We start from the raw sequence: 57,671 nt of genomic DNA, 5'->3' as shown, positions 1-57,671 counted from the left end.
TGCGCGTGAGCAGCATGGCCAGGGCCACCGTGGCCAGGGCGGCGAGCACAACGAACAGGCTGACGATCATGCGGGAATTGGCGTAGTGCTCCTGGGACTTCTGACTCTCGATGGACACTTGCTTGGAGAACAGCTCCGCCAGGTCGTTGAGCTGTTTGCCGGAACCGTCCACCACGGTCTTCATGTCCACCAGCAGCAGCTTGATCAGCTCGTCCCGACGCCCTTGCTCTGCCAGGGTGAAGGATTGGGCGATACCCGTACGATAAGCGGCGAAGGTTTGCTTGAACTGGTCATAAAGCGCCTTGCCTTCAGGCGTCACGACGAGCTTTTCGTAGGCCGCGATTTTTTCGCTCAGCTCCTTGTCGCGCGTATCCATCTGTCCGCGATACACCGCAATATTCTTCGGGTCCTGGTCCAGGGCCATGCGCAGGGAAATGGTGCGGATGCGCAACATCCACTCGCGGATCTCATCACCACCGCGAATGCTCGGCAGCCACTGGGTCTCTACCGCGACTTCACTGTCACGGATACTCGACATCTGTCCCAGCGCGAACACCCCGAGCAATGCCACCAGCACGGCGATCAAGGCAAAACCCAACGCGGCACGAGGGGCGATATTCAGCTGACGAAGAACCATAGGGAATGCCTTTTTTATTATTGGCCTGAAGTGGGGCAAGGCCCCTGTCGGCGGGTTATCGGCAGGTTGTACGATGTCTTAAGTCAAATCCGCTTTATCGCACGCAAAAAAAAATCCCCGTATCTTTCGATACGAGGATTTTCAATATGGTCGGGGTAAGGGGATTCGAACTCCTGACATCCTGCTCCCAAAGCAGGCGCGCTACCGGACTGCGCTATACCCCGGTAAAAAAAAGGCGACCTTCGCAAGTCGCCTTCTCGATCAGCGCTTTTGGCCTCTGATCTTAAGATTCGATTCCAGCGAACTGGTTTCAAAAATGGTGGGTCGTGTGGGATTCGAACCTACGACCAATTGGTTAAAAGCCAACTGCTCTACCAACTGAGCTAACGACCCAAAAATGGTCGGGGTAAGGGGATTCGAACTCCTGACATCCTGCTCCCAAAGCAGGCGCGCTACCGGACTGCGCTATACCCCGATTGAAATGGCTCCGTGACCAGGACTCGAACCTGGGACCCAATGATTAACAGTCATTTGCTCTACCGACTGAGCTATCACGGAACTGATATTTCAAGTTACAACGTTGAAGCTAGCTTCAACCTCTTCTACCCTTACGCATCGCTGCGTTCGTGTGTCTGAGGCGCGCTATTCTACAATCTTCAAAACCTCTGTCAACCCCTTAAATTGCTTTCAAGACAATGATTTGCAACTTATTTTGGATTCCTTCTCAGCGAGAAGTAACCCTTGGGGTGACTGACTGCGGGGCGCACTTTACAAGCCTTTTCCTTTGAGTTCAACGGCCTGATGAAAAAAATGGCGCTTGGAAGCGAGCCCCCCCATAAATCAGGAAAAGAACACCGGCCATGGCGAGGGAGCCTGCTCCCGCTGGAGCGCGAAGCACTCCTCGCTTTTTGAGGGGCCGCTACGCGACCCAGCGGGAGCAGGCTCCCTCGCCACAAAAGCCCAGACAATCGCCTCAGTTGAAGACGATTTCGTCGTTCTCCACTGTACCGGTCACAGTCTCGCCCGGCATGAAGCGACCCGACAGGATCAACTGCGCCAGCGGGTTTTCGATCCAGCGCTGGATCGCCCGCTTCAGCGGCCGTGCGCCATAGACCGGGTCGTAACCCACCGCAATCAGCTTGTCCAATGCCTCGTCGCTCAATTGCAGTTTCAGCTCACGCTCTGTGAGACGACTGCGCAGGCGACCCAACTGGATCTCGGTAATGCCGGCAATCTGATCACGGGCCAATGGCTCGAAGATCACCACTTCGTCGACGCGGTTGATGAACTCCGGCCGGAAGTGGGTGGAAATCGCGTCCATCACCGCCGCACGCTGTGCTTCGCGGTCGCCCACCAGTTCCTGGATCTGCGTCGAGCCCAGGTTGGAGGTCATCACGATCACCGTGTTGCGGAAGTCCACCGTGCGCCCGTGGCTGTCAGTCAGGCGACCATCCTCCAGCACTTGCAGCAGGATGTTGAACACATCCGGATGCGCCTTCTCGACCTCATCGAGCAGGATCACCGAGTACGGCTTGCGACGCACTGCCTCGGTCAGGTAACCGCCCTCTTCATAACCGACATAACCCGGGGGCGCACCGATGAGCCGCGCCACGGAGTGTTTCTCCATGAACTCGGACATGTCGATGCGCACCATGGCCTCTTCGGTGTCGAAGAGGAACTCGGCCAGCGCCTTGCACAGTTCGGTTTTACCGACCCCCGTAGGGCCGAGGAACATGAACGAGCCGCTCGGACGGTTAGGGTCCGACAGCCCGGCACGGGAGCGGCGTACGGCATTGGACACTGCCACGACTGCCTCTTCCTGGCCGATCACACGCTGGTGCAGCAGGCTTTCCATCTTCAGCAGCTTGTCGCGCTCGCCTTCGAGCATTTTCGACACCGGAATGCCGGTCCATTTGGAGACCACTTCGGCAATCTCTTCCTCGGTGACCTTGCTGCGCAGCAACTGGTTTTCACTCTTGCCGTGCTGGTCGACCATTTGCAGGCTGCGCTCCAGGTCCGGGATCACCCCGTACTGCAGCTCGGCCATGCGGTTGAGGTCGCCTTTACGACGGGCCGCTTCCAGCTCCTGGCGGGACTGTTCGATCTTCTGCTGGATCTGCGCTGAACCCTGGACTTCGGCTTTCTCCGAGTTCCAGATTTCCTCGAGGTCGGAATACTCACGCTCGTGACGAACGATCTCTTCCTGCAACCTTTCCAGACGCTTCTTCGCCGCTTCGTCGCTTTCTTTCTTCAGGGCCTGGGATTCGACCTTGAGCTGAATCAGGCGGCGCTCCAACCGATCCAGCACTTCGGGCTTGGAGTCGATTTCCATGCGGATGCGGCTGGCGGCCTCGTCGATCAGGTCGATGGCCTTGTCCGGCAACTGGCGGTCGGTGATGTAGCGGTGGCTGAGCTTGGCCGCCGCGATAATCGCGCCATCGGTGATCGCCACCTTGTGGTGAACTTCGTAGCGTTCTTTGAGGCCGCGCAGGATGGCAATGGTGTCTTCCTCGCTCGGCTCCTCCACCAGCACTTTCTGGAAGCGCCGCTCCAGCGCCGCATCCTTCTCTATATATTGGCGGTACTCGTTGAGCGTGGTCGCGCCGACGCAGTGCAACTCGCCACGGGCCAACGCAGGCTTGAGCATGTTGCCGGCATCCATCGAGCCTTCGCCTTTACCCGCACCGACCATGGTGTGCAGTTCGTCGATGAACAGGATGATCTGCCCTTCCTGCTTGGACAGTTCATTGAGCAAAGCCTTGAGCCGTTCTTCGAACTCGCCACGGTACTTGGCACCGGCGATCAAGGCGCCCATGTCCAGGGACAACAGGCGCTTACCCTTGAGGCCGTCCGGCACTTCGCCGTTGATGATGCGCTGGGCCAAGCCCTCGGCAATGGCGGTTTTACCCACACCTGGCTCGCCGATCAGCACCGGGTTGTTCTTGGTGCGGCGTTGCAGCACCTGGATCGTACGGCGGATTTCATCGTCGCGGCCGATCACCGGGTCGAGCTTGCCTTCCTCGGCACGCTTGGTCAGGTCGACGGTGTATTTGTCCAGCGCCTGGCGCGACTCCTCGTGGTTGGCGTCGTTGACTGCTTCGCCGCCACGCAGGTTGTTGATAGCATTTTCCAGCGCTTTCTTGCTCACCCCTTGGCCGAGCAACAATTTGCCAAGCTTGCTGTTCTCGTCCATGGCGGCGAGCAGCACCAGCTCGCTGGAAATGAACTGGTCGCCCTTCTGCTGGGCCAGGCGATCGGCCTGGTTGAGCAGCCGCGCCAGGTCCTGGGACATGTTCACGTCACCGGTGGGATTCTGGATCTTGGGTAACTGGTCGAGTTCCTTGGCCAGTTCTTTGCGCAGACTGTTGACGTCAAAGCCGACCTGCATCAGCAGGGGCTTGATGGAGCCGCCCTGCTGTTCAAGCATGGCCTGCATCAAATGCGCCGGTTCGATACCGGGATGGTCCAGACCGACGGCCAGGGACTGGGCATCGGACAGGGCCAACTGTAATTTGCTGGTTAAACGATCAATACGCATGGGTCACCTTCCTAATGAGCAGGCCGGACCGTGGAAACATCCTGAATGAAGAAACCTGCCAGATACCGTTATAGATGTGGTCGATTCTGGAAGATTCAAGCCGGGCGCCCTTGATACAGATCAGAGAAGTCTAGCGTTCGATCCAGATCAGCGAAGCGAAGCGACCGGTGCGCGGGTTGCGGCGGTAGGAAAAGAAACGGGGGTCGGTCACGGTGCAGAGACCGCCACCGTAGACGGCCGTGACACCATGTGCGGCCAGGCGCAGCCGTGCCAACGCGTAGATATCGGCGAGGAACTTGCCGGCGTTTGGGCTCGCGGCAAAGGCTTGGGCTGCCTGGGGCAGTTGCGCGATGAAGGCTTCACGGACTTCCGGCCCGACTTCAAACGCTTGCGGGCCGATGGCCGGGCCGAGCCAGGCGAGGATTTCATCCGCGGGCACGGCAAGGCTGTCGAGGGTGGCTTCCAGCACGCCGTTCGCCAACCCGCGCCAGCCGGCATGGGCCGCCGCGACGCGGGTGCCGGCACGGTTGCAGAACAGCACAGGCAGGCAGTCCGCCGTCATCGCGGTGCAGGCGATACCGGGCGTGTCGGTCCAACTGGCATCGGCGGTCGCCACCTGGGCCGGATCAGCCTCGACCACGGCAATGCCGTGGACCTGCTGTAGCCAGGCCGGGGTGATGGCGAATTGATCGGTGAGGCGACGACGGTTTTCGGCGACGGCCGCTGGATCGTCGCCGACATGATCGCCCAGGTTGAGGCTGTCGAACGGCGCCAGGCTGACGCCACCCTCACGGGTCGTGATGCAGGCCTTGACCCCGGCCGGCGCGGGCCAGTCGGGTATCAGCCAGTGACTCATCCGATGAACGCCTCGCGGTCCTGCTTGAGCAATGTCAGCAGCCAGACGAAGTCATCCGGCAACGGCGACTCCCAGCTCATGCGCTTGCCGGTCGTCGGATGATCCAGCTCCAGGAAACGTGCATGCAACGCCTGGCGCGGGAAATTCTTCAGCGATTCGACCATGGTCTGGCTGGCAGCCGGCGGAATGCGGAAACGACCGCCGTAGGCCGGGTCACCCACCAACGGGAAGTTGATGTGGGCCATGTGCACACGGATCTGGTGGGTCCGACCGGTTTCCAGCTTGACCCGCACATGGGTGTGGGAGCGGAAACGCTCGAGCACGCGATAATGGCTGACCGCCTGCTTGCCGCCCTCCATCACCGCCATGCGTTGGCGCTGCTGGCCGTGACGACCGATAGGGGCGTTGATCTTGCCACCGGCGGTGACGACCCCGATCACGATGCATTCATAGATACGGCTGACGCTACGGCTTTGCAGCTGTGTGACCAGCTGTGTCTGCGCCTGGATGGTCTTGGCCACCACCATCAGACCGGTGGTGTCCTTGTCCAGGCGATGGACGATGCCAGCACGCGGCACATTGATAATGTCCGGTACGTGGTGCAGCAAGGCATTGAGCAAGGTGCCATCAGCATGCCCAGCCGCCGGGTGCACCACCAGGCCCGCAGGCTTGTTGATCACCAGGATGTCATCGTCTTCATAGACGATGTCCAGGGCGATGTCCTGGGCGACCCATTCTCCCTGGGCCTCCTGTTCGGCAGTCAGCTCGAGAATGGCACCGCCGTGGACGATGTCGCGCGGGCGGATCACCGCCCCATCCACAGTCAGGCGGCCGTCCTTGATCCAGGCGGAAAGGCGCGAGCGAGAGTGCTCGGCAAAGAGTTGTGCGGCGACTTGATCGAGGCGTTGGCCGCCCAATTCGGACGGCACCTCTGCGCGAAGTTCTATTTTATCGGACATGCTCGGACTAGGCGTCGGCACAGCCTTTGGTTTCGGCTGCGCGCTTGTGGTTAAATACGGCGTCTTTTGCCCCGAGGCTTTCAACGGGGCGCTCATCATAACAGGACGGCCCCGCCCAAGACAGCGGCCGTCATAGGGACGCAAGCCGCCATGCAAGTGAAACACCTGCTGCTGATCGCCATCCTCGCATTGACTGCTGCTTGCTCGTCGAAGGAAGTCGTAGACGAAAACCTGAGCGAAGTCGAACTGTACCAACAGGCGCAGAACGACCTGGACAACAACAGCTATACCAGCGCCACTGCCAAGCTGAAGGCGCTGGAGTCGCGGTATCCGTTCGGTCGCTACGCCGATCAGGCCCAGCTGGAGCTGATCTACGCCAACTACAAGAACGCCGAGCCGGAAGCAGCCAAGTCCGCCGCCGAGCGTTTCATTCGCCTGCACCCGCAGCACCCGAATGTCGATTACGCCTATTACCTCAAGGGCCTGACCTCCTTCGACCAGGACGTCGGCCTGCTGGCGCGCTTCCTGCCGCTGGACATGACCAAGCGTGACCCGGGCGCCGCGCGCGACTCCTACAATGAGTTCGCCCAACTGACCAGCCGCTTCCCCAACAGCCGCTACTCGCCGGACGCCAAGCAGCGCATGATCTACCTGCGCAACCTGCTGGCCTCCTACGAAATCCACGTGGCCGACTACTACCTGACGCGTCAGGCCTACGTTGCCGCCGCCAACCGTGGCCGCTACGTAGTGGAAAACTTCCAGGAAACCCCTTCGGTGGGTGACGGCCTGGCCGTGATGACCGAAGCCTACCAGCGCCTGCACCTGGACGACCTGGCGGCCACCAGCCTGGAAACCCTCAAGCTGAACTACCCGGATCACCCATCCCTGGTCGATGGCCAGTTCACCCCACGGGTCGACGAAGCGGACAACCGTTCGTGGCTGAGCAAGGCGACCCTGGGCCTGATCGAGTCCCGTCCACCTCTGCCGCCGGGCGAAACCCGCGCCAACCAGGACGTGCAGCGTCAGTTCCAGGACGCCAAGGAAGCCATTCCAAACGAGCTCAAGCCCAAGGACGAAAATGGCGACGTGATCGAAGAAGAAGAGCCTGAGAGCGAATCCACCGATCGCTCCTGGTTCAGCTACATGACCTTCGGTATGTTCGACTGAGGCCAAGGCCTCAGCAAAAAGGGAGACCCGCGGGTCTCCCTTTTTTATGCCTGGGTTTTATTGCGCTGTGCGCCGTTCCTGTCCTTGGCTAAACTGCCTGATCTCTAGCCAAAAAGCCGCCCATCATGCTTCGTTTACTGTTCTGGATCGCCCTGATTGCCGCCGCGGTATGGTTCTGGCGCAAGTTCAAGAGCACCTCATCCGCGCCGAACGCTCCCCGGGAGCAGGACGCACCACCCATGGTTCGTTGCGCCCATTGCGGCGTACATCTGCCCCGTGACCGGGCCCTGGCCCTCGAACAACAATGGTATTGCAGCCAGGCTCATCTCGAGCAAGGCCCGGGCACTCGTGATCGCTGAGGCCTCAAGCCCACGCGAAAAACAGGCGCAGCGCCTGCTGCGTCTCTATCACCTGTATCGCCTGAGCATCGGCATCACCCTGGTGCTGCTGATCTCCAGCAAGCTGGACAACCGCCTGCTGGAGTTCGCCAACGACGACCTGCTGCGCAACGGCAGCTGGTTGTACCTGGTGCTGAACATCCTGCTGGTGGTGTTCCTTGAGAACATTCGCCGCCCCGCCCGGCTGTTCGGCCTGGCCCTCACCGACGTTCTGCTGCTTTCGTGGCTGTTCTTCGCCGCGGGCGGTGTGCCCAGTGCCATCGGCAACCTGCTCATTGTCTCGGTAGCCATCGGCAATACGCTGTTGCGAAGCCGGGTCGGCCTGTTGATCGCCGCTGTCGCCACGATCGGTATCGTCGGGTCGACTTTTTTCCTCGGCCTGAGCGATTCAAACCGTCCCAGCAGTTATCTGCAAGCCGGCACCCTCGGGGCGCTGTGTTTTGCCGCCGCCCTGCTGGTACAGGGCCTGACCCGGCGACTGGAAGCCAGTGAAACCCTGGCCGAGCAACGAGCCAGCGAGGTGATCGGCCTCGAAGCGCTCAACGCACTGATCCTGCAACGCATGCGCACAGGTATCCTGGTGCTCGACCGCGAGCGGCGCGTGCAATTGGCCAACGAAAGCGCCTTGAACCTGCTGGGCATACACGACCTGGTCGGCCAGCGAATCGATGACTATTGCACCGCCTTGGTCGAACGCCTGCAATTGTGGCTGAACAACCCCAGCCTGCGCCCTCCCAGCCTGACCGTGACCGGCACAGGCCTGACCCTGCAACCGAGCTTCATCGCCTTGGGGCATTACGATCAACAGCAGTTGCTGGTATTCCTTGAGGACCTGGCCCAGGTTGCGCAGCAGGCCCAGCAACTGAAACTCGCTTCCCTCGGGCGCCTCACTGCTGGCATCGCCCATGAAATCCGCAACCCCTTGGGCGCCATCAGCCACGCAGCGCAATTACTGCGCGAATCCGAGGAACTGAACAACGCGGATCGGCGTCTGACGCAGATTATTCAAGATCACTCCCAACGAATGAACCGCGTCATTGAAAACGTCCTGCAGCTGTCTCGCCGCCAGCAACCCCCCCCCCAACGCCTCGACCTGCGGACCTGGCTCGACCAATTCGTCCGGCAGGCCCGCGAAAGCATGGCCGAGCACCAGCACTTGCACCTGAGCATCGACCCGGGTGACTACACCACGCTGATGGACCCCGACCAGTTGACCCAGGTACTCGACAACCTGCTGCGCAACGCCTGGCGCCACAGCGCCATGGCCCACGAACAGGCCGAGGCCTGGCTGAAACTGTTCATCGACCCCCACAGCCAGTTATCCACCCTGGACATCATCGACAACGGCCCTGGCGTGACGCCAGAGCAACAGGCACATTTATTCGAACCCTTCTTCACCACCAGCAGCCAGGGCACCGGCCTTGGGCTCTATCTGTCCCGTGAGCTGTGCGAAAGCAACCAGGCCCGCCTAGACTTCAAACCACGCCAAGGCGGCGGTTGCTTTCGCATCACCTTTGCTCACGGACGGAAACAGATTTGAATACACGCTCACGGCAACGAATCCTGATCGTCGATGACGAACCGGACATCCGCGAACTCCTGGACATCACCCTGGGCCGGATGAAACTCGACACCCGCAGCGCCAAGAACCTCGCCGAAGCCCAGAACCTGCTGGCCGGCGAGGCCTTCGACCTGTGCCTGACCGACATGCGCCTGCCCGACGGCACCGGCCTGGAACTGGTGCAACACATCCAGCAGCGTTACCCCCAGCTCCCCGTGGCAATGATCACCGCCTACGGCAGCCTGGAAACCGCCATCGACGCCCTCAAGGCCGGCGCCTTCGACTTCCTGACCAAACCGGTAGACCTGGGTCGGCTGCGGGAACTGGTCACCAGTGCCCTGCGCCTGCCGCCGGTCGCCACGCCTGGCACCACCCTCGAGCGCAGCCTGCTGGGCGACTCGCCCCCCATGCTCAGCGTGCGCAAGCAGATCGAAAAACTCGCCCGCAGCCAGGCACCGGTGTACATCAGCGGGGAATCGGGCTGCGGCAAGGAACTGGTCGCCCGGCTGATCCACGAACAAGGCCCCCGTGCCAACCTGCCCTTTGTACCGGTCAACTGTGGGGCAATTCCCACGGAGCTGATGGAAAGTGAGTTTTTCGGCCATCGAAAAGGCAGCTTCAGCGGCGCCATCGAGGACAAGCCAGGTTTGTTCCAGGCCGCCCATGGCGGGACCTTGTTCCTCGATGAAGTGGCCGACCTGCCCTTGGCGATGCAGGTCAAACTGTTGCGGGCGATCCAGGAAAAGGCCGTGCGCGCTGTTGGCGGCCAGCAGGAAGAAGTGGTGGACGTGCGCATCCTCTGCGCGACCCACAAGGATCTGGACGGCGAAGTGGCCGCCGGGCGCTTTCGCCAGGATTTGTATTACCGGCTGAACGTCATCGAACTGCGCGTCCCGCCATTGCGTGAACGCCGCGAAGACATCGAACTGCTGGCCAATCACATGCTTCTGCGCCTGGCAGCCAACACAGGCAGTCCACCGGTCAAGTTGCATCCCCAGGCGTTGGACGCTCTCAGGAGTTACCGTTTCCCGGGCAACGTGCGTGAACTGGAGAACATGCTCGAACGGGCCTACACCCTTTGCGAACAGCAGCAGATCGAAGCGGATGACCTGCGTTTGGCCGAGGGTAATGGCAGCGCAGAACCGGGCAACCCCGACTTGATGCAGGTCGATAACCTGGAAGACTACCTGGAAGACGTCGAACGCAAGCTGATCCTCCAGGCCCTGGAGGAAACCCGCTGGAACCGCACGGCGGCGGCGCAGCGGTTGAAGTTGTCGTTTCGGTCGATGCGCTATCGGTTGAAGAAATTGGGGTTGGATTGAGCATGTGGCCGGCTCAGCTCAACCAATGGCTGGGTCTGCACCGAATGGCAGGATCTACACCGAACTGTGTGGCGAGGGGATTTATCCCCGCTGGGCTGCGCAGCAGCCCCGAACCTGGCACCTCGGTGTATCAGGTTGTTTGAGTAGCTGCTTTTTGGGGCTGCTTCGCAGCCCAACGGGGATAAATCCCCTCACCACAGGTGCTGTGTTCGCCTTGGCAGCTTTTCTAGCCCTTCGGCACCGGCACCTGCTCGTCCAGCACACGATTGGCTAGCAGCTCACTCAACTCGATCAGCTGTTGCACGCCCAATGCAACATGCCGTCGCGAGCCGTCGAGTTCGAAGGCCAGGTCGCTGATTGTTGCGCTGGCTGAGGCCAGGGTTTCGCTGAGGTTGGCGAGGAGGCATTCGACGTCGATGCCTTCCACGACGGTGAATAGCTGGTTTGAGGGTGGTTTCTTTTTGGCTTCAGGCTTTGGGGCTAGGTAATAGTCGAGGGCGCGCTTGGCGGCTTCGTCGAGCTTTTTGGGGTTGAGGCTGGAATTGGGAGAAGCGTTATTGGTTTCTGAAGGTGATGGAGGTTTGTTACACATTGCGGTACTCCAAAGGGGGAATGGACTACCAAGTTTTCGGGCCGCGACGCCCGATCGCTGAATTGGCAGCGACGGGAGAAGGTTAGCTAGAGCCCTTCCCACTCGGCAACCGCCAGAGATCGTCGGAAAAGTCTGCTTAAATTTGAGGGTTGTCCGACCATTCCCACAAATTCTGGTCGGCTGTCAGGGCATCGGGAGTGTGTATATCCGTTTCTGCGGTAACGGCTACTTAGGGTTCCGCCCTGACGGCGGGTCACTTTCGAAAAGCGCGAAAGTAACCAAAGCGCTTCTGCCCCACCACTCGGCACCTCGCCTAGGCTCGGTGTGCCCTCTCTCCGGCATTGCTCCGTGGGCCGCCGCGAAGGGCCATCCATGGCCCAGCGCGGCTAACCCGGCATCCATGCCGGGTTGCCCACTGCGCAATGCCTGCGTTCGGCCATCGTGGTTAACGGGGCGCCGAGATCAACGTCCACCGCGAGGCGGCCTGATAGCCGGCCTGGTTGGGGTGGGACCGCGTTTCTCCTGTGGGAGCGGGCTTGCTCGCGAAGGCGATGCCACTGTCGATGAGGATGTTGTGTTTGCTGGCCTTATCGCAAGCAAGCTCGCTCCCACAAGGGATGGGTGGCGTATACAAATTTTGTGATTGTTGAAGGTCGAAAATGTGGAAGCGAGCTTGCTCGCGATGACAGCAGTAAATCCAACCGCTATGTCACGGAATTACCGCCATCGCGAACAGGCTGAGGCTATGAAGGTGCGACCGCAGTCAACAGGATGTCGTATGTACCGGCCTCTTCGCGAGCAAGCTCGCCCCCACAATTGGGTCGGAGTACGACAAAAGAGACAGGTCGGCTATCAGGCCGCCTCGCGTCGGACGTTGATCTCGGCGCCCCATTAACCACGATGGCCGAACGTAGGCATTGCGCAGTGGGCACCTCGGCATGGATGCCGAGGTAGCCGCGCTGGGCCATGGATGGCCCTTCGCGGCGGCCCACGGAGCAATGCCTACGTTCGGGCATGCCGAGCCCTAGCGAGGCACCGAGTGGTGGGGCTAAAGCGTTTTGCTTACTTTTGCGCTTTTCAAAAGTGAGACGCCGTCAGGGCGGAACCCTAAGTAGCCGTTACCGCAGCAACGGATATGTACCCAATCAAAAAACCAACCGCCCCGCCGGCGCATAAGGCGCAGGATCAATCACCGCCTCCCGCCCCAACATCAGGTCCGTAAACAACCGACACGAAGCCGGCGCCAACACCAACCCATTGCGATAATGCCCACAATTCAACCACAGCCCCGCAACCCCCGGCACTTCGCCGATATAGGGAATGCCCTCCGGCGACCCTGGCCGCAGCCCAGCCCAATGCCCAACCACCTCAGCCCCCGCCAGCGCCGGAATCAACTGCTGCGCCGAAGCCTTCAGGCTGTCCAGGGCAGCATCGGTCGGCGTCTTGTCGAAGCCCTCACGCTCCAGCGTACTGCCAACCAGGATATGCCCATCGCGACGGGGAATCGCATAACGTCCCTTGGCCAACACCATGCTCGACAGAAAATCCGACGCACACTTGTACAAAATCATCTGGCCCTTGACCGGCTCGACCGGCAACTTCAGCCCCAGCGTCTTGAGCAACTCACCGCTCCAGGCACCTGCAGCCAGCACCACCTGGTCGCCACGTATCGGGCCCGCCGAACTGTCCACCCCGATAACAGTCGCCCCCTCGCGAATGAACCCACTGACCTCACAGTGCTCATGAACCTCGACGTTGGGCAGCGCCAGCAAGGCCGCCTTGAGGGATTTCACCAAGCGAGGATTACGCACGTTGGCCACATCGGCCATGTAGATCGCCCGGGAAAAACCAGGACCCAGTACCGGCACGGCATCATGAACAGCGGAGATATCCACAGCTCGCAGCGGGCGCCCTTCCCGCTCAGCCCAGGCCAGCGCCTCATCCTGATCGTCCAGGTCCAGCCAATACAGACCGGTGACATGCACTTGCGGATCAATCCCGGTCGCCGCGAATAAACGCTCGCCCAGCTGTGGATAAAAATCCTGCGACCAATGGGCCAGCGCCGTGACTGCTGGGCTATAGCGCCAGGGATACAACGGCGACACGATACCGCCGCCGGCCCAGGACGACTCCTGGCCGAGACTGGAACGGTCCAGCAACACCACACGCTGCCCTTCGGACGCCAGATTGAACGCCGTCAGCAGGCCAATGACTCCGCCGCCGACAATCACCACTTGCTGTTGCCTGGTCATGTTCTGATTCGACTCATAAGACAGAGGGCGCAAGGCTGCGCCCGAAAAAAGAAACTCAGCGGCCCCAGCAATCCTTGGCGGTCATCCCGGCGGCGGTGTTTTCCACAGTTCGTGCGCCGGTATTGGTGATTCTGAAGTCACCGCATTTATCCGTGGCCATGGACGAGCCGCTCCTGCGCACAGCCGTCAGGATGAAGCTCTGATCCGTCAAAGTCTGGGTAATGGTATAGAAATCGTTGCCGCTGCTCAGGCCAGTCGCATCGGTGTAGCGGTTGTTCTTCGAGTAGTAGCGCTCGAGAATTTGCGCCTGCTCCGATAACAGCCCGGCAATTTCAGCCCGTCGGCCCTTCTTCATGTATTCGGTCAGGCTCGGATAGCCGACGGTGATCACGATACCGATGATCGCAATCACGATCATGATTTCGATCAAGGTGAAACCTCGGTTGGATCTGCGCATGCCTTGCCTCTTCATTGTATTTGTCGCCACATGATGCGGCGGCTGCCGCCCACGGATTTTTCCAGCAGTTCGGTGATGTTGCCGCTGGAGTCGTTGACGATCATGTTGGTGGCCCCGCTGGCGCTGACGACGGCGCTCAAGGTCGGGATTCCCCCCGTGAAGACCACCCCGCTGGAAATCGTGTCGGAGCTGTTGATCGTGCCATCGCCGTTGGTATCGAGCACCGCATAGTTGAGCATCTTACCGTTGAACGCATCCAATTCGATCAGTTTGCCGGTACCGAAGCTGGCACAAGGGTCGGTAGTGTCCACGGCGGCCGTGGTAAAGACCACGCGGCCGCTCACCAGATTGGCCGGGTTGATCACCCGCTCCCCGGTCAGCGCATTGTTGTACACCAACGGCAGGTACCAACCCTTTTTCGTCGGGTAAGCCACGTCGGTCTGGCTGGTCGTCACGAACTGCCCCGTGCTGCCCGAGAACACCCCCGTGATCGACTGGGCTTGCAGGTTCGACACGGTGATTTGCCCGGCACCGCCGGTGGCGTCCCATATCGAATAGAACCCTTGCAGGTCCTTGTTGAGTTTATCCGCCGTTTCGTTGAACTTGCCGGTGCCGAAAAACACCTGGGTACCGCCCTGCGGGTTGTCCGCCAGCAGCGGTTGAACGGTGATCGGCTGAGTCGCGCCACCGGAGGTGGTGAACAATGGCTGGCCTGCAAACGCCACACCCCAAGCAGTCGGGGAAGTGCCGCTGAGGTCGAACTTCCACAGCCGCCCTCTCAAGTCGCCCCCGTACGCGGCCTGCACCACGTTCTGGGAGTTGACCCGCAGCTTGACCGACGACAAGCCATTACCGGTCTCGCTGCTGTTGATGACGATTTTCCTGATCAACGAGCCGTCGCGGATATCCACCACGTACAGCGCCGCGACACCGCTATTGCTGCCGTAGCCGTTGGAGATGAACGCCGCCCAGCGCCCATCCGCCAGGCGGGCGACTTCGGGGCGGGCGTAGGCGTAGCCCAGGTCATTGAAAGCGTTGGCGGTGTTGGCAACGGTTGGCGCACTGATTTCCCACAATGCCCGCAACACATTGCCCGCCGTCGCATCGAACAGCTGAACCGCATAGAACGTCTTGCCCCCAGCACCAGTGCCGCCCAGGGCCACCGTCTTCCAGACACTCCCCGATTGCGTATCGAATACGCCGACCTGCCCATCCACCAAAAACTTGTGGCTCACGCCATTGACGTAGTTGGTGTCGGCAATGTTCTGCAGCGATGGCAGCACGCTCGACGGCATATAGGCATATCGTCGCGTACCGTTCGCACTGTTGATGACGCTGAAAAAACCGTCGTTGGCGTTCACCACCAGGCTGGTATTCATGTTCGCCGCCTTGGTCGTCAGATACGTGCTGTAGCTGGTGTCGTTGAGCAAATCCGCGGCGGTCTGTTCATTGGGTGAGGCCAGCACCAACGGCGAGTTGATGATGTCCCCCAGCAACACATTGCGCACCTTCAAGCCGGTTTTATTGACGCCCTTGCTCCACTCCACCAGATCGTTGCCGGTGATTCCCGTAGGCAGGTTCTGGCTGAGGCTGCTTTGCTGGGCAGGTGAAAGGTTAGCGTAAGCCAGGGTCACAGGCGCATTGGTCGCGGTATTCCACGACTGATAAATCGGCGCCGTGGCGCCGGGCACGATGGCCGTGTCGGTGGTCCATTGCACCGCAGCCCTGTTGACCGTGCCTGCCGAGGTGAAGCCGAACGCGCGGATGGTGCCGCGCCAATCCTTGGGGTCATACGTGGTCTGGTAGTAACTGGAGGTGCTGGACAACGTGGCGGCATTGGTCGTGCCGGCGCCCCCGGATCCAGCCTTGGAGGTAATGTCGCTCAGGGCGGAGGCCAACGCTGAGTTGAGGCCTTCGCTGTCGGTCGCCGGATAATACTTACCCGCGCCGTAACGGGCGGCGTCGGACAGCATCGGATTGGTGACGGCAAAACCCACGGTGTAGGTATTGAGGTACTGCCGGGGAAAATCCGTGGCGTTCCAGCTCTGGCCGGTGGCGTCGGTGCCGGTGGAGCGCATGTCGATGTCGAAGGCGAACTTGGCGATGTCGTCCAGGTAAAGCGTGTCGCCCTCGCCGTTACCACTGAGATCGGCGCCATCGTTGTTGATACCATCCCAGTTCGGCAGCCGGGCCAAGCCCTGCGGGTCGTTGGTGGGGAACGTCCGGTCATAGGTGGGCAACCCGTCGGTGATCACCACGCCGAAATTTTTCTGGCAACGGTACTGGATCGGGCTGGTGTAGGTGGTCGGTGTGCTGTTGTAGTACGGCGCCATGCCCCTGAAGTAACGGGTGACTTCGTAGTAGCTTTCGGCCAACGGCGTATTCGCGACGGCGCCCAGGGCGTTGATGGCATTGATCAGGGCGCTGTAGTTGGTGTTGGCCTGGGTCTGGGTCACGCTGCCACTAACCGGTGACAGGTCGCTGATGGCGCGGGCGATGTAGCCACCCGGGCCAGAGTTACTGCTGTTGGGCGGGTTGAACGTGGCGAGGCCAATGCGCAAGGCGCGGTTGCTGGCGACCAGGTCGTTGGAGACATCCCGTGCCACGTTGATTCGATAATCGTTGGGAATCGTGCCGGTGGTGAAATCCCGGCTCGATCCGTTGGCCAGGGTTACCAGATACGCCAGGTACTTACCGGTATAACGGGTATTGCCGCCTCCCACAGGGTCTGGCAACCGAAGGCACACCCGGCCAACGCTGGGCCGATAAAAACCGTACCACCCAGACGAGCAGCCGCCACGCAACAGACCCACCAACAGGATGTTCGAATCCTCCAGGTCCAGCTCATACCTGTCGTTACAGTTGTTACTGGCGCTGCAGGCATAAGTGCGCGTCTGCGTCGCCGCCGGATCAAACCCCGCCGCCCAGATAATGTTGTTCATGCTCCCCGAATCATCGATCAGCAGCATCACGTTCGGCGTAACCGCAGCCGCACTCAACAGCGGCGAATCCGAGGGCGTGAACGCATAGGCCGGGGCCGCCAGGTAAAGGCTGAGCAACGCGCCCCACAGCGCCTGCCTCCAATTGCGGCGCACCTTAGTACTTCGCATAAATGCTCTCCACCACGCTGCGCTGGTTATTGCCCACCACCGCCACCGCCGTGATCCGGTACAACGTCGCCGAGGTATTGACCGGCACGTTGACCGCAGCAAGCGTAGTACCGATGTTCTGCACGCCATAAAACCCGCCGGCAGCGGCAACCCAGAGCACTCCCGACGACGAATTGCGCCCCGCCGCCGTGATGGTCGCCGACTCGGCCGGCGGCGCGCATTGAGTCGCGGTGGTACAGACCGCCAGTGAATAGGTCTCGACCTGCACCGCACTCTCACCCATCCTCAACGCAGCCTCGGCGATCTGGAAGGACTGGTTGCGTTGCATGACGCTGCTGGTCATCTTTTCCTGGAGCGTGGCGCTCTGCATCGACGACAGGCCGATCAGCGTCAGCAGCAACAGGAACACCAGGCTGACCAGCAGTGCCATGCCATGCTGGCGATGCTTGAGATCCATCGAACTCATCGATCGCCCCCTCATAGAAGCCGGTTGCGCAAGGCGGCAACTACATTGAAGGTCTGCTCGCGTACCGTGTTCCTTGGATCAAAGAGCGTCAGGCTCAGGCGCACGCTGCGGATCAGTGCCGGGTCTGCCGGGTTGCCGGTGTAGCTTGACGCGGCGATGTCCGTGGCGCTGGCGGCCACGCCAAACGTCACGTCGAATGCCCGAACGTTGTCCACCAGCACCGACAGGGTCGGCGGATTGGCGGTGCCGCTGCCCAACAGCAATTGGTTGTTGTTGAAGCTGTAGACCAGTCGACGGATCGGGAAGGCCAACTGCCCCGTCGCCGGCACCCGCGCGTTCGAGTAGGCCGTCGCCGAGGTACGGCAATCGGAGACGACGGTCCAGGTCGGCGCGCTACCGCCATTCCCAATGTCCGCGGTGACCAGGGTCAACCTCCGGTTGGCGTTATCCCAACGGATTGGAGTGGTCTGGCTGGCAGCGAAACTGTTATCCGTTGAGGCATCGATGATGGTCCCCACGCAACCGAACATGCCCACCATGCGAATTTCCTGGACCATTTTGCTCAAGGCAAACCGCGCATCCTCCTGAATCACCGCGGCGGCATTCTGGCTGACGTAGGTATTTTTGGCGGCAATGAAAATCTGCACGACGCCCAGCACGACGATCAGGCTGAGCACCAGCGCGATCATCAACTCAATCAGGCCGAATCCCCGGCAATGCCGGTTCATGGCGGCGTCCCCACCGGATCGACGGCGACACGGCTGGTCAGCACAAAGCTGCGTCGCGCCTCGGCCGCGTCGGTGGTGTTGGCGGCCCGGGCGTCGTCCCAGGAAATGGTGATGGTGTAGACCCGCTGGTTCAGCGCAATGGTGCCCGTGGCTGTGGCGCCGCCGAAGGCAACGATGTTGGTCTTGAAATCGTAGAGGTCCTGGTCCCGGGCCACGTTGAGGTTCGGCGAGCTGGGCGGTGTGATGGTGTAGTCGGCGCCGGAGTTGGCGCGAATGCGGTCCAGCAGGTCGTAGGCAATGAAACTGGCCTGGCTGGTCATGCGCGAACTGTCGGTGTACTTGAGCGCATTGAGCTGGATCATCGCCGCCCCCAGCAAACCCACACCGAGGATCAGCACCGCCACCAGCACTTCGATCAACGTCATGCCTGCCTGCGCCCTGTTACTGCAACCCTTCATCCGCAACTTCCACCCAATACGATTCGTCCATTGAGGCAAACATTCAGCGTCCGGCTCTGCGCCCCCCTTACATAATTGAAACTCACCGGTGTGGCCGGGGCCGACAACCCACCGAGGTTGTTGAAATCAATATTTCTCACCTCTGAGGTTAGCGTCAGAGTCGCGCCGCTGCTCATCGCTGGAACAACCCGCAATACACTGGGCGACGAGCCAGTACTGTCGTACACCGTGAGTTCGCTGCTCCAGGCCGCGCCGTCGACCGTGGGGCGAATTCGAGTGGTGGTACCCCGATCGATCGCCTCCATCCGGGCAAAGTTCAGCGCCCGGCGCAAGTCATCAACCTCAGTGTCGGCCTTGGTGCTCTGCAGCGAGCCGGTGAATGACGGCACCGCCATGGTAATCAGGATCAAAAGCACGCCAAGGGCCACCAGCACCTCGATCAGCGTGAAACCTTTTGTACGAAGATCCATCGGTGCCCTCCGTTGCCGTCGGCTATACCTGCCTCTACACGCTAGAACAAACCACTGCCGTGTGCCCAATACTGCCCTGTGGTGAGGGGATTTATCCCCGCTGGGCTGCGCAGCAGCCCCAATGGAGCTGATTACGATCCAACCTGAAACCCTGCGGAGGTTGGTCTGGGGCCGCTGCGCAGCCCAACGGGGATAAATCCCTTCGCCACAATGGGCTATAAAACCTGAATCCGCTTCATATTCTCCAGGGAGGAGATGTCATGCACCAACAGGGCTTCAGCCTCATCGAACTGCTCATGGGACTGGCGATTGCGGCAATTGTTCTGCCGTGGGCCAGCGCAAGCTATACAGCGCTGGTCGAAGCCACCGAGCGCAAAGACGCCGCGCAGTTGCTGGCCAGTGGTTTGCGCATTGCCCGCAGCGAAGCCATCACGCGCAGCCGGACCGTCGTGATCAGGGGGATAGACAACGATTGGGGCCGAGGTTGGCGCATCACCCTGGACGATAAGGAGAAGACCTTGCTGATGGAGCGCAGCGGTCGCGCGCGAGTGATAGGCAACCGGCCGGTGAAGCGTTCGGTGAGGTTCGGCAGCCAAGGGCAAGCGTTACTGCCCAGCGACGCATTCCAGGCCGGCACACTGCATGTCTGCGCCAAACGCGAGCCGGTCAGTCACCATCAGGTGGTGCTGGCGCGTAGCGGACGCATCAGCCTGCGCAGCGAGAAAGCCGAGCAGGCATTGTGCGAAAAAGGCTTAAAGCAGGGAGCGAACGCGTAGTTCCTTGGGCATGGAGAAAGTGATGTTCTCCTCGCGACCGGCCAACTCATCGGCCCCGGTAGCGCCCCAGGCCTGCAATTGCTGGATCACACCGCGCACCAATACTTCCGGCGCGGAAGCGCCAGCGGTGATGCCGATGCGCTCGACTCCATCGAACCAACTGCGCTGCATGTCCTCGGCACCGTCGATCAGGTAGGCCGGGGTGTTCATGCGTTCGGCCAGTTCACGCAAGCGATTGGAATTGGAGCTGTTCGGGCTGCCGACCACCAGCACCACGTCGCACTCGTTCGCCAGTTGCTTGACGGCATCCTGACGGTTCTGAGTGGCGTAGCAGATGTCGTCCTTGCGCGGACCACCAATGGCCGGAAAGCGCGAGCGCAGGGCATCGATCACACGGCTGGTATCGTCCATGGACAAAGTGGTCTGGGTGACAAAAGCCAGGCTCTCAGGGTTGCGAACCTGCAGGGCCGCAACGTCCTCCTCGTCTTCGACCAGGTAGATCGCACCGCCGTTGCTGGCATCGTATTGGCCCATGGTGCCTTCGACTTCCGGATGGCCTTCATGACCGATCAGGATGCATTCACGACCATCACGGCTGTAGCGCGCCACTTCGATGTGCACCTTGGTCACCAATGGGCACGTCGCGTCGAAGACCTTCAGGCCACGGCCGGCGGCTTCGGTGCGCACCGCCTGGGAAACCCCGTGGGCGCTGAAGATCACGATGACGTCGTCGGGCACCTGGTCCAGTTCCTCGACGAAAATCGCCCCACGGCTGCGCAGGTCTTCGACGACGAATTTGTTGTGGACCACCTCATGGCGCACGTAGATCGGCGGCCCGAAGACTTCCAGGGCGCGATTGACGATTTCGATCGCCCGGTCCACACCGGCGCAGAAGCCACGGGGGTTGGCGAGTTTGATTTGCATGCTGTGCCTCGTGTCTTGCGCGCAAGAAATTGAATCAGTGCAATCCAGTGTGGGAACGAGCTCGCTCCCACACTGGATCGGGTGGCAGCAGAAGCCGCCCGTCAAATGTTAAACCGCCTTGACCTCAAGGATTTCCACTTCGAAGTTCAAGGTCTTGCCGGCCAATGGATGGTTGAAGTCCACGGTCACCTGGGCGTCATCGAACGCCTTCACCACACCTGGCAGCTCGGTATTGGCCGCGTCGTTGAAGATCACCAGCAAGCCCTGGGACAGTTCCATGTCCTGGAACTGGGAGCGTGGCATGGTCTGCACGTTTTGCGGGTTGGGCTGACCAAAGGCGTTTTCTGGCGGTACGACCACGGTGCGCTTGTCGCCGGCCTTGAAGCCGAAGATCGCTGCTTCGAAGCCTGGCAGCAGGTTGCCATCACCGACCTTGAACACCGCCGGCGCCTTGTCGAAGGTGCTGTCGACGGTGTCACCGTTTTCCAGGTACAGGGCGAAGTGAAGCTTCACTTCAGTGTTTTGAGCGATACGCTGCTCAGTCATGGACGGCTTCTCCGGTTTTCTTGCTCTTGAACATGTCCAGGGCGAGCATCACCGCGCCCACGCTGATGGCACTGTCGGCAAAGTTGAACGCCGGGAAATACCAGCGGTTCTGCCAATGCACCAGGATGAAATCGATCACATGGCCCAGAGCAATCCGGTCGTAAAGATTGCCCAGTGCGCCACCGAGCACCAACGCCAGTGCCACGGCCAGCCAGGTCTCGTCGCGGCCCAGGCGTTTGAGCCAGACCACGAGCACAGCGCTGACCACGACAGCGATCAGGGCGAACAGCCAGCGCTGCCAGCCCGAGCTGTCGGCCAGGAAGCTGAACGCTGCGCCAGTGTTGTAGGCCAGGGTCCAGCTGAAGTAGTCAGGGATGACCACGATCTGCTGGTACAGGGTCAACGAGCTTTCGAAGTAGAACTTGCTGGCCTGGTCGATGACCAGTACCAGCACGCTCAACCACAGCCAGCCCAGCCGTCCGAAACGGCCCGCCGTGTTAGGCATAATGACGAACCTCACCGCTGCCGCTGATGTTGTCGACACAACGACCGCAGATCTCTGGATGCTCCGGGTTCACGCCGACGTCTTCGCGGCAGTGCCAGCAACGGGCGCACTTGGTGTGGTTCGACTTGACGATCTTGAGCTTCAAACCGCTGACCTCAGTGGTCACCGCATCGGCCGGCGCCTGCACGAAAGGCGCGACGCTAGCGGTAGAGGTGATCAGCACGAAGCGCAGTTCGTTGCCCAGTTTGGCCAGGTCGACGTCCAGGGCTTCTTCGGCGTAGAGGGTCACCTCGGCTTGCAGGTTGCCACCGACGGCCTTGGCCGCGCGCTGGATCTCCATTTCCTTGTTGACCGCTGCCTTGACCGCCATGATCCGGTCCCAGTAGGCGCGGTCCAGCTCGAAGCCCTGGGGCAACTCGGTGAGGCCTTCATACCAGGTGTTGAGCATCACCGATTCGTTACGCTCGCCCGGCAGGTATTGCCACAGCTCGTCGGCGGTGAATGCCAGGATCGGTGCGATCCAGCGCACCAGCGCCTCGCTGATGTGGAACAGCGCGGTCTGGCACGAACGACGGGCCTTGCTGTTGGCGCCGGTGGTGTACTGGCGGTCCTTGATGATGTCGAGGTAGAAACCACCGAGCTCCTGCACGCAGAAGTTGTGGATCTTGGAGTAGACGTTCCAGAAGCGGTATTCGCCGTAATGCTCCTGCAATTCGCGTTGCAGCAACAGGGTACGGTCCACGGCCCAACGGTCCAGCGCGAGCATTTCTTCGGCCGGCAGCAGGTCGGTGGCCGGGTTGAAACCGGTCAGGTTGGAAAGCAGGAAGCGCGCGGTGTTACGGATCCGCCGGTAGGCGTCCGCGCTGCGCTGCAGGATCTGCTCGGACACGGCCATCTCGCCGGAATAGTCGGTGGACGCCACCCACAGGCGCATGATGTCGGCACCCAGGGTGTCGTTGACTTTCTGGGGCGCGATCACGTTGCCCAGGGACTTGGACATCTTGCGACCGGACTCGTCGACGGTGAAGCCGTGGGTCAGCAGTTCGCGATACGGCGCGTGGTTGTCGATGGCGCAACCGGTCAGCAACGAGGAGTGGAACCAGCCACGGTGCTGGTCCGAACCTTCCAGGTACAGGTCGGCACGCGGGCCGGTCTCGTGGCCCATCGGGTGCGAACCGCGCAGCACGTGCCAATGGGTGGTGCCGGAGTCGAACCAGACGTCCAGGGTGTCGCTGATCTTGTCGTACAGCGGCGCTTCGTCACCCAGCAGCTCGGCGGCATCCATCTTGAACCAGGCTTCGATGCCTTCGACTTCGACGCGCTTGGCCACGGCTTCCATCAGTTCAACGGTGCGCGGGTGCAGCTCACCGCTTTCCTTGTTCAGGAAGAACGGGATCGGCACGCCCCAGTTGCGCTGGCGGGAGATGCACCAGTCTGGACGGTTGGCGATCATCGAGTGCAGGCGCGCCTGGCCCCAGGCGGGCACGAACTGGGTCTCTTCGATGGCCTTGAGCGAACGCTGGCGCAGGGTGTCGCCGCTGGTGGGCTGCTTGTCCATGCCGATGAACCACTGCGCGGTGGCGCGGTAGATCAGCGGGGTCTTGTGGCGCCAGCAGTGCATGTAGCTGTGTTCGATGACGGTGGTGTGCAGCAGCGCGCCGACTTCGGTCAGTTTGTCGACGATGGCCGGGTTGGCTTTCCAGATGAACTGGCCGCCAAAGAACTCCAGCGACGGCACGTACACGCCATTGCTCTGCACCGGATTGAGGATGTCGTCGTTGACCATGCCGTACTTCTTGCACGTCACGAAGTCGTCGACGCCATAGGCCGGCGCGGAGTGAACCACGCCAGTGCCAGCGCCCAGTTCCACGTAGTCGGCCAGGTACACCGGCGACAGGCGGTCATAGAACGGATGACGGAAATTGATCAGTTCCAGTGCCGAACCCGGGGCGGTGGCGACCACCGAACCTTCGAGGTTATAGCGGGCCAGGCAGGATTCGACCAGTTCTTCGGCCAGCACCAGCAGCTTGTCGCCGACGTCGACCAGGGCGTAGTTGAATTCCGGGTGGACGTTCAGCGCCTGGTTGGCCGGGATGGTCCACGGGGTGGTGGTCCAGATCACGATCGCGGTCGGCTTGGCCAGCTTGCCCAGGCCGAACGCGGCGGCGAGCTTGCCTTCATCGGCGATCGGGAACGCGACATCGATGGTCGAGGACTTCTTGTTCTCGTACTCGACTTCCGCCTCGGCCAGGGCCGAACCGCAATCGAAGCACCAGTTCACTGGCTTGAGGCCCTTGAACACGAAGCCGCCCTCGACGATTTTCGCCAGGGCACGGATTTCGCCGGCTTCGTTCTTGAAATCCATGGTCTTGTACGGGTTGGCGAAGTCGCCCAGCACGCCGAGGCGGATGAATTCGGACTTCTGCCCTTCGATCTGCTCGGTGGCGTAGGCACGGCACAGCTCGCGGGTCTTGTCCGCGCCCAGGTTCTTGCCGTGGGTCACTTCCACCTTGTGCTCGATCGGCAGGCCGTGGCAATCCCAGCCCGGGACATAAGGCGCATCAAAACCCGACAGGGTCTTGGAGCGGATGATCATGTCCTTGAGAATCTTGTTCAGCGCGTGACCGATGTGAATGGTGCCGTTGGCGTACGGAGGACCGTCGTGCAGGACGAACTTCGGACGATCCTTGCCAATTTCGCGCAACTTTCCGTACAGGCCAATGCTGTCCCAACGCTGCAGAATCTGTGGTTCGCGCTGAGGCAGGCCGGCCTTCATTGGGAAGGCGGTGTCCGGAAGGTTTAGCGTGGCTTTATAGTCGGTCATTTAAGGCTCTTCATTAGCGATTGGCGCTGGTTGCGACAAGGGCACGGGCGGCGGCGATATCTGCATGGATCGCCGTCTTGAGCGCCTCCAGAGAGGCAAAACGCTGCTCTTCACGCAGCTTTTGGTGGAAAACCACCGTCAAACGCCGGTCATACAGATCGCCGGCAAAATCCAGAACATGTACTTCGAGGTGGGCCTTGCCATCCCCTTGGACCGTGGGCCGTACGCCGATATTGGCGACACCGGGCCAGGTCTTGCCGTCGATCTGGACGCTCACCAGGAACACCCCGGTCAGCGGCACACGACGACGCTTGAGTTGCACGTTGGCCGTCGGCGTGCCCAATTGGCGCGCCAGCTTCTGCCCGTGCAGGATCCGTCCGGCAATCCGGTACGGCCGTCCGAGCAAGCGCTCGGCCAATTCGAAGTCGGCAGCCGCCAGGGCATTGCGAACCTGGGTGCTGCTGACGCGCAGGCCATCGATCTCGACCGTCTGCGCCGCTTCGACGGTGAAGCCTTGGACGATACCGGCCTGTTGCAGGTAGTCGAAATCCCCCGAGCGGTCACAGCCGAACCGGAAATCATCGCCGACTTCCAGATGCTTTACGCCCAGACCGTCCACCAGGATCGTGTCGACGAACTCGGCGGCGCTGAGCTTGCTCAGGCGCTGGTTGAAGGCCAGGCACAGGACCCGGTCGACGCCTTCGGCGGCCAGCAATTGCAGTTTATCCCGCAACCGGGCCAGACGGGCCGGGGCGGTGTCCGGGGCGAAAAACTCCCTGGGCTGCGGCTCGAAGATCACCACGCAGCTCGGCATACCCAATTCCAGCGCACGCTCGCGCAGCCGCGCCAGGATAGCCTGGTGGCCACGGTGAACACCGTCAAAGTTGCCAATAGTGGCGACACAGCCCCGATGTTGGGGGCGCAGGTTGTGGAGGCCTCGAACCAGCTGCATAACGCGCTTCTTGCTCATAAAGTGGCCGATTATAACCACACCCGGCGGCCGACGACAGGCAACACCGCACCCCAAAGTGATCGAACCGACAAAACCACTGCCCGCCCCGGGATTATCGAGGGCTTGCCCTCAGCTCAAGGCCTTGCGGTTGAAGTCACGCAGACGGAACCCCATCAGCAGCAACATGCCGAAATACGCCACCACGCCGACAACCACCAGCGCTCCCAGGCGCAGGAAACGCGCGAGCATTTGCCCTTCGCCCCATGCCGGCATGAAATGCATCGCCCCCAGCAAAACCGCCGACATCACCGCCACGGCCACCAGCAGCTTGAGGCCGAACTTGCCCCAGCCCGGCTGCGGCTGATACATCTTTTGCTTGCGCAGTTGATAAAACAGCAACCCGGCGTTGAGGCACGCGCCAGCGCTGATCGCCAGGGCCAGGCCGGCGTGAGCCAACGGGCCGATGAGCAACAGGTTGAACAATTGGGTCATCACCAGCGTGAAAATGGCGATTTTCACTGGCGTGCGAATGTTCTGCTGGGCATAGAACCCCGGCGCCAGCACCTTGATCACGATGATCCCGAGCAGGCCCACTGAGTAAGCAATCAGCGCACGCTGGGTCATCAGGGCGTCGAAGGCATTGAACTGACCGTACTGGAACAGCGAAACGGTCAACGGCTCGGCCAGGATTCCCAGGGCCAGGGAACAGGGCAAGACCAGCACGAAACACAGGCGCAGGCCCCAGTCGAGGATGCGCGAATATTCCTGGCGGTCCTGACTGGCGTAGGTCTTGGCCAGGGTCGGCAGCAGGATCGTGCCCAGGGCCACACCCAGCACGCCGGACGGCAGTTCCATCAAGCGGTCGGCGTAATACATCCACGACACCGAGCCGGCCACCAGGAACGAGGCAAAGATGGTGTTGATGATCAGGGAAATCTGGCTCACCGACACCCCGAGGATCGCCGGCAACATCTGCTTCATCACCCGCCACACGCCGCTGTCGCGCAGGTTCAGCCGTGGCAGGACCAACATGCCGATCTTTTTCAGGTGCGGCAGTTGATAGAGCAATTGCGCCAGGCCACCCACCAGCACCGCCCAGCCGAGGGCCATCACCGGCGGATCGAAGTACGGTGTCAGGAACACCGCGAACACGATCATGCTGACGTTGAGCAGGGTCGGCACAAAGGCCGGCACGGAAAAACGGTTCCAGGTATTGAGGATCGCCCCGGCCAGGGACGACAGGGAAATCAGCAATATATAAGGAAAGGTCACCCGCAGCAGGTCGGAGGTGAGCTGGAATTTTTCTGGCGTATCAGTGAAGCCTGGGGCCGTGGCCCAGATTACCCATGGCGCGGCGAGCATGCCGGCCGCCGTGACCAGCGCCAGCACCAACGTCAGCAGGCCGGTGACGTAGGCAATGAATGTGCGGGTCGCTTCGTCGCCCTTCTGGCTTTTATATTCCGCCAGGATCGGCACGAAGGCCTGGGAGAACGCCCCTTCGGCGAAGATCCGCCGCAGCAGGTTGGGCAACTTGAAGGCGATGAAGAAGGCGTCGGTGGCCATTCCGGCACCGAATATCCGTGCGATCAGTGTGTCGCGAACGAACCCCAGGACACGGGAAAGCATCGTGATAGAGCTGACGGCAGCCAACGATTTGAGCAGATTCATGAAAAGAGTATTTGCCTGTCGATAAACAGCAGGCGAACAACGCGCCCACTTGTGCGATACTCCGCGCCGCTAAACAGTGCAGAGCCAAAGCCCGCGAGTTTACAGGTCGCACGCCGGAAAGAAATCCTTCGGTGCGCGGTACCTGCCATTCAGCGGAACGCGTCACCCGCCCTTGACAAGACCTCAACTCATCGGCATGATTCGCGGCCTATTTTGTTTGCTATTTCCTAAAAAGTCTTTCGAGGAGCTCGACGGTGGCCAACACACCTTCCGCCAAAAAACGTGCAAAACAGGCTGAGAAGCGTCGCAGCCACAACGCCAGCCTGCGTTCCATGGTCCGTACCTACATCAAGAACGTAGTTAAGGCCATCGACGCAAAAGACGCTGAAAAAGCTCAAGCTGCTTACGTTCTGGCTGTGCCAGTTATCGACCGCATGGCCGATAAAGGCATCATCCACAAGAACAAGGCTGCTCGCCATAAGAGCCGCTTGAATGGCCACGTAAAGGCCCTGAACGTTGCCGCTGCTGCCTAAGCGACGCGCTCGTTAAAAAACCGACCTCAGGGTCGGTTTTTTATTGCCCGCAATTTACCCCCCCTTGCGGGAGCAGTGAATCAGCTTGCCTTGATACTGAATGCACCACCACATCGCGAGCAGGCTCGCGATGGCGTCAGTGAAAACAGACATCTCCACTAAAGCCCTGCACTATTCCCCAAAATTGAAAACCACCGGCTTGGGCGGAGGACAACCACCAGGCGGCGGGAAATTCTGCACACCCGCCTCGTCGTATCCAGTGTAACAACCCACTATCTTGTCATCCTTGAAGTTCATGCGACGCTCAACCACACCCGTCGGGTAGTAGTAGACCGTCTCACCTTCGCGCCTGGCGTACGAGTAGTCCTTGTATTCGCGCCCCTCGACCGTTATCAGGCGAAAGCCCTGCTTGGCTTCAGAGTACTTCAACTGGCCATCGGGGTAGTACTCGTTGTGAGTCACGCGATCATCAGGCCCCAGCAGCACCTCCCGGACCTTGCGCCCCTCCCGGGTGTGGCGGGCACTTTGCTCATTACCGAACAGGTAATCACTCTCCGAGTCGAAATGCCCGTTGTTGAAAGCCCCGCGCTGCTTGCCGCAAAGCTTGATACGGGTGTATTTCCCATCAGGCACGTGGCAATAGTTCCTGTCCGCTATCAACACCCCAGTCGCATCAAATGACTGCACGTTACCAATGGGCTCATCCCCCTCGTACGTTGCCACCGTATCGGGCTGACCATTGGGGTGATAGAGACGCAAGGCGCCCTCTCGCGAACCATGGCGCCACGAGATATCCGAAAGCAGCACGGCACCGTCATCGGTGTAGGTCAGCGCCCGCCCCTCGATCTGGCCGTTGGCATAGCTGGCCGAATAGGTGAGCTTGCCATTGGCCGCGTAGGTTTCTCTCAATCCATCCAGGACACCCGCGCGGTAATGCTCGACGAGCCGCAACACACCTGCGGCATCCACTTCGCGCAATTCGCCGTGCTTCTTGTCGGCAACAAAATCCACAACCTGGACACCACCGCCGTCCATTCTCAAGGTCCAACGGCCTTCCCGGACGCCCTGCGCATAACGCCCCTCACCCCAGGGCATTATCCAGTCTCCGTGCTGCTGCCCTGCCACGAAATCGCCGCGCTGGACAACCTCACCATGACGCACGCGCTCGGAAGGCCCGTCGAGATCACCATGTTTGTAAGTATCGAAGCCGGACATCTGCTCCTCATCGTCACGCGCCTCGATCGTCCAGCGCCCCTCATAGAAATCGTCGACGATCATGCCCTTGGAAACCGCACCCCCATCACTGACGACCCACGGCCCCTGGCGCAGTCCATCCACATAGGCGCCGGTGGACGCGTAGCCCGACTCGTCGAACTCCGCCCACTGGCCCGACCTCTTGCCCTGGACATAAGCACCCAGCGCCCAGAGCCGCCCATTACCCAAGACTGCCCAGGCCCCATCCTCGGAGCCCTGGTACACCGCTGGATCGGTTTCCCAGGCCATCCTGCTGACACGATAGGCAGAGCCCACTTCCTCGTCCTGAGGCGGCACGCGCGCATAAGTCAGCGTGAGCCAGCGTCCTTCGCGCTGCTGGAAAGTCTTTTTGTAGGTGTCGCGATGAGGGTCCTCTGGCGGTTGCCCCACTGACGCCGGGACACCGTCGACGCCGAAGTACCCCACCAGCGTGCCACCCGCAGGCTCCAGCGTGTCGAACTCGGCGATACCGGTCTTGGGCAACACGGCGCTGTAATCGTAGGGCGGCAACTTGCCCAGCTCCTTCTGGACCAGCGCAGCAGTGAGGACCTTGCGATCAGCGGCGATACGATCCAATACCGGCTGCAATGTCTCGAGCCGGCGATACCCGCCGGTGGACGGCACGAACCGATAACCCTGAAGAGCGTACCGCCCCTTTGCCCGTGACAGCACGACCAACGTCTGGAGATCACTGTCGAGGCTGGCGTAGAACACCGACTCGACACTCGCATCGCCATACCTGTCGAGCACTTGCGGGACGCCATCCGGCGAATCACACAGGCATGAGTAGCCTACGACACCCTCGGCTTCGCGGATAAATGCCAGCGTCGCCCCACTCTCCTGGGAAGTTTTTATCAGCGGATGGGCCAGGTTTTTTTCGCTATAAAACGGCTCGGCCAAAGCCCCGACGGACACCGAACAACCCAATACAAACAGCAGCAAAAACGCACGCATACGAATCCCTTCGCGCCAAAAGCACAACACATCCATGGAGATAAAAAAGCGAGCCGATCAGCTCGCCCGTCATTCGCTACTTAACGCCAAGGCAAGATCGGAATAGCCGTCACCGCGTTCTGCGGGCTGCCCTCGATCACGCGATCGCTGTAGACCAGGTACACCAGCGTATTGCGTTTCTTGTCGAGGAATCGCACCACTTGCATGGTCTTGAACACCAGCGAAGTGCGCTCACGGAACACCTCTTCGCCGTCCTTGAGCTCACCCTTGAAGCTGATAGGCCCGACCTGGCGGCAGGCGATGGACGCCTCGGCGCGATCCTCGGCCAGGCCCAGGCCACCCTTCACGCCGCCGGTCTTGGCCCGCGACAGGTAACAGGTCACGCCATCCACCTTGGGATCGTCGAACGCCTCGACCACGATCCGATCGTTCGGCCCGACAAACTTGAACACCGTCGACACTTGGCCAATTTCTTCGGCCGAAGCCAGCAGCGGCACAGCCAGCAGCAAGCCGATCAATCCTTTTGCCAAACCCATGATTTTTCCTTAGACGAGGATCAGGTTGTCACGGTGAACCAACTCGGGCTCCGCCATGTAACCCAACAGACCGACAATCGCATCAGACGACTGACCGATGATTTTCTGTGCTTCCAGGGCGCTGTAGTTGGCCAGGCCACGGGCGATCTCGCGACCATCCGGAGCCACGCACACGACCATTTCACCCCGACGGAAACTGCCTTGTACCAACTTCACACCCACCGGCAGCAGGCTTTTGTTGCCTTGGGACAGGGCCGTCACGGCGCCAGCGTCCAGCACCAGCGTGCCACGGGTTTGCAGGTGCCCGGCCAACCATTGCTTGCGCGCTGCCAGCATACCGCGCTCAGGGGACAGCAGAGTGCCGATGCGCTCGCCCGCTTTCAGGCGATCCAGCACCCGCTCCAACCGACCACCGACGATGATGGTATGGGCCCCGGACCGCGCCGCCAGACGCGCAGCGCGCAGTTTGGTCTGCATGCCACCACGACCCAGCGCACCACCCGTGCCACCCGCCACCGCGTCCAGCGCCGGATCGTCGGCACGGGCTTCGTAGATCAGCTTGGCGTCGGGATTGTTGCGCGGATCGGCATCGAACATGCCGTCGCGATCCGTGAGGATCACCAACAGATCCGCCTCCACCAGGTTCGCCACCAGCGCGGCCAGGGTGTCGTTATCGCCGAAACGGATCTCGTCGGTGACCACCGTGTCGTTCTCGTTGATCACCGGGATGACTTTCAGCTCCACCAGCGCGCGCAAGGTGCTGCGGGCATTGAGGTAGCGCTTGCGGTCGGACAAGTCATCGTGGGTCAGCAGGATCTGCGCCGTATGGCGACCGTGCTCGGCGAAGCTTGATTCCCAAGCCTGCACCAGGCCCATCTGGCCGATGGCGGCGGCAGCCTGCAGCTCATGCATCGCGCTGGGTCGCGACGTCCAGCCCAGGCGGCTCATACCGGCGGCTACAGCCCCGGAAGAGACCAATACCAGCTCGACGCCAGCCTCATGCAAGGCCACCATCTGCTCGACCCACACCGCCATTGCCTGGCGATCCAGGCCCTTGCCATCCGCCGTCAGCAGTGCGCTGCCGATCTTCACGACCCAGCGCTGCGCACCCGTCACCTTGCTCCGCATCATCTTCAACCTTTGCCAGCGAACGGCGCGACCCAGCGCCGCCCATGGGATTATTCGTATTTGCGTTTTACAGATACCAAAACGCCGCTCGAATGAGCGGCGCCTTGGAAACCGGCTGGCTGCGATGATAACACCGCGCCGAAACACTTGAACCTGTGGGAGCGAGCTTGCTCGCGATTGCATGGGGCCAGCAATTATTGATACCGGCTGTCACACCGCTATCGCAAGCAAGCTAGCCCCCACAGGCCTTGACTTCAACTGAGCAGCATCAGTCGCGAACGTAGATGATTTCCGGACCGTCTTCGTCATCCACATCTTCTTCGTCCCAATCGTCGTCACCAATGTCATGGACCGACTTGACACCACTGCGACGCAGGGCACGCTGGTCGTCCAGCGCCTGCAACTGGGCACGGGCCTCGTCTTCGATGCGCTGGTCGAGCTCGGCGAGCTCTTCCTTGTAGGCCGGATCGTTGGCCAGGCGGTCGGCGCGATCCTCCAGGTAACGCATGATGTCGTGACACAGGCGCTCAGTGCCCTCTTTGGCGATGGCCGAGATCACGTAGACCGGACCTTCCCACTCCAGGCGGTCGACGATTTCCTTGACCCGCTCCTCATGCTCTTCTTCAAGGATCTGGTCGCACTTGTTCAACACCAGCCAACGGTCGCGCTCGGCCAGGGCCGGGCTGAACTTGGTCAGCTCGTTGACGATGACTTCAGCAGCATCGGCAGCATCGGTTTCATCCAGCGGCGCCATGTCCACGAGGTGCAACAACAGACGGGTACGGGACAAGTGCTTGAGAAAACGAATCCCCAGGCCCGCGCCCTCGGAAGCCCCTTCGATCAACCCTGGAATGTCGGCGATTACAAAACTCTTCCAGCGGTCGACGCTGACCACGCCCAGGTTCGGCACCAGGGTGGTGAACGGGTAATCGGCCACTTTCGGCTTGGCCGCCGACACCGAGCGAATGAAGGTACTTTTACCGGCGTTCGGCAAACCCAGCAGACCCACATCGGCCAACACTTTCATTTCCAGCTTCAGGTCACGCTGCTCGCCTGGCTTGCCTGGCGTGGTCTGGCGCGGCGCACGGTTGGTACTGGACTTGAAACGGGTGTTGCCCAGGCCGTGCCAGCCGCCATGGGCGACCAGCAGACGCTGGCCAGCCTTGGTCAGGTCGCCAATCACTTCCTGGGTGGCCGAATCGATCACCGTGGTGCCGACTGGCACGCGCAGGATCAGGTCTTCGCCCTTCTTGCCGGTGCAGTCGGTGCTGCCGCCGTTGGAGCCACGCTCGGCATCGAAGTGCCGGGTGTAACGGTAGTCCACCAGAGTGTTGAGGTTTTCGTCGGCGAGCATGTAGATCGAGCCACCATCGCCCCCATCACCGCCGTTAGGGCCACCATTTTCAATGAACTTTTCCCGACGGAAACTCATGCAACCATTGCCGCCGTCGCCGGCCTTTACTCGAATCGATACTTCATCAACAAACTTCATGACACACGCCTCTCGCCATACGGACGAGCCAAAAAAACAAGACATAAGACTCTTGCAAAAATGAGCGCAGCGACCTGATGACACGCCCCAACCGCAGCGCCGACAGCCCATACAAACAGTTTTGCAAGAGACTCACCCCACAAACGAAAAAGCCCCGTCGCAAGACAGGGCTTTTCCAGCGGTCTCGCAATTAAGCTGCGATAACGCTTACGTAACGACGACCGAAGGCGCCTTTTACTTCGAACTTGATCACGCCTTCGACTTTAGCGAAGAGGGTGTGATCCTTACCCATGCCCACGCCGTAGCCAGCGTGGAATTGGGTGCCGCGCTGACGCACGATGATGTTGCCTGCTTTGATAGCCTGGCCGCCATACATCTTCACGCCAAGGCGTTTGGCTTCTGAGTCGCGACCGTTACGGGTACTACCACCAGCTTTTTTGTGTGCCATGAGTTCAATTCTCCTAGTGAGGAATTAGGCTGAAATTAAGCCTGAATACCGGTGATTTTGATCTCGGTGTACCACTGGCGGTGGCCCATACGCTTCATGTGGTGCTTACGGCGACGGAACTTGATGATGCGGACTTTATCGTGACGACCTTGGGAGATCACTTCAGCCACAACGGTAGCGCCAGCAACGACTGGAGCGCCGATATTCACGTCATCGCCATTGGCGACCAACAGAACGCGATCAAAAGTCACGGATTCGCCGGTAGCGATTTCCAGTTTTTCGATCTTCAGGTATTCACCTGGGGCGACCTTGTATTGCTTGCCACCAGTAACAATTACTGCGTACGACATGGTATTTCTCCGATAATCCTGCTCACCCAGCGCTTTATAAGAAGAGGTATTGGCTGGCATGGCTGCATGGGCTGGAAGGCCCGGATGCAATTGCGTAAGGCAGGTGCTGCCCAGGAAGTTCAGGGTGCGCGATTGTACGCAAGCCGCGAGAGCCTTGCAAGTAGCCGTCTATCGCGCCTTGACACCTGCGGACGTGGGTCCTAGCATGCCGCGCAACCCTTCTGGAGCACCTGTCGCTGATGCAACCCCAAGCTTTCTACCGCGCGGTGGCGGACGATTTTAGCGCCGTCGACGGCATCATCAAGAAGCAGCTGACTTCCCGCGTGCCTCTGGTATCGAAAATCGGCGACTACATCACTTCGGCCGGCGGTAAACGCCTGCGTCCTTTATTGGTGCTGCTGTGCGGCAAGGCCCTGGGTCGCGAAGGCGATGACATGCGCCTGCTGGCCGCCACCATCGAATTCCTGCACACCGCGACCCTGCTCCACGACGACGTGGTCGACATGTCCGGCATGCGCCGTGGCCGTTCGACCGCCAACGCCATGTGGGGTAACGCCCCCAGCGTATTGGTGGGCGACTTCCTCTATTCGCGCTCGTTCGAAATGATGGTCGAGCTGGGCTCGATGCCGGTGATGAAGATCCTGTCCCAGGCCACGCGCATCATCGCCGAGGGCGAAGTGCTGCAGCTGTCCAAGGTACGCGATGCCAGCACCACCGAAGAAACCTACATGGAAGTCATCCGCGGCAAGACCGCGATGCTCTTCGAAGCCTCGACCCACAGCGCCGCCGCCCTGGCCGGTGCCAGCGCCGAGCAGAGCGAAGCGCTGCGCACCTTCGGCGACCACTTGGGCGTGGCCTTCCAACTGGTGGACGATCTGCTCGACTACAAGGGCGATGCAGAAACCCTGGGCAAGAACGTCGGCGACGACCTGGCCGAAGGCAAGCCGACCCTGCCGCTGATCTACACCATGCGCGAGGGCACGCCTGAACAGGCAGCACTGGTTCGCCAGGCGATCCAGAAAGGCGGGATCGAAGACCTGGAAAGCATCCGTGTCGCGGTCGAAGCATCCGGTTCGCTGGAGTACACCGCGAAACTGGCCCGGGACTACGTTGCCCGCGCGATCAAATGCCTCGACGCCCTGCCGGCCAGCGAATACCGCGATGCGCTGGTGGAACTGAGCGAGTTTGCGGTCGCCCGTACCCACTGATACAAGGTTTTCCTGTCGCGAGGGAGCTTGCTCCCGCTGGGCTGCGCAGCAGCCCCTTCAAAAGTATCCACGGTCGCTACGCAACCGAGCGGGAGCAAGCTCCCTCGCCACAGGACCGCGAACTCCCATTCCAGCCACAAAACCCTATATAATGTGCGCCCTTTTGCCCTCCTGATACCCAAGGAACCTTAGTGAGCACGTTGCCTCCCTGCCCGAAATGCAATTCCGAATACACCTACGAAGACGGTACTCAACTGGTCTGCCCGGAGTGTGCCCACGAATGGTCCGCCAGCGGCGAAGCTGAAACAGCGTCCGACGATACCGTGAAGAAAGATTCGGTCGGCAACGTCCTGCAGGACGGCGACACCATCACCGTGATCAAGGACCTCAAGGTCAAGGGCACGTCGCTGGTGGTCAAGGTCGGCACCAAGGTCAAGAACATCCGCCTGTGCGAGGGTGACCACGACATCGACTGCAAGATCGACGGCATCGGCCCGATGAAACTCAAGTCCGAGTTCGTAAGAAAAGTCTGATACTGCTGTATTCCATCCCATACCCCGCGTGTGGGATGGAGCCTCGCCCTCTCCGCTTCGCCCCCATTTCTCGGACGTTAGCCAACTGCCAGGCGTTCTGAGCTGCCATAACCCACCGTCAGAAAAACAATCGCAACGCCAATAGAGCCTTGCTATTTAGCGAATAAGAATTATTCTCATCGAAACCCATCAAGGAGATGAGAACCATGACTTATTTGATCGATGCCTGGCTGGACCGCCCACATCCCTATCTCAGGATCCTGCATCGGGAAACCGGGGAAGTCTGTGCGGTGCTTGAAGAAGAAGCCTTGAACGAGCTGCAGGACCAGGGGGACCTGGACCTCAACAGCCTCAATTCCAGTGAGCCGTTGGTGCTCAAGGAACTGGTGCGCAATCTGTTCCTGTTCTGCTACGCCCGGGCATTGCGCCCGACAGGTGATTTCAGTGGCAGGTTCCACGGATGAACGCAGAGGTCATGTGGGAGCGGGCTTGCTCGCGAAAGCGGTGGGTCAGTCAACGATAATGTCGACTGACAGTCCGCATTCGCGAGCAAGCCCGCTCCCACCTATTTGCCCGGCGTTAAACCAGGCAGGGTCTTACAGTACGTCCAACAACTCGACGTCAAACACCAGCACGCTGTGCGGTGGAATGCTGCCAACGCCTTGAGCGCCGTAAGCCAGTTCGCTCGGCACGTACAGGCGCCATTTGCTGCCGGCGTTCATCAGTTGCAGGGCTTCGGTCCAGCCTGGGATCACGCCGCCAACCGGGAATTCGGCTGGCTGGCCACGATCGTAGGAGCTGTCGAACACAGTGCCGTCGATCAGGGTGCCGTGGTAATGGGTACGCACCTGGTCTTCACGGGTCGGCTTGGCGCCTTCACCTTGGGTCAGCACTTCGAATTGCAGGCCGGAAGCCAGGGTGGTGATGCCTTCACGCTTGGCGTTTTCGGCCAGGAACGCACGGCCTTCGCCAGCGGCAGCTTCAGCCTTGGCAGCGGCTTCGGCTTGCATGATTTCACGAATGACCTTGAAGCTGGCGGACATCTCGTCCTGGCCCACGCGGCTTGGCTTGCCGGCGAACGCGTCGGTCAGGCCGGCCAGGATGGCGTCCAGGCTCACGCCCGGTGGCGGGTTGTCGCGCAGTTGGTCGCCCAACTGACGGCCAATACCGTAGCTGACGCGGGTTTCGTCGGTGGACAGGTTAACTTCGGACATGATGCTGCTCCGCTGTGCGGACGGCTCGAGAGTTGCCGTGCGTGACACAGCGCCTCCCGGAGCGCCCGGAACCAAAAGGGCGAGCAGACTAGCACAGATGCCACCGCGGGTGACGAGCCCCCTACGTCAAAGCAAGCCGCCCGAAACGACAACGCCCGCCTGCAATTCTACAGGCGGGCGTTGTGTCAGCGTGGTGAACCGACCTCAGTGCTTGGTCAGTTTGTCCAGGTAGCCCATGGCGAATGCCGAGACCACGAAAGTCATGTGAATGATCACGTACCACATCAGATGCTCGGGATCGACGTTCTTGGCGTCCATGAAAATGCGCAGCAGGTGGATGGAGGAAATGGCCACGATCGAGGCCGCGACTTTCATCTTCAGCGATGAAGAGTCCATGGTGCCCAGCCAGTTGAGCTTTTCCTTGTCGTCGCCGATGTCCAACTGCGAGACGAAGTTCTCGTAGCCGGAAATCATCACCATCACCAGTAGCCCGCCCACCAGCGCCATGTCGATCAACGACAGCAGCACCAGGATCAGGTCCGACTCGGCCATGGAAAACACGTTGGGGATGACGTGAAAGACTTCCTGGAAGAACTTCAGCGCCAGGGCCAGCAAGCCCAGGGACAACCCGAAGTAGATCGGCGCCAGCAGCCAACGGGAGGCGTACATTGCGTTTTCGATAAAGCGTTCCATTGAATCTCACACCAGGGCTGAAAAATCGCGGCGAGTATATCAGCCACGACCGGCCCCACAAACGCCGGGACCGTCCCAGGTCCCTGCTCTTGTGTCAAAATTTTACTGCCGATGCCCGTGCGGTGATGGCCTTCAATGCAGCGGACGAAACTCGAAGCCGCCGACGTTGCGACAACGGCCTCCATTGATTTCACGCAGTTGGGCTTGCATGTGCAGGGACCATATCTGCGGGTCATCGGCCAGCTCGTAGCCGTGCAGCGTCAGGCTTTGCACAATGGTATCGAGGATGGATTCGGCGGCAGTCGGGCCGGGAAATGGCCCTTGGGCCTTGATGGCAGAAGGTTGTTCACCGGCCATTCCGGCGGCGAAGAGCAAGGTCCACATACCGGTATCTCCCGCCAGGGGGCGGATGGCGCATTCGATACGGGTGACAAGGCCCAGGCATTGACGAGTGAGGCAAAGGTTGCGCGACATGGCGGCGCCCCTCGGTAGATCCGGTATTCAGCCCCGGGAGGAGGCTGTTTCGATCCGATGATGACTCTCGTTATCCTTGAGCTGAGGATAGAAGAAAAGTTCCGGTCGCAAGGACTTTCGAGACCAGAATACGCCGAGCGGTCACAGTGTGAATATTGACGCCAAAGTGGTGGCGTTTTTTTAGAAATAACCCACAAAACAGTATGGGAGCGAGCTTGCTCGCGATTGTGGTGTGACAGTCGAGAAAACCGTGACTGAAACTCCGCAATCGCGAGCAAGCTCGCTCCCACAGGAGGTCTTGCTGCGGTCAGGAAAACATCAAGCCGGCTTGGCCTCCGTCAATGCCTGCTGTGCCAATTCCTTTTCCGCTTCCTTGATGTCGTCTTCGCTGATCATTTCCGCGATCACCCGCAGCCGCTCCACCACCCGGGCATTGACGCTGCCCTCGGGGAACTCGCCGTTTTCGTCCGGCTCGCCAGCAGGCTCGCCCACCAACAGGCTCAGGGCTTCGTCGGCCTGGCGCACCGCATAAACATGGAACTGCCCGGCGCGCACGGCGGCCAGCACTTTCTCGTCGAGCATCAGGGTCGCGACGTTGGCCTGGGGAATGATCGCTCCTTGCTCACCGGTCAACCCGCGGGCTTCACAGAGGCGGAAGAAGCCTTCGATCTTCTCGTTGACCCCGCCCACCGCCTGCACTTCACCGAACTGGTTGATCGAGCCGGTAATGGCGAAGCACTGCTTGAGCGGCGTCTTCGACAGGGCCGAGATCAGCGTACACGCCTCGCCCAGGGACGCGCTGTCGCCGTCCACGTAACCGTAGGACTGCTCCAGCGCAATGCTGGCCGAGATCGCCAGCGGGAATTCCTGGGCATAACGACTGCCCAGGTAGCCGGTAAGAATCATCACGCCCTTGGAGTGGATCGGCTGGCCGAGGTTGACCTCCCGCTCGATGTCGACGATGCCGCTGCCGCCCGGGTACACCGTGGCGGAAATCCGCGCGGGTACACCAAACGCAGAGTCGCCGACCTCGAGTACTGTCAGCCCGTTGCATTTGCCCACGGCCGCACCGGCGGTGTCGATCAGGATGATCCCCGCGAGCATGTCGTCGAGGATTCGCGCCGAGACACGCCCGGTACGGGTGGCCTTGGCCTTGAGGGCGCGCTCGATATGACCGGCGTCGGTCATCTCGTCACCGGCCAGTTGGCGAATGAAATCCGCCTCGCTGACCAGTTGGAACAGATCACCGATACGCGCCGACAAGCGCCCCTGGTGTTCGGCCAGACGCGCACTGTAGGTCGCCAGGCGCGCCACCGCGTCGGCAGTCAGCGGCGCCATGCCCTCCTCCGAAGTGCGGGTCTTGAGCAACTGGGCGAACTGCTCCAGGCTCTCGTCGCCCATCGGGATGTCTTCGTCGAAATCCACCAGCACGCGAAACATTTCCTGGAAATCCGGATCCAGGTCCTGCAAAGCGTAGTAGAGCTGGCGGGCGCCGATGATCACGACCTTGACCTGCAGCGGAATGTGCTGCGGCGTCAGGGTCACGGTGGCCACGCGCCCCAGTTCCCCCAGCGGCGATTCCATTTTCAGCTTGCGCGATTGCAGGGCGCGCTTGAGCGCATCCCACACGAACGGCTCACCGAGCATTTTTTCCGCTTCGAGAATCAGGAAACCGCCGTTGGCCCGGTGCAAGGCGCCCGGACGCAACTGCCGGTACGTGGTGTAGAGCGCGCCCTGGTCGGTGCTGTATTCGATGCGACCAAACAGGTTGTCGTAGGTCGGGTGCGGCTCGAACACCACCGGCGCGCCACCACTGAACGGATGCCCGACCACCAGGCTCGGCGCGTACTGTTCCTCCAGCAGCTTGCGGGCGATGGCGTCGGTCTTGCTGTCGTCCACCAATTGCTCGACCACGGTCTTGAGCAGATAGACCTGCATGGCCTGCAGGTAGCCGCAGACCGCAGCATTCTCTGCGTATTTCTCCGACAGTGGCGCCAGCAACGGTTGCAGGGCCAGGGTGATGGTTTCTTCGTTGAGCTGGCGCAACTGGTTGCTGGACTCGCGCTTCCACTGCGGCAGGCTGGCGAGCTCTTCGTTCAAGCGCTCTTCCAGGCCCGAGATGTCCTCATGGAAACGCTCGCGCTCGGCTTCCGGCAACTGGGCGAATTCCGCTTCATCCAGGGCCTTGCCTTCGCTCATTGGCGTGAAGGCGATGTTGCTGCTGTCACGGTACAGCGCGACATCCTTCTCCAGCGCCAGGCGCTCGATCACATCCAAGGCGCGGTCATAGCGCTGGTTGAAGGCGCGGTCGATGGCACTTTTCTTCTGCTGGTAGGACGGGTGCTCGAATACCGCCGGGAACGTCGCCAGCAAGTTGTCGATCAGGCCGTTGATGTCGGCGATGAAAGCACCGGCCGTACCTGACGGCAGTTCCAGGGCACGGGGTTCGCGGGGCTCATCGAAGTTGTTGACGTAGACCCAGTCCGCCGGGGTCTGCAGGCGCTTGCCTTCGGCCTTGAGGTAGCGTTTGACGAACGAAAACCGGCCAGTGCCGGGCTCACCCATGACGAATACGTTGTAACCGGGGCGCGGCATGGCCACGCCGAACTGCAAGGCTTCGACCGCACGTTCCTGGCCAAGCACACCGCGGAAGGGCTCCAGATCATTGGTGGTAGAGAAGCTGAACTGTTCAGCGGAAAACGGACGGGTCAGCGCTTCGGGCGCTAGACGCAAGCTGGCAGCAACAGGATCAGGCATCGGGCTTCCTTACATCAGGCGGGGCAGATAGCGGCATTCTGGCGCCGCCTGTACCTGACTGGCAAGGAGCGCCTCTGCCCAAAGCATAGTCAAAGGGGAAACCGCGGTCGGGCCCGGTAGACAGGCGATCTTCCAGTGATGTTTTTGCAAAATGTCACGGAACCCTCAGATCGTGCCTAAACTCCAAACTGCGCGGCTGGAACAATAACCGGCCCACTGGCAGCTGTAGGGGCCAGACCCTGTCCATCGGTATGCACATAAAGAGAACATAGCTATGAAACGGATTCTTCTCGGTACTCTCTTCACCGCTGTATCCATCAACGCCATGGCTCAGGCGCCGGGCGGCCCGGATTGCGGCTGGGGCAACATGCTGTTCGAAGGTCAGCGTGGCACTCCGGCACACTTCCTGGCATCCACCACCAACGGCACTTCCGGTAACGCTACCTTCGGCATGACATCCGGCACCAACGGTTGCTCGACCAACGCGGCACTGACTTACGGCGGCAAGTCCTGGCTGGCCATGAATGGCATGATGAACGAGCTGTCCGAAGACATGGCCAAGGGTCAGGGCGAAGCGCTGACCACCTATGCCGTGGTACTGGGCGTGGCGCCGGAAGATCGCGCACACTTCTCCGCCGTTACCCACGAGCACTTCCAGCAGATCTTCAGCAAGGCTGACGTGACAGCGGAAGATGTGCATACCAACACCCTGGCCGTGCTGAAAAGCGATCCTCGCCTGGCCAAGTACGCCACTCAAGCTTAAGCTCGACACCACTCGCTCCTCTCGGGGAGCGGGTTTTCTTTTCGGGGCCCCTTCGGTCTTTGTTTTTTCGCCTTTCCAAGTAGCCGACTATGCTCAAACGCCTTGCCTGGCTGGCGCTCTGTGTGTGCGCCCCGCTGTCCGCCGCGCCTCATGTCGACCCTCAACGTTTGCAGCAACTGGCCAATGACCGCTTCTGGATTTCCCTGGGCCACTACGAAACCGCCAAGCTTGGCGGTTGGCGCAGCTATATCAGCGACAAGCAATTCTTCCTCGCGCCCGATGGCAACGAACATCCCGAGCGTGAACTGAGTGCCACGCTAAAAGCCCTGTACGGCCCGGCCAGCGCCGGCCAGCAGCATGCCCAGTGCGTGTACCCGGCGCGAACGCGCTGGCTCAAGGCCCAGCTCAATCTGACGGATCTGCCGGCTGTTGACTGCAGCGACTTCAACCAATGGTTCAAGGACGTCTCGCCCCACAGCGCGGTGATGATCTTCCCCGCCGCGTATCTGAACAGCCCGTCCTCGATGTTCGGCCACACCCTGCTGCGCATCGACCAGGCCGATGTGCAAAGCGACAAGACCGCCCTGCTCAGCTATGCGATCAATTTCGGCGCCTACATCGAAGGCTCGGACAACAGCATCCTCTATGCCTGGAAGGGCCTGATGGGCGGCTATCCCGGCCTGTTTGCCCTGGTGCCGTACCAGGAAAAACTCTCCGAGTACCGTAGCCTGGAGAACCGCGACCTGTGGGAATACCGCCTGAACCTGAGCCAGGCGGAAACCGAGCGCATGGTCGAGCACGTCTGGGAACTCAAGCAGATTCAGTTCGACTATTTTTTCTTCGACGAAAACTGCTCCTATCGCCTGCTCGAATTGCTGCAAGTGGCTCGCCCCAGCCTGCGCCTGACCGAACAATTCCCGCTGACTGCGATTCCCACCGACACCGTCAAGGCCGTGAAAGAAGCCGGCCTGGTGGAAAGCATCCAGTATCGACCGTCCCGTGAACGGGAACTGCTCAGCCGCGCCGAACCGCTCAGCGACGAAGAACAGCAATGGGTACTCAAAGCCAGCGCCGACCAGCAGCAACTGCAAGCCCCCGGCTTCAAGGCGTTGCCGCGCGAACGCCAGGCGCTGATCATCGATGCGGCCTATCGCCTGGAGCGCTATCGCGCCAACGGCCAGGAGCGCGACCCACAACGCGCCCAGCGCAGTTTCGAACTGTTGCGGGCGATCAACCAAAACCCTGCGCCGGAGCTCGATATCCCGCAACCGGGCCTGCCCGAGGACGGTCACCAATCGCGCACCTGGCAGGCTGGCCTCGGCACGCGGGGCGACCGGGCGTTCGGCGAGTATGGCTTGCGCATGGCCTATCACGATCTCAACGACAACGCCGAGAGCTTCCCCTTGGGCGCACAGATCGAAATCCTGCAATTGAAACTGCGCCAGTACGAAGGCAATGACTGGCAGGTGCAACAACTGGACCTGGCGACCATTCGCTCCCTGACGCCGCGCAACGAGTTGCTGCAACCGCTGTCCTGGCAGGTCACCGGCGGCCTGGAGCGGGTGCCAGGCAAACACGACGACGAAACCCTGGTCAGCCACGTCAACGGCGGCGCAGGTGGCACCTGGGCGCTGGGGGACAAGGTGCTGGGCTTTGCCCTGGGCACGGTGCGGGTCGAGCACAACAATGACTTCGCCCAGTTCATCGCCCCGGCCGCCGGTTTCAATAGCGGTGTGCTGTGGAAAAATCCACTGGGCAACCTGAGCCTGGAAGCCAAGGGTGATTATTTCGTCAACGGCGAAGTGCGCCGCAGCCTGAGCTTGAACCAGCAATGGGAGCTGTCCCGAAACCTCGGCCTGCGCCTGAGTGCCCAGCGGGAGTTCAGCCAATTGGCCTCGCCGGAGAACGAGGTGATGCTTGAGGTGAAGTGGTATCACTACTGACCATGGCCTGCGCAACGAACGGATTAATCACCACGCTTTCACGCCTTACTGACGAATCCACTTCTAGACTTATTGTATGAGCGGGATTCGGCAGGAAAGCAGAAATGAAGCGCACAGCAGTGGTCCTGAGTATGTTGATGTTGCTCGGTGGCTGTGAAACCACCCACGAAGACCTGATCGCCCGGGGTTATCCACCAGCGTTCGCCGACGGCTACGACGACGGTTGCAGCAGCGGCCGGCAAGCCGCCGGGGTGATCACCGGCCAGTTCAGGAAAGACGTGCCGCGCTATCTCAAGGACCCGCGCTACGCCGAAGGCTGGAGCGATGGTTTCCGTCAGTGTCAGGCCATGCGCGAAAGCGAGGAGCGTGACGCCTATCGCGAACGTCACTGGGATGAACGTGAACGGGCCTGGCAACAGCAGAAAGACCAGGATGCCGCCCGGGCTTATCGCTCGCCGTAAGTCGCGCACAGACATTCATCGAAACCAAAAGCCTGCGACCATGGCCCAAACTCCAATAGAGGAGAACACCATGAGTCGCGCTTTCGTCAACGAAGACACCGCCGCAGCCCAGGCCGATCAACCGGTCGAACGCCAGATCAGTGCGCAGCCCAATTACGTGACACCGTCCGGGTTTGCCCAGTTGCAGGCCCGCGTCGCCCAGTTGCAGGCACTGCATGGCCAGCACGCAACCAAAGGCGACCAGGCAGACAAACAGCGCATCGCCGACATTGAACGGGACCTGCGCTATTTCAATCAGCGCTTGCAAAGCGCCCAGATCGTCGTGCCGACATCAACGGACCAGGTGCGGATTGGGCATTGGGTGACCTTCGTCGATGAGCATGATCACGAGCAGCGGGTGCAATTGGTGGGTGAAGACCAAGCTGATGCGGCCAGTGGACTGATCAACTGGGGTTCGCCGCTGGGGCGAGCGTTGCTGGGGGCGAAGGTTGGGGATGAGGTGATCTGGGAGCGACCGATGGGCAATCTCGCCATTGAAGTCATTGCAATAGCGCTTGATTAACGAACTGAGCGAGCAGCACTTGTTAGTACCATGAGAAAACACTTAAACCTTTCCTGCAGACTCGAACAAGAGCAATAAAGCCTCTAGCGCTAGAGCGTCGCAACAGTAACAACATACCTGTAGCAACATGTAACTGCAACATAAGGTCATAACGACAAGTTGGTGCTTAATCGGCAGCGTGCTATTGTTTTTCCCGCACCAAAACAGGTGCGTAACAACAGAGGAGAAACATGATGAGCGAACACATACTGGCAATGTCCGGTGACTTCGATGGTGACTTCAAGTCCTACCAACTCGTCAGTCGCGGCATTGAGTCAGCAGCGCTGACCATTGTCGAATGTGGCACCGCAGAGTGCACCGCCATTTTGTGCTAATCCCACTTTCAAGGTCGACCTGCACAGGGCGACTTTGATATCCCTAATCCCATTCATAGACAACTTCATTTGACATCCTACAGTTCGGATACAGTGATTGGCATCCGATTGGCCGCAGGCCGCTGTACGCGATATTCAATAACTGATGAGGAAATATCATGAGCGAAAAAATCCTGAACATGTCCGGTGACTTCTATCTCGAGTTCAACGCTTATCAAGCGCCTGCCAACAAGAGCAATGGGCGGATGCTGATAACGTCATTGGAGTGCAACACTTTCGGAACGTGCACCAATCTCGAGTGCTCGACACTGGGCTGCTAATCCCGCTCAACTGATCGTCAAAACAGGCAATCAATAAAACATAGAGCAGGCACCGCCTGCTCTATCCATGTCAGGAGACACGGCATGTTAATTAACTCCTTGAAGTTGAATCAGCGAGGTCAGCACAGATTCTCTTCCGGTCGCGATATCGCCCTTTTTGAAAACAACCTGACTCGCCTGCATGTTGATGATCAGGCCTTGCTGAATCACTTCGGATTAGACAGGGCGCAGCTGTCTGCGTACATCAAGGAACCTGCCAATAACCAACCCTTGCCCATCGATGGCGAAACCGTCTTAAACGCCTTGGAGGCAAAACTTACCCAGCTCGACAGCCTTGACACCGAGACGAACACTATCTCAATCGGCAAAAACAATTTTTATTGGTTTGGCTACCGTTTTTTTCTTTATTTCATGGATACGTTCAAAGGCGATCCGCGCTACGCCGCTGCATCATTGCACATCGATGACCGGGCCTTGTTTGCAAGCCTGGAGCGCTATGTTCTGGGCCGGGTAGAACGCACATCAGAACAAAGCTTGGTTCACTATTTGAATACGCGGATTGCAGCCGGTGAGGACCTCGATTTAACAGCTTTCAATGAGCATCTGCGCACATTGCCACTGCTGAAATTGTTTGAGTCCTACCCGGTGTTGGCGGGCCTGCTACTGGATCTACTGGAAGACACCACCCACTACCTTTATGGGGTCATTCGCGACTTCGCCGACGATACTGAATTGCTGGAGAAGACGTTTTCGATCCCGTCCCGGAAAATCGACGCGATCGAACTTGGTCTAGGTGATCCCCATGGTCGTGGTGAAACGGTCTGCGAGGTTAAAATTGGTACGACCTCGTTGGTTTACAAACCAAGAGCGAGCCGGGAGGCGTTGTTTTTCAATCGTCTCCTTGGGCAATTGCATGAGTGGTCAGGCGCGGATTGTTTTTCTATACATGCACCCAGGATCCTCAGCTGCGAGCAGCATAGCTGGGTAGAAAAGATCGACAATCTGCCTTGCGACAGCGAAGCAGACGTTGCGCTGTTCTATACAAAAATGGGCGCACAAATGGCCCTCATCCACGCATTGAATGGCATCGACTTTCACTACGAAAATATCATTGCGTGTGGAAGCAGCCCGGTCATGATTGACCTTGAATGTTTATTCACCGCCTCTACCAGCGAGCTGCTACACGACTTACCTGCCGACTGCGCGTTGTTCAATGCCTTCAAGTTGACCCAACAGTCGGTATATTCCACCGGTTTTTTACCCTTCTCTCAAAAATCCAATTACGACCAAAGCGGTCTGACTCGGCAAGAGCGATTCACTTCCACCCGCCATTCCCTGGTTTTCGAAGATGGCTTCTACCATCTGCGCAAAACACAATTCGAACACCAGCCACTGCAAAAACACCTGCCACACCTGCAAGGCGGGCATAAGGGATTTGAACCCTATAAAGCTGAACTCCTCCATGGCTTTGACTATGCCTATGGCCAGTTGATGATTTATCAACAGATGATCATGCAGATACTCGAACAATCTGCAGGCGAATTATCAACCCGCGTATTGCTCAAGAATTCCCAGCGCTATGCCGATTTCATCGGACTAAGCCGCCACCCACGCTTTATGCAAAACATGCTGGACAGGGAACTTCTACTGGCAACTTTATGGAAAGATCTGAAGGAACCCTATGCAGCAAAAGGTATTCCCCGTTATGAAATAGCGGACCTGCAACGATCCAGCATCCCATGTTTCACCATGCCTCTCAACGCCAACTACTTGACGAGCGCCCAAGGTGAAACGATAGGAATGACGCCCATAGAGCCACCAATAAAGAGCTGCTTACAGAAACTGGCCAGCCTGTCCCATGCAGACAAAGCGTTACAACGCACATTGCTCGAAATTTGTTTGTTTCCTGAGCCTAATGGACAACTGCCACTGCGCGCCAGACAGAGGCTTGCGAACCTTGAGAGCGCTCCCCCATCGGGCCCACTCGACGGAATATTGAGCATCAGCTCCCGTATCGAGGAGCTCGCTATCATAGGAACATCAACGGACGTCAGTTGGTTGTCTTTTCACCTGCACCCCACGACCCAGAGAAAGTACCCGTCGCCCATGGATCACGGGCTGTACTCCGGTATCGCCGGGATTGGCTTGTTTTATCTGGGCCTGTTCAAGGTGAGCGGCGAACCGCACTTTCTGTCGCGCATGGATCAGGTCCTGTACTCCCTGGAACAACGCTTTGGCTTTTTCAAAACCGATTTGACCGTCAGTGCCTATCACGGGCTGGGGGCTTATCTCTATCTGCTGATCAATCGTCGGCAAATAACGGGAGATCCGAAACACGATGAAAAAATCGCCGGCCTGCTGACCCAACTGATTGAAGTCCCTCCTGAAGACTATGATTTCGACTTCCTCGGAGGCTGTTGTGGGGCTGTGACCCTGCTGGCCAATATCCATGCATTGTCTGCACAGGAGGACGTGCTGCCAGCCATCCAACGCATGATTGGCTACATCAAGGATCAAGTCCTGATTGAAGATGGCCAACTGCTGCGGCGTGATGATCGCTCGGTCATTTTGACAGGCTTGTCCCACGGCCTCTCGGGGGTCATCCATGCCCTGTGCAAAGCCTATGACGTGACCGGCGATGCGACCCTGGTGCCCTTGGCCATCCAGGTGCTCGAAGGCGAAAACCGCCTGAGCCGGGACGGTTTCTGGCTGGACCTGCGAAACCTCGGCCCGGCGGACCATACGTCCAAGTGGTGCCACGGCGACGGCGGTATCCTTATCGCCAGGCGACAGCTCATGGCATCGATGGGGGACGCCCTGGACGACGCGGCCAGGCAGACCGTGCTCGACGATATACAGCGATGCGAGAACAATCTCTGGCAGCACGGTTTCGGCGAGGGCTACAACCTGTGTCACGGCGATTTCGGCAATCTGATCTGTCTGCATGACCTGTATCGGCATTCGGATAATCCCGAAGGCATGAGCAGGGTCAGAAAGACACTCGACGAAATCGCCCGGCAGTTTTTCGAGGGACCATGGCTCGACAACGATCGGGTGCCTGATGTCAGCCTGCTGACCGGAATCACGGGGGCGGGTTATGCCTTGCTGTACGAGATGGACCCGACAATCCCCAACATTCTCACCCTTGAGTTCGCGATGCCAGCGTAACCCCCATGAAAAACGGAGCCTTCGAAGGCTCCGTTTTTTTCATGCAACCGACCGAATCAGGCCAGTTTCTTGTGCCGTACGCGGTGCGGCTGGGCGGCCGCTTCGCCGAGGCGTTTCTTGCGATCGGCTTCGTACTCGGTGTAGTTGCCTTCGAAGAACACCGCTTGCGAATCGTCTTCGTATGCCAGGATGTGGGTCGCCACGCGGTCGAGGAACCACCGATCGTGGGAGATCACAATGGCGGCGCCCGGGAAGTCCAGCAAGGCTTCTTCCAGGGAACGCAAGGTTTCGACGTCGAGGTCGTTGGACGGTTCGTCGAGCAGCAGGACGTTGCCGCCCTCCTTCAAGGTCAACGCCAGGTGCAAGCGACCGCGCTCACCACCGGACAGGTCCTTGACGAACTTCTGCTGATCGCCGCCCTTGAAGTTGAAACGGCCCACATAAGTGCGCGACGGGATTTCATAGTTGCCGATGCGGATCTGGTCGGAACCGTCGGAGATCTGCTGGAACACGGTCTTGCTGCCGTCCAGGTCTTCGCGGCTCTGGTCGACGCAGGCCAGTTGCACGGTTTCACCGATTTCGATGCTGCCCGAATCCGGCGTTTCCTTGCCCATCAGCATGCGGAACAGCGTGGATTTACCCGCACCGTTACCGCCGATCACGCCGACGATGGCGCCCTTGGGCATGGAGAACGACAGGTTGTCGATCAGCACGCGATCGCCATAACCCTTGGTGACGTTCTTGAACTCGATGACCTTGTCACCCAGGCGCGGACCGGCCGGGATGTAGATCTCGTTGGTTTCGCTGCGCTTCTGGAATTCTTGGGATTGCATTTCCTCGAAGCGTTGCAGACGTGCCTTGGATTTGGACTGGCGGGCCTTGGCGCCTTTGCGCACCCACTCCAGTTCTTCCTTCATGGCTTTTTCATGGGCCGACTGCTGCTTGGATTCCTGGGCCAGACGATCGGACTTGGCTTCCAGCCAGCCCGAATAGTTGCCCTCGTATGGAATGCCTGCGCCACGGTCGAGTTCGAGGATCCAGCCGGCGACGTTGTCCAGGAAGTAACGGTCGTGCGTGATCGCAACCACGGTGCCTGGGAAGTCGTGCAGGAAGTGTTCGAGCCAGGCGACGGAATCGGCGTCCAGGTGGTTGGTCGGTTCGTCGAGCAGCAGCATGTCGGGGGCCGACAGCAACAGGCGGCACAGGGCCACGCGGCGCTTCTCACCACCAGACAGGTGTTCGACCTTCGCGTCCCAGGCCGGCAGGCGCAGCGCATCGGCGGCGACTTCCAGCTGGCGATCCAGGTTGTGGCCGTCGCTGGCCTGCAGGATCGCTTCGAGCTTGGCCTGTTCGGCGGCCAGCTTGTCGAAGTCGGCATCCGGATCGGCGTAGGCGGCATAGACCTCGTCGAGGCGCGCCTGGGCGTCCTTGATCACACTGACCGCTTCCTCGACCACTTCACGGACGGTCTTGGTCGGATCCAGCTGAGGCTCCTGGGGCAGGTAGCCGATGTTCAGGTCCGGCATCGGGCGGGCTTCGCCGTCGAATTCGTTATCGACGCCAGCCATGATTTTCAACAGGGTGGACTTACCCGAACCGTTGAGGCCGAGCACGCCGATCTTGGCGCCGGGGAAGAAGGACAGTGAAATATTTTTCAGGATTTCCCGCTTCGGCGGAACAACTTTGCTCAGCCGATGCATGGTGAAGACGTATTGAGCCATGGTGAACCTAGCGTCAGTGACAGGTGAAAAGAACGAGCCAGGCCATACGCGGCACCGGCACTTGACGGTCATCAATGCCTGCGCGCGGATAGAGCCTGGGAATCTGGAGCTGGAACGCTCTTGTTTGACCGGCAAAGCTACCTCAACCGTCGGTCAAGGTCCAGCCGCCAAGGGCTGGCACTTTGCCACAAGTCAAGGCATGCTAGCCGCCCTTCGGGCGTCCGGCTTATAGTGCACGTCGCGCCAGTCCAGCAAACTGCAGGATTACAGCTTGTCCAACGTCACTCCGCCCCTGTCCCCTCGCGCACCCGCAGTCGTGTCCGGCTCGCCCCTGCGCGGGACATTGAAGAGCGCACTGGCCACGCTGGTGTTGCTGCTGCTCGGCTTGCTGTTCTGGCAATTGCTCGACCAACTGCGCGAAACCCAACAGCAACAACGCCAATACACCATCGACTACACCGCCGATCTCGCCGCGCAGGTCAGCCTGAACATGGCCCTGAACGCGCAAATCGCCCTCAACCTGCTACCGATCGTCGAACAACCCCAAACGGGCGACGAACAGCGGGCCCTGGTGCGCAAACTCCAGCAATCGCTCCCCGAATTGCGCAGCCTGGTCCTGCTGAGCCCCTCCGGCCGAGTGCTCAGTGACAGCGACGCCGACAGCCACGACGCCGACTACCTGGGCGAACTGGTGCGGCGCAGCCGGGCCCAGGCCCATTATTTCAGCAATGCCGAAGACGGCTCCGTGGTGCACCTATTGTTGCACCAGGCCAGCGGTAGCAGCCGTGGCTACTGGGCCCTGCGCCTGAGCCCGAACTTTTTCTCCACCCTGACCAAGCAGGCCGATATGGGGCTGCGCCCGCTGTGGCTGGTAGAAAACCGTCTCAACCAGCAGATCATCAGCCGCGACGAAAGCCTGCCCTCGAGCAGCCCTACCCATTTGTCCCCGGATGACCTGGAGAACACCGTACTGACCGTGCCCTTGAGCAGCAGCGACTGGCAACTGCGGGGGCTGTTCGACCGCCGCCAGGTGATCGAACAACTGTTGCCGGCCTTCATCGGCAAATGCCTGCTGGGCCTGGCGTTTTCGTTGTTGCCGGTGATTGCGCTCTTGAACATGCGCCGACGTCAGCGGCAGTTGCATGAAGGTCGGCGGCGCTACCAGGATATTTTCGAAGGCACTGGCGTGGCCTTGTGCGTGCTCGACCTGTCGGGGCTCAAGGCTTTTTTTGAGCGGGCCGGCCTGCACACGGGCGATCAATTGCGCGCATGGACAAAAACCTCCCATCAACTCGAGCAATTGCGCCAGGAAGTTCACGTCACCGAAGTCAACCAGATGGCATTGAAACTGCTCAATGTCGATTCCTGCGATCAGGCCTGGCAACTGCTGGTCGGCAAGGGTACGCAGGACAACAACCCCGTCGGCTCGAAGCTGCTCGAGGCGCTGCTCGATCAACACAAGCAACTGGAGCTGGAAATCAAGCTCCAGGACGCCCATGGCCGCGACCAGCACCTGTGGCTGGTGCTGCGCCTGCCGGAAAAACAGCAAGACCATAACGCGGTCATCCTGAGCATCAGCGACATCACCAGCCGCAAGCTGATCGAGCTCTCGCTGCTCGAACGCGAGGGTTTCTGGTCCGACGTGGTGCGCACCGTGCCGGATCATCTCTATGTGCAGGACGTCATCAGTCAGCGGATGATCTTCAGCAACCATCACCTGGGCCAGACCCTGGGGTACGACCGCACCGAACTGCACCAGATGGGCGAGTACTTCTGGGAAATCCTGCTGCACAGCGACGATGCCGATCACTACCACAGCCTGCGCCAGGCACAGCGGCGGGGCGGGTACACGCAATTGTTGCAATGCCAACTGCGCTTTCGCCACCGCAATGGCAAATGGCGCTGCTTCGACATCCGCGAGCAGGCCCTGGCCCGGGACCGGGATAACCAGGTGACACGAATCATCGGCGTGGCCAAGGACGTCACCGAGCAGATCGAGGCCAGTGAATCGCTGCGTGACAGCGAACAACGCTACCGGATGCTCGCCGAAAGCATCAGCGACGTGATTTTCTCCACCGACAACAAGCTTTCGCTCAACTACGTCAGCCCGTCGGTGCAAGCGGTGCTGGGCTACACCGCCGACTGGATCTTCCAGAACGGCTGGCAATCGATCATCGCCAATCCGCAACAACTGACCGGCATCTACAGCCTGATGGACCGGGTCAGCAAGGCCCTCGACAAGCCCGATCAACTGGCCGAGCTACGCAACCAGATGCAGACCCAGTTGTTCCTGTTCGACTGCCTGCGTGCCGATGGGCGCAAGATTCCCATCGAGCTGCGGCTGGTACTGGTGTGGGATGAACACGGCGCGTTCGAAGGCGTGCTCGGCGTCGGTCGCGACATCAGCCAGCAGCGTCGCGCTGAAAAAGACCTGCGCATGGCCGCTACGGTCTTCGAACACTCGACCTCGGCGATCCTGATCACCGACCCGGCCGGCTACATTGTCCAGGCCAACGAAGCCTTCAGTCGCGTCAGCGGTTATGCCGTGTCGCAAGTGCTGGACCAGTTGCCCAACATGCTGACCGTAGACGAACAGCAGGAAGCCCACTTGCGCTACGTGCTCAAGCAGCTGCAACAGCACAGCACCTGGGAAGGCGAAGTCTGGCTCAAGCGCCGCAATGGCGAGCATTACCCAGCGTGGGTCGGCATTACGGCCGTGCTGGATGACGAAGGTGACCTGGCCAGCTATGTGTGCTTCTTCAGCGACATCAGCGAGCGCAAGGCCAGCGAGCAGCGCATTCATCGCCTGGCCTATTACGACGCCCTGACTCACCTGCCCAACCGCACGCTGTTCCAGGATCGCCTGCACACCGCACTGCAATCGGCTGACCGGCAGAAGACCTGGGTCGTGCTGATGTTCCTCGACCTGGACCGTTTCAAGCCGATCAACGACTCCCTGGGCCATGCCGCCGGCGATCGGATGCTCAAGGAAATGGCCACGCGCCTGCTCGGCTGCGTCGCCGACGACGACACTGTGGCACGCATGGGTGGCGATGAATTCACCCTGCTGCTGCAACCGCGCGCCAGCCGCGAAATGGCGCTGAACCGGGCAATCAACGTAGCCGAGCAGATCCTCGCCAGCCTGGTCCGGCCCTTCGTGCTCGAAGGCCGCGAGTTCTTCGTCACCGCCAGTATCGGTATCGCCCTGAGCCCCCAGGACGGCAACGAACTGAGCCAATTGATGAAGAACGCCGACACAGCCATGTATCACGCCAAGGAGCGGGGCAAGAACAACTTCCAGTTCTATCAGGCCGACATGAACGCCAGCGCCCTGGAGCGCCTGGAGCTGGAAAGCGACCTGCGCCACGCCCTGGAACAGAACGAGTTCGTGCTGTATTACCAGCCGCAGTTCAGCGGCGATGGCAAACGTTTGACCGGTGCCGAAGCCCTGCTGCGCTGGCGCCATCCGCGACGCGGATTGGTGCCGCCAGGGGATTTCATCCCGGTACTCGAAGAACTCGGCTTGGTGGTGGACGTCGGCGACTGGGTCATCACCGAGGCCTGTCGGCAGCTCAGGACATGGCACCAGGCCAAGGTCCGGGTGCCGAAGGTCTCGGTCAACATTTCGGCCCGGCAGTTCTCCGACGGCCAGTTGGGCACGCGCATCGCCAATATCCTGCGCAGCACCGGCCTGCCGCCGGCCTGCCTGGAGCTGGAACTGACGGAAAGTATCCTGATGCGCGAAGTCAGCGAGGCGATGCAGATCCTGGCCGGGCTGAAAAACCTGGGCCTGAGCATCGCCGTCGATGACTTCGGCACCGGTTATTCGTCGCTCAATTACCTCAAGCAATTCCCCATCGACGTGCTGAAGATCGACCGCACCTTCGTCGACGGCCTGCCGTCCGGCGAGCAGGATGCGCAGATCGCCCGGGCGATCATTGCCATGGCCCACAGCCTCAACCTGGCGGTGATCGCCGAGGGTGTCGAGACCCACGAGCAGCTGGATTTCCTGCGCGAGCACGGCTGCGACGAAGTCCAGGGCTACCTGTTCGGCCGGCCGATGCCGGCCAATCGGTTCGAAGCGCAGTTCAGCAATGATGCGTTGTTCATGCTCGACTGAGGCCTTGTACTATCTGTGCCGGCCTCTCGCGGGCAAGCACAGGCAACGCCCTTTGCTTGAAACCCATTCGTCCGCGACATGACGCCCTTTCATATGCCTTCCAAAACCGGTTGAGGTAGAATGCCCCCCTTTTCTGCCCCCGATCCTTGAGGACCGCCATGTTCAGCCGTGATTTGACTATTGCCAAGTACGACGCCGATCTCTTTGCCGCCATGGAGCAAGAAGCTCAGCGCCAGGAAGAGCACATTGAGCTGATCGCTTCGGAAAACTACACCAGCCCCGCGGTGATGGAAGCTCAAGGCTCGGTACTGACCAACAAGTACGCCGAAGGCTACCCAGGCAAGCGTTACTACGGTGGTTGCGAGTACGTCGACGTGGTCGAGCAACTGGCCATCGACCGCGCCAAGCAACTGTTCGGCGCCGATTACGCCAACGTCCAGCCGCACGCAGGCTCCCAAGCCAACTCCGCCGTGTACTTGGCGCTGCTGTCGGCCGGTGACACCATCCTGGGCATGAGCCTGGCCCACGGCGGTCACCTGACCCACGGTGCCAGCGTTTCCTCCTCCGGCAAGCTGTACAACGCCGTCCAGTACGGCATCGACGGCAACGGTCTGATCGACTACGACGAAGTCGAGCGCTTGGCCCTCGAGCACAAGCCGAAAATGATCGTGGCCGGTTTCTCCGCCTACTCCCAGGTCCTCGACTTCCCGCGTTTCCGCGAGATTGCCGACAAGGTCGGTGCCTACCTGTTCGTCGACATGGCTCACGTAGCGGGCCTGGTCGCCGCTGGCGTCTACCCGAACCCGGTGCCATTCGCCGACGTGGTCACCACAACCACCCACAAGACCCTGCGCGGTCCACGTGGCGGCCTGATCCTGGCGCGCGCCAATGCCGACATCGAGAAGAAGCTGAACTCCGCCGTCTTCCCGGGCGCCCAGGGTGGCCCGCTGGAGCACGTGATCGCGGCCAAGGCGATCTGTTTCAAGGAAGCCCTGCAACCTGAGTTCAAGGCTTACCAGCAACAAGTGGTGAAGAATGCCAAGGCCATGGCCGGCGTGTTCATCGAGCGCGGCTTCGACGTGGTGTCCGGCGGTACTGAAAACCACCTGTTCCTGCTCTCGCTGATCAAGCAAGAGATCTCCGGCAAAGACGCCGACGCGGCGCTGGGCAAGGCGTTCATCACCGTCAACAAGAACTCGGTGCCAAACGACCCACGCTCGCCGTTCGTCACCTCGGGTCTGCGCTTCGGTACCCCGGCCGTGACCACTCGCGGTTTCAAGGAAGCCGAGTGCAAGGAACTGGCTGGCTGGATCTGCGACATCCTGGCGGACCTGAACAACGAAGCGGTCATCGACGCCGTGCGTGAGAAGGTCAAGGCTATTTGCAAGAAGCTGCCGGTGTACGGCGCTTAATCAGCCCGTCAGACCGTAGCCAAAAGGCCCGCCTCTTCGAGGCGGGCCTTTTTTATGGGCTGTTAAAAAGCTAACGCCAACTTACCCGTTCATCCTTACACCATTCACTGGTTGTTATCGCACTTAACTTTCTGCAATACAGATAATACCACCCACCCCCAACAAAACTAATAAGATCCCATCCGCTCCATCTCATACTTACTAACTCAACACAGGATTCAATTATCACATGGACAGTGAAAAATCTTTTCATGCAACACTTCGCATGTTTGATGCCCACGTCAATCTACTTGAAACGCTGCATGGTAAACCTGCGATGGCGACCGTCAGTTCATTCAGCGGCGGATTCTTTACCGGCAAACCGCAAACCCATGATCACTCGCATTTGCTCGGCATGCGCGCCGAAGCCCAGGCCACGGCCTCTACCCAATTGATGCTGCATTTCCGGCCTACGCCCAATGGCTACATCCTGACCCTGAAAAACCCCGGGGAATACTACAACAGGCTGATTAGCAAGAGTTGGCTTGAAGTACTTGGTGCAGTACATCCAAACACTGCCAACCCGACGCGTTTCATCCTGGTCGATCAACAACACAACATCATCACTCGGAAAAACATCAACACCCAGCACACTCCCCTCTCACTCATGACCGCAACCCATAAATATGTCGGGGGATTAAGAGTGCCTGGCTCGCCGTATCTCTATCTGGCCGAGACCGAAGAAAAATCAAAGATAACTTTTATCTTAAGCCTGCACTAAGGCATGTAAATCTCGTAAAAGACAAATTACCAGATAGCTCTTGTGGCGCAGGATATTCCCTCGCCACAAGGCTCTACGGGGGGCAGTTTCTCCTTCAACAACTCACCTTGGGCAAGTTGAAAGCCACAGGCAGCGGAAGATCAAAGCAGGATGGCATCGAAGCCTGCACGGATTTTCTCTTCGGGCAGTTCGTCGGCGATGAATACGATCACGCTTTCCCGGGGTTCATCCGGAGCCCATTCGGTGTCCCAATCGAAACCGTACAGTTTCAGTACGCCCTGGAATACCAGTCGACGGGGTTCGTCGGCGATGTTCAGCACACCTTTGTAGCGCAACAATTGCTTGCCGTGCTCTTCCAGCAACTGGTTCATGAACTCGCTGAGCTTTTCGATATCCAGTGGTTTGTCAGTGCGCAGCACGAGGCTGCTGATCCGATCGCCCGTGGTTGCCTTGCCGACCGGCCGCAAGCTGAACCCTGCGCCCAGGTCCGCATTGAGATTGAAGCCACGGATATCGAGCAGTTCGGCCAGGTCGATCTTGCCATGTTCCACCACCCTGATAGGCGCTCGCCGATTGATGCGCGCCAAGCGTTCACCAAGGGCTTGGACCTGGGCTGCGTCCACCAGATCGGTTTTGCTCAAGAGCAGGCGGTCGGCAAATCCAACCTGGGCCTGGGCGATGGCCTGGGTCAGGTGGACATCGGCATGAGCAGCATCCACCAGGGTCAGGATCCCATCGAGGATGTAACGCTCGCGCAGGTCCTCATCGATGAAAAACGTCTGGGCCACCGGCGCTGGGTCGGCCAGTCCGGTGCACTCGATGACCAGGCGATCGAAGGCAATCTCGCCGCTGTCCAGCCGCTCGAGCAACAGATACAGGGCCTTGGTCAGGTCGGTGTGGATGGTGCAGCACACGCAACCGTTGGCCAGGGTCATGACTTGCACCGGCTCGTCGCCCAGCAGTTGGGTGTCGATACCGGCATCGCTGAATTCGTTCTCGATCACGGCGATTTTCAGGCCGTGTTCGGCCTTGAGCAGATGGCGCAACAGCGTGGTCTTGCCGGCGCCGAGGAAGCCGCTGAGGATGGTGACCGGGATGGGAGAGGACAAACTGAATCTCCTTGATGCCTGAAAGGGAAGCGGTTTTGTGGAAGCGAGCCTGCACGCGAAGGCGTCGGGTCAGTTGACATCGATGCTACTGACCCACCGCCATCGCGAGCAAGCCCGCTCCCACATGGGTTTGAGGCTACCTCAACTCAACAGCACTTGGACCCACCCTTGCCACCGTAACCAACAGCGCAATCAAGCCAGACAACTACCCTGTGGCG

At 60.1% G+C, this 57,671-nt stretch carries 48 protein-coding genes, 4 tRNA genes and 1 pseudogene (1 of these 53 running past the window's edge); 19 read left to right on the top strand and 34 right to left on the bottom strand.

What is annotated here, in order from left to right:
* The 8 genes and pseudogenes from BLU76_RS32430 to rluD form a co-directional block, all read right to left on the bottom strand.
* Positions 1-637: pseudogene (locus BLU76_RS32430) on the bottom strand (MCP four helix bundle domain-containing protein); its annotated part reaches 134 nt to the left of the window's first position; the annotation flags it as partial.
* 147 nt (positions 638-784) lie between these two features.
* Positions 785-861, bottom strand: a tRNA-Pro gene (locus tag BLU76_RS27665).
* A gap of 93 nt (positions 862-954) precedes the next feature.
* A tRNA-Lys gene (locus BLU76_RS27660) sits at positions 955-1,030 on the bottom strand.
* A gap of 5 nt (positions 1,031-1,035) precedes the next feature.
* Positions 1,036-1,112, bottom strand: a tRNA-Pro gene (locus BLU76_RS27655).
* Between the two features lie 7 nt (positions 1,113-1,119).
* Positions 1,120-1,195 (bottom strand) — tRNA-Asn (locus BLU76_RS27650).
* A 415-nt stretch (positions 1,196-1,610) separates the two neighbouring features.
* Positions 1,611-4,175 carry an ATP-dependent chaperone ClpB gene (gene clpB / locus BLU76_RS27645; protein WP_053125348.1) on the bottom strand — a complete coding sequence of 855 codons (2,565 nt, stop codon included), beginning with the start codon at positions 4,173-4,175 and terminating at the stop codon, positions 1,611-1,613.
* A gap of 130 nt (positions 4,176-4,305) precedes the next feature.
* On the bottom strand, positions 4,306-5,031 hold the full coding sequence (pgeF, locus tag BLU76_RS27640) for a peptidoglycan editing factor PgeF (protein ID WP_092225293.1): 726 nt from the start codon (positions 5,029-5,031) through the stop codon (positions 4,306-4,308).
* Complete coding sequence (gene rluD, locus BLU76_RS27635; RefSeq protein WP_003205696.1) at positions 5,028-5,990, bottom strand: 23S rRNA pseudouridine(1911/1915/1917) synthase RluD; 963 nt, start codon at positions 5,988-5,990, stop codon at positions 5,028-5,030. The genes pgeF and rluD overlap by 4 nt, the downstream gene beginning before the upstream one ends.
* A gap of 150 nt (positions 5,991-6,140) precedes the next feature.
* Here rluD and BLU76_RS27630 point away from each other — a divergent pair, with 150 nt between their 5' ends.
* From BLU76_RS27630 to BLU76_RS27615, 4 genes are all read left to right on the top strand, one after another.
* Positions 6,141-7,157 carry an outer membrane protein assembly factor BamD gene (locus BLU76_RS27630; protein ID WP_092150403.1) on the top strand — a complete coding sequence of 339 codons (1,017 nt, stop codon included), beginning with the start codon at positions 6,141-6,143 and terminating at the stop codon, positions 7,155-7,157.
* Between the two features lie 125 nt (positions 7,158-7,282).
* The gene (locus tag BLU76_RS27625; RefSeq protein ID WP_063324319.1) at positions 7,283-7,516 is read left to right on the top strand and encodes a PP0621 family protein; all 234 of its coding nucleotides are present in this window, start codon (positions 7,283-7,285) and stop codon (positions 7,514-7,516) included.
* On the top strand, positions 7,506-9,095 hold the full coding sequence (locus tag BLU76_RS27620; protein ID WP_092225291.1) for a two-component system sensor histidine kinase NtrB: 1,590 nt from the start codon (positions 7,506-7,508) through the stop codon (positions 9,093-9,095). Before BLU76_RS27625 ends, BLU76_RS27620 begins: the two co-directional genes overlap by 11 nt.
* Positions 9,092-10,438 carry a sigma-54-dependent transcriptional regulator gene (locus BLU76_RS27615; RefSeq protein WP_092150400.1) on the top strand — a complete coding sequence of 449 codons (1,347 nt, stop codon included), beginning with the start codon at positions 9,092-9,094 and terminating at the stop codon, positions 10,436-10,438. The genes BLU76_RS27620 and BLU76_RS27615 overlap by 4 nt, the downstream gene beginning before the upstream one ends.
* 226 nt (positions 10,439-10,664) lie before the next feature.
* Here the strand turns inward: BLU76_RS27615 and BLU76_RS27610 are convergent, their stop codons facing one another.
* The 8 genes from BLU76_RS27610 to BLU76_RS27575 all read right to left on the bottom strand — a co-directional run bounded on the left by BLU76_RS27610 (position 10,665) and on the right by BLU76_RS27575 (position 18,971).
* Complete coding sequence (locus tag BLU76_RS27610; protein ID WP_092225289.1) at positions 10,665-11,030, bottom strand: DUF6124 family protein; 366 nt, start codon at positions 11,028-11,030, stop codon at positions 10,665-10,667.
* Positions 11,031-12,175: 1,145 nt separating this feature from the next.
* Positions 12,176-13,282, bottom strand: coding sequence for a glycine oxidase ThiO (gene thiO, locus BLU76_RS27605; RefSeq protein ID WP_092225288.1), 1,107 nt, complete (start codon positions 13,280-13,282; stop codon positions 12,176-12,178).
* A gap of 55 nt (positions 13,283-13,337) precedes the next feature.
* Complete coding sequence (locus BLU76_RS27600) at positions 13,338-13,739, bottom strand: type IV pilin protein (RefSeq protein ID WP_092150593.1); 402 nt, start codon at positions 13,737-13,739, stop codon at positions 13,338-13,340.
* 11 nt (positions 13,740-13,750) lie between these two features.
* Positions 13,751-16,849, bottom strand: a complete 3,099-nt coding sequence (locus BLU76_RS27595) for a pilus assembly protein (protein WP_092225287.1) — start codon at positions 16,847-16,849, stop codon at positions 13,751-13,753.
* Entirely contained in the window at positions 16,836-17,306 is a 471-nt protein-coding gene (locus BLU76_RS27590; RefSeq protein ID WP_371856188.1) for a pilus assembly PilX family protein, read from the bottom strand. The genes BLU76_RS27595 and BLU76_RS27590 overlap by 14 nt, the downstream gene beginning before the upstream one ends.
* A 20-nt stretch (positions 17,307-17,326) precedes the next feature.
* Positions 17,327-18,043, bottom strand: coding sequence for a PilW family protein (locus BLU76_RS27585; protein ID WP_063324311.1), 717 nt, complete (start codon positions 18,041-18,043; stop codon positions 17,327-17,329).
* Positions 18,040-18,501 carry a type IV pilus modification protein PilV gene (pilV, locus tag BLU76_RS27580; protein WP_072346127.1) on the bottom strand — a complete coding sequence of 154 codons (462 nt, stop codon included), beginning with the start codon at positions 18,499-18,501 and terminating at the stop codon, positions 18,040-18,042. Before pilV ends, BLU76_RS27585 begins: the two co-directional genes overlap by 4 nt.
* Positions 18,498-18,971: a GspH/FimT family pseudopilin gene (locus BLU76_RS27575; RefSeq protein WP_092225286.1), complete on the bottom strand. Its 474-nt coding sequence runs from the start codon at positions 18,969-18,971 to the stop codon at positions 18,498-18,500. Before BLU76_RS27575 ends, pilV begins: the two co-directional genes overlap by 4 nt.
* 260 nt (positions 18,972-19,231) lie before the next feature.
* Here BLU76_RS27575 and BLU76_RS27570 point away from each other — a divergent pair, with 260 nt between their 5' ends.
* On the top strand, positions 19,232-19,747 hold the full coding sequence (locus BLU76_RS27570; protein WP_092150609.1) for a GspH/FimT family pseudopilin: 516 nt from the start codon (positions 19,232-19,234) through the stop codon (positions 19,745-19,747).
* Here BLU76_RS27570 and ispH read toward each other — a convergent pair.
* The 6 genes from ispH to murJ all read right to left on the bottom strand — a co-directional run bounded on the left by ispH (position 19,724) and on the right by murJ (position 27,166).
* Positions 19,724-20,671, bottom strand: a complete 948-nt coding sequence (gene ispH, locus BLU76_RS27565; RefSeq protein ID WP_063324307.1) for a 4-hydroxy-3-methylbut-2-enyl diphosphate reductase — start codon at positions 20,669-20,671, stop codon at positions 19,724-19,726. The two genes, BLU76_RS27570 and ispH, sit on opposite strands and share 24 nt — an antisense overlap.
* A gap of 108 nt (positions 20,672-20,779) precedes the next feature.
* Positions 20,780-21,217: an FKBP-type peptidyl-prolyl cis-trans isomerase gene (fkpB, locus tag BLU76_RS27560; RefSeq protein WP_063324306.1), complete on the bottom strand. Its 438-nt coding sequence runs from the start codon at positions 21,215-21,217 to the stop codon at positions 20,780-20,782.
* The gene (gene lspA, locus BLU76_RS27555; protein ID WP_063324305.1) at positions 21,210-21,722 is read right to left on the bottom strand and encodes a signal peptidase II; all 513 of its coding nucleotides are present in this window, start codon (positions 21,720-21,722) and stop codon (positions 21,210-21,212) included. The genes fkpB and lspA overlap by 8 nt, the downstream gene beginning before the upstream one ends.
* Entirely contained in the window at positions 21,715-24,546 is a 2,832-nt protein-coding gene (gene ileS / locus BLU76_RS27550; protein ID WP_092225284.1) for an isoleucine--tRNA ligase, read from the bottom strand. The genes lspA and ileS overlap by 8 nt, the downstream gene beginning before the upstream one ends.
* Positions 24,547-24,559: 13 nt before the next feature.
* Positions 24,560-25,498 (bottom strand): bifunctional riboflavin kinase/FAD synthetase, encoded by a 939-nt coding sequence (gene ribF, locus BLU76_RS27545; RefSeq protein ID WP_063324303.1) that lies wholly within the window; start codon positions 25,496-25,498, stop codon positions 24,560-24,562.
* Between the two features lie 129 nt (positions 25,499-25,627).
* Entirely contained in the window at positions 25,628-27,166 is a 1,539-nt protein-coding gene (murJ, locus tag BLU76_RS27540) for a murein biosynthesis integral membrane protein MurJ (RefSeq protein WP_092225282.1), read from the bottom strand.
* Positions 27,167-27,420: 254 nt separating this feature from the next.
* On the opposite strand from murJ, the gene rpsT reads away from it, so the two are divergent.
* Positions 27,421-27,699, top strand: a complete 279-nt coding sequence (rpsT, locus tag BLU76_RS27535) for a 30S ribosomal protein S20 (protein WP_003185593.1) — start codon at positions 27,421-27,423, stop codon at positions 27,697-27,699.
* Positions 27,700-27,870: 171 nt separating this feature from the next.
* Here the strand turns inward: rpsT and BLU76_RS27530 are convergent, their stop codons facing one another.
* The 6 genes from BLU76_RS27530 to rplU form a co-directional block, all read right to left on the bottom strand.
* Positions 27,871-29,907, bottom strand: a complete 2,037-nt coding sequence (locus tag BLU76_RS27530) for a toxin-antitoxin system YwqK family antitoxin (protein ID WP_092225281.1) — start codon at positions 29,905-29,907, stop codon at positions 27,871-27,873.
* A gap of 80 nt (positions 29,908-29,987) precedes the next feature.
* Positions 29,988-30,443: a CreA family protein gene (locus BLU76_RS27525; protein WP_003205733.1), complete on the bottom strand. Its 456-nt coding sequence runs from the start codon at positions 30,441-30,443 to the stop codon at positions 29,988-29,990.
* Between the two features lie 9 nt (positions 30,444-30,452).
* The gene (proB, locus tag BLU76_RS27520) at positions 30,453-31,571 is read right to left on the bottom strand and encodes a glutamate 5-kinase (protein ID WP_018600988.1); all 1,119 of its coding nucleotides are present in this window, start codon (positions 31,569-31,571) and stop codon (positions 30,453-30,455) included.
* Between the two features lie 268 nt (positions 31,572-31,839).
* Positions 31,840-33,063: an Obg family GTPase CgtA gene (gene cgtA, locus BLU76_RS27515; RefSeq protein WP_060740551.1), complete on the bottom strand. Its 1,224-nt coding sequence runs from the start codon at positions 33,061-33,063 to the stop codon at positions 31,840-31,842.
* Positions 33,064-33,253: 190 nt separating this feature from the next.
* Positions 33,254-33,511 carry a 50S ribosomal protein L27 gene (rpmA, locus tag BLU76_RS27510; protein WP_003205738.1) on the bottom strand — a complete coding sequence of 86 codons (258 nt, stop codon included), beginning with the start codon at positions 33,509-33,511 and terminating at the stop codon, positions 33,254-33,256.
* Positions 33,512-33,546: 35 nt separating this feature from the next.
* A complete protein-coding gene (rplU, locus tag BLU76_RS27505) occupies positions 33,547-33,861 on the bottom strand; it encodes a 50S ribosomal protein L21 (protein ID WP_003176051.1) in 315 nt (104 codons plus the stop codon).
* 239 nt (positions 33,862-34,100) lie between these two features.
* Here rplU and BLU76_RS27500 point away from each other — a divergent pair, with 239 nt between their 5' ends.
* The 3 genes from BLU76_RS27500 (at position 34,101) to BLU76_RS27490 (ending at position 36,066) form a co-directional block, all read left to right on the top strand.
* A complete protein-coding gene (locus tag BLU76_RS27500) occupies positions 34,101-35,069 on the top strand; it encodes a polyprenyl synthetase family protein (protein WP_072346139.1) in 969 nt (322 codons plus the stop codon).
* 191 nt (positions 35,070-35,260) lie between these two features.
* Complete coding sequence (locus BLU76_RS27495) at positions 35,261-35,602, top strand: zinc ribbon domain-containing protein YjdM (protein ID WP_072346141.1); 342 nt, start codon at positions 35,261-35,263, stop codon at positions 35,600-35,602.
* 206 nt (positions 35,603-35,808) lie between these two features.
* A complete protein-coding gene (locus BLU76_RS27490) occupies positions 35,809-36,066 on the top strand; it encodes a PA4570 family protein (RefSeq protein WP_003205743.1) in 258 nt (85 codons plus the stop codon).
* A gap of 132 nt (positions 36,067-36,198) precedes the next feature.
* On the opposite strand, the gene BLU76_RS27485 is transcribed toward BLU76_RS27490, so the two are convergent.
* From BLU76_RS27485 to BLU76_RS27470, 4 genes are all read right to left on the bottom strand, one after another.
* Entirely contained in the window at positions 36,199-36,816 is a 618-nt protein-coding gene (locus tag BLU76_RS27485) for a BamJ family beta-barrel-assembly machinery protein (protein WP_003205746.1), read from the bottom strand.
* A gap of 204 nt (positions 36,817-37,020) precedes the next feature.
* Complete coding sequence (locus tag BLU76_RS27480; RefSeq protein WP_003205748.1) at positions 37,021-37,509, bottom strand: TIGR00645 family protein; 489 nt, start codon at positions 37,507-37,509, stop codon at positions 37,021-37,023.
* A gap of 132 nt (positions 37,510-37,641) precedes the next feature.
* Positions 37,642-37,983: a PA4575 family protein gene (locus BLU76_RS27475; protein WP_013694243.1), complete on the bottom strand. Its 342-nt coding sequence runs from the start codon at positions 37,981-37,983 to the stop codon at positions 37,642-37,644.
* A 318-nt stretch (positions 37,984-38,301) separates the two neighbouring features.
* Positions 38,302-40,740, bottom strand: coding sequence for a Lon protease family protein (locus BLU76_RS27470; protein ID WP_063324297.1), 2,439 nt, complete (start codon positions 40,738-40,740; stop codon positions 38,302-38,304).
* 274 nt (positions 40,741-41,014) lie between these two features.
* Here BLU76_RS27470 and BLU76_RS27465 point away from each other — a divergent pair, with 274 nt between their 5' ends.
* The 7 genes from BLU76_RS27465 (at position 41,015) to lanM (ending at position 48,331) form a co-directional block, all read left to right on the top strand.
* Positions 41,015-41,503 (top strand): DUF3015 domain-containing protein, encoded by a 489-nt coding sequence (locus BLU76_RS27465; protein WP_003185616.1) that lies wholly within the window; start codon positions 41,015-41,017, stop codon positions 41,501-41,503.
* Between the two features lie 89 nt (positions 41,504-41,592).
* Positions 41,593-43,446, top strand: coding sequence for an Lnb N-terminal periplasmic domain-containing protein (locus BLU76_RS27460; protein WP_092225278.1), 1,854 nt, complete (start codon positions 41,593-41,595; stop codon positions 43,444-43,446).
* 104 nt (positions 43,447-43,550) lie between these two features.
* Positions 43,551-43,907: a hypothetical protein gene (locus tag BLU76_RS27455; protein ID WP_092150623.1), complete on the top strand. Its 357-nt coding sequence runs from the start codon at positions 43,551-43,553 to the stop codon at positions 43,905-43,907.
* Positions 43,908-43,977: 70 nt separating this feature from the next.
* Positions 43,978-44,469 (top strand): GreA/GreB family elongation factor, encoded by a 492-nt coding sequence (locus BLU76_RS27450; RefSeq protein WP_092225276.1) that lies wholly within the window; start codon positions 43,978-43,980, stop codon positions 44,467-44,469.
* 233 nt (positions 44,470-44,702) lie between these two features.
* Complete coding sequence (locus BLU76_RS31630; protein WP_170845994.1) at positions 44,703-44,843, top strand: hypothetical protein; 141 nt, start codon at positions 44,703-44,705, stop codon at positions 44,841-44,843.
* A gap of 158 nt (positions 44,844-45,001) precedes the next feature.
* A complete protein-coding gene (locus BLU76_RS31625; protein WP_170862107.1) occupies positions 45,002-45,163 on the top strand; it encodes a hypothetical protein in 162 nt (53 codons plus the stop codon).
* Between the two features lie 84 nt (positions 45,164-45,247).
* Positions 45,248-48,331 (top strand): type 2 lanthipeptide synthetase LanM, encoded by a 3,084-nt coding sequence (gene lanM / locus BLU76_RS27445; protein WP_092225274.1) that lies wholly within the window; start codon positions 45,248-45,250, stop codon positions 48,329-48,331.
* Between the two features lie 56 nt (positions 48,332-48,387).
* Here lanM and ettA read toward each other — a convergent pair whose 3' ends face one another.
* Complete coding sequence (gene ettA / locus BLU76_RS27440; RefSeq protein ID WP_030140297.1) at positions 48,388-50,052, bottom strand: energy-dependent translational throttle protein EttA; 1,665 nt, start codon at positions 50,050-50,052, stop codon at positions 48,388-48,390.
* Between the two features lie 271 nt (positions 50,053-50,323).
* Here ettA and BLU76_RS27435 point away from each other — a divergent pair, with 271 nt between their 5' ends.
* The 3 genes from BLU76_RS27435 (at position 50,324) to BLU76_RS27425 (ending at position 56,344) form a co-directional block, all read left to right on the top strand.
* Positions 50,324-54,172 (top strand): sensor domain-containing protein, encoded by a 3,849-nt coding sequence (locus tag BLU76_RS27435; RefSeq protein WP_092225272.1) that lies wholly within the window; start codon positions 50,324-50,326, stop codon positions 54,170-54,172.
* A gap of 158 nt (positions 54,173-54,330) precedes the next feature.
* Positions 54,331-55,584 carry a serine hydroxymethyltransferase gene (gene glyA / locus BLU76_RS27430; RefSeq protein ID WP_072347783.1) on the top strand — a complete coding sequence of 418 codons (1,254 nt, stop codon included), beginning with the start codon at positions 54,331-54,333 and terminating at the stop codon, positions 55,582-55,584.
* 229 nt (positions 55,585-55,813) lie between these two features.
* Entirely contained in the window at positions 55,814-56,344 is a 531-nt protein-coding gene (locus BLU76_RS27425; RefSeq protein ID WP_092150638.1) for a hypothetical protein, read from the top strand.
* A 140-nt stretch (positions 56,345-56,484) separates the two neighbouring features.
* Here the strand turns inward: BLU76_RS27425 and yjiA are convergent, their stop codons facing one another.
* The gene (gene yjiA / locus BLU76_RS27420) at positions 56,485-57,453 is read right to left on the bottom strand and encodes a GTPase (RefSeq protein ID WP_092225270.1); all 969 of its coding nucleotides are present in this window, start codon (positions 57,451-57,453) and stop codon (positions 56,485-56,487) included.
* Positions 57,454-57,671 lie beyond the last annotated feature (218 nt).

Origin of the sequence: Pseudomonas sp. NFACC08-1 (assembly GCF_900106735.1) — a bacterium.
Taxonomy (GTDB): Bacteria; Pseudomonadota; Gammaproteobacteria; order Pseudomonadales; family Pseudomonadaceae; genus Aquipseudomonas; species Aquipseudomonas fluorescens_Q.
Note: the sequence above shows the minus strand (reverse complement) of the source record. Positions and strands in the feature narration are given on the sequence as shown.

Bases quoted from the DNA above. Each gene is read 5' to 3' on its own strand.
- clpB (WP_053125348.1), bottom strand. From the start codon at position 4,175: ATGCGTATTGATCGTTTAACCAGCAAATTACAGTTGGCCCTGTCCGAT.
- pgeF (WP_092225293.1), bottom strand. From the start codon at position 5,031: ATGAGTCACTGGCTGATACCCGACTGGCCCGCGCCGGCCGGGGTCAAG.
- rluD (WP_003205696.1), bottom strand. From the start codon at position 5,990: ATGTCCGATAAAATAGAACTTCGCGCAGAGGTGCCGTCCGAATTGGGC.
- BLU76_RS27630 (WP_092150403.1), top strand. From the start codon at position 6,141: ATGCAAGTGAAACACCTGCTGCTGATCGCCATCCTCGCATTGACTGCT.
- BLU76_RS27625 (WP_063324319.1), top strand. From the start codon at position 7,283: ATGCTTCGTTTACTGTTCTGGATCGCCCTGATTGCCGCCGCGGTATGG.
- BLU76_RS27610 (WP_092225289.1), bottom strand. From the start codon at position 11,030: ATGTGTAACAAACCTCCATCACCTTCAGAAACCAATAACGCTTCTCCC.
- thiO (WP_092225288.1), bottom strand. From the start codon at position 13,282: ATGACCAGGCAACAGCAAGTGGTGATTGTCGGCGGCGGAGTCATTGGC.
- BLU76_RS27600 (WP_092150593.1), bottom strand. From the start codon at position 13,739: ATGCGCAGATCCAACCGAGGTTTCACCTTGATCGAAATCATGATCGTG.
- BLU76_RS27595 (WP_092225287.1), bottom strand. From the start codon at position 16,849: ATGCGAAGTACTAAGGTGCGCCGCAATTGGAGGCAGGCGCTGTGGGGC.
- BLU76_RS27590 (WP_371856188.1), bottom strand. From the start codon at position 17,306: ATGGATCTCAAGCATCGCCAGCATGGCATGGCACTGCTGGTCAGCCTG.
- BLU76_RS27585 (WP_063324311.1), bottom strand. From the start codon at position 18,043: ATGAACCGGCATTGCCGGGGATTCGGCCTGATTGAGTTGATGATCGCG.
- pilV (WP_072346127.1), bottom strand. From the start codon at position 18,501: ATGAAGGGTTGCAGTAACAGGGCGCAGGCAGGCATGACGTTGATCGAA.
- BLU76_RS27575 (WP_092225286.1), bottom strand. From the start codon at position 18,971: ATGGATCTTCGTACAAAAGGTTTCACGCTGATCGAGGTGCTGGTGGCC.
- BLU76_RS27570 (WP_092150609.1), top strand. From the start codon at position 19,232: ATGCACCAACAGGGCTTCAGCCTCATCGAACTGCTCATGGGACTGGCG.
- ispH (WP_063324307.1), bottom strand. From the start codon at position 20,671: ATGCAAATCAAACTCGCCAACCCCCGTGGCTTCTGCGCCGGTGTGGAC.
- fkpB (WP_063324306.1), bottom strand. From the start codon at position 21,217: ATGACTGAGCAGCGTATCGCTCAAAACACTGAAGTGAAGCTTCACTTC.
- lspA (WP_063324305.1), bottom strand. From the start codon at position 21,722: ATGCCTAACACGGCGGGCCGTTTCGGACGGCTGGGCTGGCTGTGGTTG.
- ileS (WP_092225284.1), bottom strand. From the start codon at position 24,546: ATGACCGACTATAAAGCCACGCTAAACCTTCCGGACACCGCCTTCCCA.
- ribF (WP_063324303.1), bottom strand. From the start codon at position 25,498: ATGCAGCTGGTTCGAGGCCTCCACAACCTGCGCCCCCAACATCGGGGC.
- murJ (WP_092225282.1), bottom strand. From the start codon at position 27,166: ATGAATCTGCTCAAATCGTTGGCTGCCGTCAGCTCTATCACGATGCTT.
- BLU76_RS27530 (WP_092225281.1), bottom strand. From the start codon at position 29,907: ATGCGTGCGTTTTTGCTGCTGTTTGTATTGGGTTGTTCGGTGTCCGTC.
- BLU76_RS27525 (WP_003205733.1), bottom strand. From the start codon at position 30,443: ATGGGTTTGGCAAAAGGATTGATCGGCTTGCTGCTGGCTGTGCCGCTG.
- proB (WP_018600988.1), bottom strand. From the start codon at position 31,571: ATGCGGAGCAAGGTGACGGGTGCGCAGCGCTGGGTCGTGAAGATCGGC.
- cgtA (WP_060740551.1), bottom strand. From the start codon at position 33,063: ATGAAGTTTGTTGATGAAGTATCGATTCGAGTAAAGGCCGGCGACGGC.
- rpmA (WP_003205738.1), bottom strand. From the start codon at position 33,511: ATGGCACACAAAAAAGCTGGTGGTAGTACCCGTAACGGTCGCGACTCA.
- rplU (WP_003176051.1), bottom strand. From the start codon at position 33,861: ATGTCGTACGCAGTAATTGTTACTGGTGGCAAGCAATACAAGGTCGCC.
- BLU76_RS27500 (WP_072346139.1), top strand. From the start codon at position 34,101: ATGCAACCCCAAGCTTTCTACCGCGCGGTGGCGGACGATTTTAGCGCC.
- BLU76_RS27490 (WP_003205743.1), top strand. From the start codon at position 35,809: ATGACTTATTTGATCGATGCCTGGCTGGACCGCCCACATCCCTATCTC.
- BLU76_RS27485 (WP_003205746.1), bottom strand. From the start codon at position 36,816: ATGTCCGAAGTTAACCTGTCCACCGACGAAACCCGCGTCAGCTACGGT.
- BLU76_RS27480 (WP_003205748.1), bottom strand. From the start codon at position 37,509: ATGGAACGCTTTATCGAAAACGCAATGTACGCCTCCCGTTGGCTGCTG.
- BLU76_RS27475 (WP_013694243.1), bottom strand. From the start codon at position 37,983: ATGTCGCGCAACCTTTGCCTCACTCGTCAATGCCTGGGCCTTGTCACC.
- BLU76_RS27470 (WP_063324297.1), bottom strand. From the start codon at position 40,740: ATGCCTGATCCTGTTGCTGCCAGCTTGCGTCTAGCGCCCGAAGCGCTG.
- BLU76_RS27465 (WP_003185616.1), top strand. From the start codon at position 41,015: ATGAAACGGATTCTTCTCGGTACTCTCTTCACCGCTGTATCCATCAAC.
- BLU76_RS27460 (WP_092225278.1), top strand. From the start codon at position 41,593: ATGCTCAAACGCCTTGCCTGGCTGGCGCTCTGTGTGTGCGCCCCGCTG.
- BLU76_RS27455 (WP_092150623.1), top strand. From the start codon at position 43,551: ATGAAGCGCACAGCAGTGGTCCTGAGTATGTTGATGTTGCTCGGTGGC.
- BLU76_RS27450 (WP_092225276.1), top strand. From the start codon at position 43,978: ATGAGTCGCGCTTTCGTCAACGAAGACACCGCCGCAGCCCAGGCCGAT.
- BLU76_RS31630 (WP_170845994.1), top strand. From the start codon at position 44,703: ATGAGCGAACACATACTGGCAATGTCCGGTGACTTCGATGGTGACTTC.
- BLU76_RS31625 (WP_170862107.1), top strand. From the start codon at position 45,002: ATGAGCGAAAAAATCCTGAACATGTCCGGTGACTTCTATCTCGAGTTC.
- lanM (WP_092225274.1), top strand. From the start codon at position 45,248: ATGTTAATTAACTCCTTGAAGTTGAATCAGCGAGGTCAGCACAGATTC.
- ettA (WP_030140297.1), bottom strand. From the start codon at position 50,052: ATGGCTCAATACGTCTTCACCATGCATCGGCTGAGCAAAGTTGTTCCG.
- glyA (WP_072347783.1), top strand. From the start codon at position 54,331: ATGTTCAGCCGTGATTTGACTATTGCCAAGTACGACGCCGATCTCTTT.
- BLU76_RS27425 (WP_092150638.1), top strand. From the start codon at position 55,814: ATGGACAGTGAAAAATCTTTTCATGCAACACTTCGCATGTTTGATGCC.